This window comes from Saccharothrix saharensis, assembly GCF_006716745.1.
Taxonomy (GTDB): Bacteria; Actinomycetota; Actinomycetes; order Mycobacteriales; family Pseudonocardiaceae; genus Actinosynnema; species Actinosynnema saharense.
In genome coordinates this window covers 7,599,141-7,656,811 of sequence record NZ_VFPP01000001.1, presented here as the reverse complement: position 1 = coordinate 7,656,811, position 57,671 = coordinate 7,599,141, and the positions used below count along the sequence as shown (strand labels likewise).

At 71.5% G+C, this 57,671-nt stretch carries 47 protein-coding genes (2 of these 47 cut by a window edge); 24 read left to right on the top strand and 23 right to left on the bottom strand.

Going from position 1 to position 57,671, the window contains the following annotated elements; all coding sequences use genetic code 11:
* The 3 genes in view from FHX81_RS34895 to FHX81_RS34885 are tightly spaced (at most 60 nt apart) and all read left to right on the top strand, a layout consistent with a single transcriptional unit that may run on beyond the window.
* Positions 1 to 1,197: the 3' portion of an 8-oxoguanine deaminase gene (locus FHX81_RS34895; RefSeq protein WP_141982754.1), read on the top strand. It extends 159 nt beyond the left edge of the window; only the last 1,197 of its 1,356 coding nucleotides appear in the window; its start codon lies off the left edge, out of view; it ends in the stop codon at positions 1,195 to 1,197.
* Positions 1,194 to 3,419, top strand: coding sequence for a molybdopterin cofactor-binding domain-containing protein (locus FHX81_RS34890; RefSeq protein WP_141982753.1), 2,226 nt, complete (start codon positions 1,194 to 1,196; stop codon positions 3,417 to 3,419). The genes FHX81_RS34895 and FHX81_RS34890 overlap by 4 nt, the downstream gene beginning before the upstream one ends.
* A gap of 60 nt (positions 3,420 to 3,479) precedes the next feature.
* Complete coding sequence (locus tag FHX81_RS34885) at positions 3,480 to 3,962, top strand: nucleoside deaminase (protein ID WP_141982752.1); 483 nt, start codon at positions 3,480 to 3,482, stop codon at positions 3,960 to 3,962.
* Between the two features lie 268 nt (positions 3,963 to 4,230).
* Here the strand turns inward: FHX81_RS34885 and FHX81_RS34880 are convergent, their stop codons facing one another.
* The 5 genes from FHX81_RS34880 to FHX81_RS34860 all read right to left on the bottom strand — a co-directional run bounded on the left by FHX81_RS34880 (position 4,231) and on the right by FHX81_RS34860 (position 8,521).
* Positions 4,231 to 4,848 (bottom strand): response regulator, encoded by a 618-nt coding sequence (locus FHX81_RS34880; RefSeq protein ID WP_141982751.1) that lies wholly within the window; start codon positions 4,846 to 4,848, stop codon positions 4,231 to 4,233.
* On the bottom strand, positions 4,845 to 6,044 hold the full coding sequence (locus tag FHX81_RS34875; protein WP_141982750.1) for a sensor histidine kinase: 1,200 nt from the start codon (positions 6,042 to 6,044) through the stop codon (positions 4,845 to 4,847). The genes FHX81_RS34880 and FHX81_RS34875 overlap by 4 nt, the downstream gene beginning before the upstream one ends.
* Positions 6,045 to 6,054: 10 nt before the next feature.
* On the bottom strand, positions 6,055 to 6,780 hold the full coding sequence (locus FHX81_RS34870) for an ABC transporter permease (protein ID WP_141982749.1): 726 nt from the start codon (positions 6,778 to 6,780) through the stop codon (positions 6,055 to 6,057).
* 4 nt (positions 6,781 to 6,784) lie between these two features.
* Positions 6,785 to 7,693 (bottom strand): ABC transporter ATP-binding protein, encoded by a 909-nt coding sequence (locus tag FHX81_RS34865; protein ID WP_141982748.1) that lies wholly within the window; start codon positions 7,691 to 7,693, stop codon positions 6,785 to 6,787.
* A gap of 204 nt (positions 7,694 to 7,897) precedes the next feature.
* Entirely contained in the window at positions 7,898 to 8,521 is a 624-nt protein-coding gene (locus FHX81_RS34860) for a DUF305 domain-containing protein (protein WP_141982747.1), read from the bottom strand.
* A gap of 221 nt (positions 8,522 to 8,742) precedes the next feature.
* Here FHX81_RS34860 and FHX81_RS34855 point away from each other — a divergent pair, with 221 nt between their 5' ends.
* Both FHX81_RS34855 and FHX81_RS34850 read left to right on the top strand, forming a co-directional pair.
* A complete protein-coding gene (locus FHX81_RS34855) occupies positions 8,743 to 10,173 on the top strand; it encodes an LVIVD repeat-containing protein (RefSeq protein ID WP_425473902.1) in 1,431 nt (476 codons plus the stop codon).
* 220 nt (positions 10,174 to 10,393) lie between these two features.
* Positions 10,394 to 11,008 (top strand): hypothetical protein, encoded by a 615-nt coding sequence (locus FHX81_RS34850; RefSeq protein ID WP_141982745.1) that lies wholly within the window; start codon positions 10,394 to 10,396, stop codon positions 11,006 to 11,008.
* 15 nt (positions 11,009 to 11,023) lie between these two features.
* On the opposite strand, the gene FHX81_RS34845 is transcribed toward FHX81_RS34850, so the two are convergent.
* The 4 genes from FHX81_RS34845 to FHX81_RS34830 are packed head-to-tail and all read right to left on the bottom strand — an operon-like array spanning position 11,024 to position 14,887.
* Positions 11,024 to 12,067 carry an ABC transporter ATP-binding protein gene (locus tag FHX81_RS34845; protein WP_141982744.1) on the bottom strand — a complete coding sequence of 348 codons (1,044 nt, stop codon included), beginning with the start codon at positions 12,065 to 12,067 and terminating at the stop codon, positions 11,024 to 11,026.
* Between the two features lies 1 nt (position 12,068).
* Entirely contained in the window at positions 12,069 to 12,854 is a 786-nt protein-coding gene (locus tag FHX81_RS34840) for an ABC transporter permease (RefSeq protein ID WP_141982743.1), read from the bottom strand.
* Entirely contained in the window at positions 12,842 to 13,753 is a 912-nt protein-coding gene (locus FHX81_RS34835) for an ABC transporter permease (protein ID WP_141982742.1), read from the bottom strand. Before FHX81_RS34835 ends, FHX81_RS34840 begins: the two co-directional genes overlap by 13 nt.
* A gap of 3 nt (positions 13,754 to 13,756) precedes the next feature.
* Entirely contained in the window at positions 13,757 to 14,887 is a 1,131-nt protein-coding gene (locus tag FHX81_RS34830) for an ABC transporter substrate-binding protein (RefSeq protein ID WP_141982741.1), read from the bottom strand.
* A 430-nt stretch (positions 14,888 to 15,317) separates the two neighbouring features.
* Here FHX81_RS34830 and FHX81_RS34825 point away from each other — a divergent pair, with 430 nt between their 5' ends.
* Positions 15,318 to 17,561, top strand: coding sequence for an NHL repeat-containing protein (locus FHX81_RS34825; RefSeq protein WP_211363641.1), 2,244 nt, complete (start codon positions 15,318 to 15,320; stop codon positions 17,559 to 17,561).
* 58 nt (positions 17,562 to 17,619) lie between these two features.
* Entirely contained in the window at positions 17,620 to 18,246 is a 627-nt protein-coding gene (locus FHX81_RS34820) for a hypothetical protein (RefSeq protein WP_141982740.1), read from the top strand.
* A gap of 3 nt (positions 18,247 to 18,249) precedes the next feature.
* Here the strand turns inward: FHX81_RS34820 and FHX81_RS34815 are convergent, their stop codons facing one another.
* A complete protein-coding gene (locus FHX81_RS34815) occupies positions 18,250 to 20,739 on the bottom strand; it encodes a polynucleotide kinase-phosphatase (RefSeq protein WP_141982739.1) in 2,490 nt (829 codons plus the stop codon).
* Positions 20,739 to 22,100 carry a 3' terminal RNA ribose 2'-O-methyltransferase Hen1 gene (locus tag FHX81_RS34810; protein WP_141982738.1) on the bottom strand — a complete coding sequence of 454 codons (1,362 nt, stop codon included), beginning with the start codon at positions 22,098 to 22,100 and terminating at the stop codon, positions 20,739 to 20,741. Before FHX81_RS34810 ends, FHX81_RS34815 begins: the two co-directional genes overlap by 1 nt.
* 122 nt (positions 22,101 to 22,222) lie before the next feature.
* Here FHX81_RS34810 and FHX81_RS34805 point away from each other — a divergent pair, with 122 nt between their 5' ends.
* Both FHX81_RS34805 and FHX81_RS34800 read left to right on the top strand, forming a co-directional pair.
* Positions 22,223 to 22,801: a superoxide dismutase gene (locus tag FHX81_RS34805; RefSeq protein ID WP_246108124.1), complete on the top strand. Its 579-nt coding sequence runs from the start codon at positions 22,223 to 22,225 to the stop codon at positions 22,799 to 22,801.
* Positions 22,802 to 22,920: 119 nt separating this feature from the next.
* Positions 22,921 to 23,937: an NAD(P)/FAD-dependent oxidoreductase gene (locus tag FHX81_RS34800; protein WP_141982737.1), complete on the top strand. Its 1,017-nt coding sequence runs from the start codon at positions 22,921 to 22,923 to the stop codon at positions 23,935 to 23,937.
* A 72-nt stretch (positions 23,938 to 24,009) separates the two neighbouring features.
* Here FHX81_RS34800 and FHX81_RS34795 read toward each other — a convergent pair whose 3' ends face one another.
* The 4 genes from FHX81_RS34795 to FHX81_RS41490 form a co-directional block, all read right to left on the bottom strand.
* Complete coding sequence (locus FHX81_RS34795; protein WP_141982736.1) at positions 24,010 to 24,909, bottom strand: bile acid:sodium symporter family protein; 900 nt, start codon at positions 24,907 to 24,909, stop codon at positions 24,010 to 24,012.
* A gap of 206 nt (positions 24,910 to 25,115) precedes the next feature.
* Positions 25,116 to 26,558, bottom strand: a complete 1,443-nt coding sequence (argG, locus tag FHX81_RS34790) for an argininosuccinate synthase (RefSeq protein ID WP_141982735.1) — start codon at positions 26,556 to 26,558, stop codon at positions 25,116 to 25,118.
* Between the two features lie 111 nt (positions 26,559 to 26,669).
* A complete protein-coding gene (locus FHX81_RS34785) occupies positions 26,670 to 27,164 on the bottom strand; it encodes a GNAT family N-acetyltransferase (protein WP_141982734.1) in 495 nt (164 codons plus the stop codon).
* Between the two features lie 147 nt (positions 27,165 to 27,311).
* On the bottom strand, positions 27,312 to 29,417 hold the full coding sequence (locus FHX81_RS41490) for an RtcB family protein (protein ID WP_211363639.1): 2,106 nt from the start codon (positions 29,415 to 29,417) through the stop codon (positions 27,312 to 27,314).
* Positions 29,418 to 29,535: 118 nt separating this feature from the next.
* Here FHX81_RS41490 and ligA point away from each other — a divergent pair, with 118 nt between their 5' ends.
* The 5 genes from ligA (at position 29,536) to FHX81_RS34750 (ending at position 36,020) form a co-directional block, all read left to right on the top strand.
* Positions 29,536 to 31,527: an NAD-dependent DNA ligase LigA gene (gene ligA / locus FHX81_RS34770; protein ID WP_141982733.1), complete on the top strand. Its 1,992-nt coding sequence runs from the start codon at positions 29,536 to 29,538 to the stop codon at positions 31,525 to 31,527.
* A 119-nt stretch (positions 31,528 to 31,646) separates the two neighbouring features.
* Positions 31,647 to 32,618, top strand: coding sequence for a methyltransferase (locus tag FHX81_RS34765; protein ID WP_141984297.1), 972 nt, complete (start codon positions 31,647 to 31,649; stop codon positions 32,616 to 32,618).
* Between the two features lie 162 nt (positions 32,619 to 32,780).
* Positions 32,781 to 34,241, top strand: a complete 1,461-nt coding sequence (locus FHX81_RS34760) for a class I adenylate-forming enzyme family protein (RefSeq protein WP_141982732.1) — start codon at positions 32,781 to 32,783, stop codon at positions 34,239 to 34,241.
* Between the two features lie 4 nt (positions 34,242 to 34,245).
* Complete coding sequence (locus FHX81_RS34755; protein ID WP_281291765.1) at positions 34,246 to 35,139, top strand: DMT family transporter; 894 nt, start codon at positions 34,246 to 34,248, stop codon at positions 35,137 to 35,139.
* Positions 35,140 to 35,393: 254 nt separating this feature from the next.
* Positions 35,394 to 36,020: a DUF1062 domain-containing protein gene (locus FHX81_RS34750; RefSeq protein WP_246108122.1), complete on the top strand. Its 627-nt coding sequence runs from the start codon at positions 35,394 to 35,396 to the stop codon at positions 36,018 to 36,020.
* On the opposite strand, the gene FHX81_RS34745 is transcribed toward FHX81_RS34750, so the two are convergent.
* The gene (locus FHX81_RS34745; RefSeq protein WP_246108334.1) at positions 35,998 to 37,095 is read right to left on the bottom strand and encodes a BMP family lipoprotein; all 1,098 of its coding nucleotides are present in this window, start codon (positions 37,093 to 37,095) and stop codon (positions 35,998 to 36,000) included. The two genes, FHX81_RS34750 and FHX81_RS34745, sit on opposite strands and share 23 nt — an antisense overlap.
* 260 nt (positions 37,096 to 37,355) lie before the next feature.
* Between FHX81_RS34745 and FHX81_RS34740 the strand changes: the two genes are divergently transcribed.
* The 5 genes from FHX81_RS34740 to FHX81_RS34720 all read left to right on the top strand — a co-directional run bounded on the left by FHX81_RS34740 (position 37,356) and on the right by FHX81_RS34720 (position 41,066).
* Positions 37,356 to 37,685, top strand: a complete 330-nt coding sequence (locus FHX81_RS34740) for a DUF6204 family protein (protein WP_141982730.1) — start codon at positions 37,356 to 37,358, stop codon at positions 37,683 to 37,685.
* Between the two features lie 193 nt (positions 37,686 to 37,878).
* Complete coding sequence (locus FHX81_RS40940) at positions 37,879 to 38,196, top strand: hypothetical protein (protein WP_170232284.1); 318 nt, start codon at positions 37,879 to 37,881, stop codon at positions 38,194 to 38,196.
* On the top strand, positions 38,193 to 39,470 hold the full coding sequence (locus tag FHX81_RS34730; protein WP_141982729.1) for a hypothetical protein: 1,278 nt from the start codon (positions 38,193 to 38,195) through the stop codon (positions 39,468 to 39,470). The genes FHX81_RS40940 and FHX81_RS34730 overlap by 4 nt, the downstream gene beginning before the upstream one ends.
* On the top strand, positions 39,467 to 39,949 hold the full coding sequence (locus FHX81_RS34725; RefSeq protein ID WP_211363638.1) for a hypothetical protein: 483 nt from the start codon (positions 39,467 to 39,469) through the stop codon (positions 39,947 to 39,949). Before FHX81_RS34730 ends, FHX81_RS34725 begins: the two co-directional genes overlap by 4 nt.
* A 124-nt stretch (positions 39,950 to 40,073) precedes the next feature.
* Positions 40,074 to 41,066, top strand: a complete 993-nt coding sequence (locus tag FHX81_RS34720) for a small ribosomal subunit Rsm22 family protein (RefSeq protein ID WP_141982728.1) — start codon at positions 40,074 to 40,076, stop codon at positions 41,064 to 41,066.
* A gap of 272 nt (positions 41,067 to 41,338) precedes the next feature.
* Here FHX81_RS34720 and FHX81_RS34715 read toward each other — a convergent pair whose 3' ends face one another.
* A complete protein-coding gene (locus FHX81_RS34715) occupies positions 41,339 to 41,728 on the bottom strand; it encodes an HPF/RaiA family ribosome-associated protein (RefSeq protein WP_141982727.1) in 390 nt (129 codons plus the stop codon).
* Between the two features lie 370 nt (positions 41,729 to 42,098).
* Between FHX81_RS34715 and FHX81_RS34710 the strand changes: the two genes are divergently transcribed.
* Entirely contained in the window at positions 42,099 to 42,488 is a 390-nt protein-coding gene (locus tag FHX81_RS34710; protein ID WP_170232283.1) for a cellulose binding domain-containing protein, read from the top strand.
* Between the two features lie 303 nt (positions 42,489 to 42,791).
* Here FHX81_RS34710 and FHX81_RS34705 read toward each other — a convergent pair whose 3' ends face one another.
* The 5 genes from FHX81_RS34705 to FHX81_RS34685 all read right to left on the bottom strand — a co-directional run bounded on the left by FHX81_RS34705 (position 42,792) and on the right by FHX81_RS34685 (position 50,273).
* A complete protein-coding gene (locus tag FHX81_RS34705) occupies positions 42,792 to 43,940 on the bottom strand; it encodes a serine hydrolase domain-containing protein (protein ID WP_141982725.1) in 1,149 nt (382 codons plus the stop codon).
* A gap of 169 nt (positions 43,941 to 44,109) precedes the next feature.
* On the bottom strand, positions 44,110 to 45,042 hold the full coding sequence (locus FHX81_RS34700; protein ID WP_141982724.1) for an aminoglycoside phosphotransferase family protein: 933 nt from the start codon (positions 45,040 to 45,042) through the stop codon (positions 44,110 to 44,112).
* 114 nt (positions 45,043 to 45,156) lie between these two features.
* Complete coding sequence (locus tag FHX81_RS34695; protein ID WP_141982723.1) at positions 45,157 to 46,362, bottom strand: hypothetical protein; 1,206 nt, start codon at positions 46,360 to 46,362, stop codon at positions 45,157 to 45,159.
* Positions 46,359 to 49,271 (bottom strand): DEAD/DEAH box helicase, encoded by a 2,913-nt coding sequence (locus FHX81_RS34690; protein ID WP_141982722.1) that lies wholly within the window; start codon positions 49,269 to 49,271, stop codon positions 46,359 to 46,361. The genes FHX81_RS34695 and FHX81_RS34690 overlap by 4 nt, the downstream gene beginning before the upstream one ends.
* Before the next feature lie 9 nt (positions 49,272 to 49,280).
* On the bottom strand, positions 49,281 to 50,273 hold the full coding sequence (locus FHX81_RS34685; protein WP_141982721.1) for a protein kinase family protein: 993 nt from the start codon (positions 50,271 to 50,273) through the stop codon (positions 49,281 to 49,283).
* A 181-nt stretch (positions 50,274 to 50,454) separates the two neighbouring features.
* Between FHX81_RS34685 and FHX81_RS34680 the strand changes: the two genes are divergently transcribed.
* The 3 genes from FHX81_RS34680 to FHX81_RS34670 all read left to right on the top strand — a co-directional run bounded on the left by FHX81_RS34680 (position 50,455) and on the right by FHX81_RS34670 (position 54,306).
* Positions 50,455 to 50,664: a hypothetical protein gene (locus FHX81_RS34680; RefSeq protein WP_141982720.1), complete on the top strand. Its 210-nt coding sequence runs from the start codon at positions 50,455 to 50,457 to the stop codon at positions 50,662 to 50,664.
* A gap of 580 nt (positions 50,665 to 51,244) precedes the next feature.
* Positions 51,245 to 52,897 (top strand): pectate lyase family protein, encoded by a 1,653-nt coding sequence (locus FHX81_RS34675; RefSeq protein WP_170232282.1) that lies wholly within the window; start codon positions 51,245 to 51,247, stop codon positions 52,895 to 52,897.
* 302 nt (positions 52,898 to 53,199) lie between these two features.
* Positions 53,200 to 54,306: a DUF3103 family protein gene (locus FHX81_RS34670; protein WP_141982719.1), complete on the top strand. Its 1,107-nt coding sequence runs from the start codon at positions 53,200 to 53,202 to the stop codon at positions 54,304 to 54,306.
* A gap of 233 nt (positions 54,307 to 54,539) precedes the next feature.
* On the opposite strand, the gene FHX81_RS34665 is transcribed toward FHX81_RS34670, so the two are convergent.
* A complete protein-coding gene (locus FHX81_RS34665; protein WP_141982718.1) occupies positions 54,540 to 55,274 on the bottom strand; it encodes an SDR family NAD(P)-dependent oxidoreductase in 735 nt (244 codons plus the stop codon).
* 994 nt (positions 55,275 to 56,268) lie between these two features.
* Here FHX81_RS34665 and FHX81_RS34660 point away from each other — a divergent pair.
* On the top strand, positions 56,269 to 57,671 hold the 5' portion of the coding sequence (locus FHX81_RS34660) for a non-reducing end alpha-L-arabinofuranosidase family hydrolase (protein ID WP_425473860.1). It continues 22 nt past the right edge of the window; the window shows 1,403 of its 1,425 coding nt (coding positions 1–1,403); its start codon is at positions 56,269 to 56,271; its stop codon lies off the right edge, out of view.

Genomic DNA, 57,671 nt, shown 5'->3' with positions numbered 1-57,671 from the left:
AGCGGCTGCCTGGTCACGCCCGGTCTGGTCAACACCCACCACCACCTCTACCAGTGGGCCACCCGGGGCATCGCGCAGGACGCCACCCTGTTCGAGTGGCTGACCACGCTCTACCCGGTGTGGCGCGGCCTGGACGCCGGGATCACGCACGCGGCCGCCTCCGCCGGGCTGGCGAAGCTCGCGACCACCGGCTGCACGACCGCCGCCGACCACCACTACGTCCACCCCCGCGAGGGAGGCGACCAGTTCGCCGCCCTGGTCGAGGCCGGCGAACGCGTCGGCATCCGCCTGCACGCCATCCGCGGCTCGATGGACCGCGGCCGGTCGCACGGCGGCCTCCCGCCGGACAACCTGGTCGAGGACACCGAAGCCGCGCTCCAGGCCACCGAACAGGCCATCGCCGACCACCACGACACCCGCCCGGACGCGCTGGTCCGGGTGGCCGTCGGGCCGTGCTCGCCGTTCTCCGTCAGCGCCGAGCTGATGACCGGCGCGGCGGAACTGGCCCGCGCCCGGGGCGTCCGGCTGCACACCCACCTCGCCGAGACGGTGGACGAGGAGGACCAGTGCCAGGCCGAGAACGGCTGCACGCCCACCGAGTACGCCGAACGCCTCGGCTGGCTCGGTGACGACGTGTGGCTGGCGCACACCGTGCACCTGTCACCCGACGCGGTGAAGCGGCTGGGCGCGACCGGCACCGGCAGCGCGCACTGCCCCACCTCCAACGGCCGGCTGGGCACCGGCATCGCCCCGGTTCGCGACCTGCTCGACGCGGGCGCACCGGTCGGCCTCGGCGTGGACGGCGCGGCGTCCAACGAGTCCGGCGGACTGGTCGAGGAGCTGCGCCAAGCCCTGTTGCAGGCCAGGCAGCGCGGGGGACCCAAGGCGCTGGACGTCCGGCAGGCGCTGTGGCTGGGCACGATGGGCGGCGCGCGCTGCCTCGGCCGTGACGGCGAGATCGGCTCGATCGAGCCGGGCAAGCTCGCCGACCTGGCCGTGTGGCGGCTCGACGGGCTCGACCACGCGGGCATCGACGACCCGGTGGCCGCCCTGGTCCTGGGTCCGCAGCCGACGCTCAAGCTCCTGCTGGTCGGCGGCCGGACCGTGGTGGACGACGGCGAGCTGCGCACCGCCTCCGAAACCGACCTCGCGCGCGACCTGCGCGCCGCCGCCGAGCGACTGAAGGGGACGCGATGAGCCTCACCCCCGCCGAACTGACCTCCGCCGTGGCCGGTGGCATCGGTTCCAGCGCGCAGCGGCCCGACGGGAACCTCAAGGTCCGCGGCGAGTTCGCCTACGCCTCGGACCTGTGGCACGAGGACATGATCTGGGGCGCGACCCTGCGCAGCCCGCACCCGTACGCGCGGATCGTCTCCGTCGACCTGACCGAGGCGTTGCGGGTGCCGGGCGTGTACGCCGTGCTCACGCACCAGGACGTGCCCGGCCGGAACCGGTACGGGTTGGAGCACCAGGACCAGCCCGTGCTCGCCGAGGACGTCGTGCGCTACCAGGGCGAACCGGTCGCCCTGGTCGGCGCGGACCACCCTGAGACCGCGCAACGCGCCATGAAGCGCATCAAGGTCGAGTACGAGGTGCTCACCCCGGTCGTGGACATGGAGACTGCGGTCGACGCCACGCCGCTGCACCCCGGCGGGAACCTCGTGCGGCACGTGCCCGTGCGGCGGGGCGACCAGCACGCGCGAGCCGAGGTCGTCGTCACCGGCCGGTACGAGGTCGGCATGCAGGACCAGGCGTTCCTCGGCCCCGAGTCCGGGCTGGCCGTGCCCGCCGAGGACGGCGGCGTCGACCTCTACATCGCGACCCAGTGGCTGCACGTCGACCAGAGCCAGGTCGCGGCGGCCCTGGGCCTGCCGCTGGAGAGGGTGCGGCTGACGCTGTCCGGGGTCGGCGGCGCGTTCGGCGGGCGCGAGGACCTGTCCATGCAGGTGCACGCCTGCCTGCTGGCCGTGCACACCGGCAAGCCCACCAAGATGGTCTACAACCGCGAGGAGTCGTTCTACGGCCACGTGCACCGGCACCCCGCGGTGCTGCACTACGAGCACGGCGCGGACCGCACCGGCAAGCTCGTGTACGTCAAGGCGCGGATCCACCTCGACGGCGGCGCGTACGCCTCCAGCACGTCCGCGGTGGTGGCGAACGCCGCCACGCTCGGCGTCGGCCCCTACGACGTGGACAACGTGACCGTCGACTGCTGGGGCGTCTACACGAACAACCCGCCGTGCGGCGCGATGCGCGGGTTCGGCGCGGTGCAGGCCGGATTCGCCTACGAGTCGCAGATGGACAAGCTCGCCGAGGCGCTGGGCATGGACCCGGTCGACGTGCGGATCGTCAACGCGATGAGCGAGGGCTCGGTCATGCCGACCGGCCAGGTGGTCGACTCGGCCGCACCCGTCGCGCAACTGCTCAAGCTGGTGCGGGACAAGCCGATGCCGCCCCCGGCGAACGCGGTCGACCTGCGGGACATGCCGGGCGGCGTCTCCAACACCACGCACGGCGAAGGCGTGGTGCGCGGTGTCGGCTACGCCGTGGGCATCAAGAACATCTGCTTCTCCGAGGGCTACGACGACTACTCGACCGCCCGCGTCCGGTTGCAGGTCATCAACGGCGAGCCGGCCGCGTTGGCGCACACGGCGGCGGCCGAGGTCGGCCAGGGCCTGGTCACGATCATGCAGCAGATCGTGCGCACCGAGCTGGGCGTGGAGCGGGTGACGATCCTGCCGATGGACACCAGCATCGGCAACGGCGGCTCCACGTCCGCCTCCCGCCAGACCTACGTCACCGGTGGCGCGGTGAAGGCCGCGTGCGCCGCCGTGCGGGAGAAGCTGACCAAGCTCGCCGGCGGCCGTGACCTGGCCGACGTGGACCTGGCCGGGCTGCTGGGCGACGACGTGGTCGACGAGACCGTGGAGTGGCGGCACCGCGCCACCGAGCCGATCGACCCCGAGACCGGACAGGGCAACGCCCACGTGCAGTACGGGTTCGCGGCCCACCGCGCCGTGGTGGACGTGGACGTGGAGCTGGGCCTGGTGAAGGTGGTCGAGCTGGACTGCGCGCAGGACGTCGGCAAGGCGCTCAACCCGCAGGCCGTGCTCGGCCAGATCCAGGGCGGCTCGGCGCAGGGCCTCGGGCTCGCCGTGATGGAGGAGATCCAGGTCGAGGGCGGCAAGGTGCGCAACCCGTCGTTCACCGACTACCTCATCCCGACCGTGCTCGACATGCCGCCGATGAGCATCGACGTGCTGGAGCTCGCGGACCCGAACGCGCCGTACGGTGTGCGGGGCGTCGGCGAGCCGCCCACGATCTCCTCCACGCCGGCCATCGTCGCGGCCATCCGGGCCGCCACCGGCCTCGCCCTGACCCGCGTGCCCGTGCGACCGGAGCACATCACCGGCACCTGATCCCCGTACCGCGCGCCGCGGCCGCCGCGGCGCGCTCGCGCACGCCCCGAGGAGCACCCCATGACCACGTCCGTGTCCCCCGACCACGCCTGGCTGCGCGAGTCGATCGAGCTGGCCACCCGCAACGTCGCCGACGGCGGCGGCCCGTTCGGCGCGGTGGTCGTCCGCGCCGGCGAGGTGGTCGCCACCGGCACCAACCAGGTCACCCCGACGCTCGACCCCACCGCGCACGCCGAGGTCGTCGCCATCCGCGCGGCGTGCCGGGCCGTCGGGGACTTCCGGCTCACCGGCTGCGTGCTGGTGTCGTCGTGCGAGCCGTGCCCGCTGTGCCTGTCCGCCGCACTGTGGGCACGGGTGGACCGGGTCGTCTACGCCGCCGACCGGCACGACGCCGCCGCGGCCGGGTTCGACGACCGCGAGTTCCACGAGCTGTTCGGCCGGCCCCGCGCGACGTGGAGCCTGCCGGTGCACCAGGTCTCCACGGGGGAGGACACCGCGCCGTTCGCCGCGTGGCTGTCCCGGACCGACCGCGTCGACTACTAGTCGGAGGGGGTGTTCGGTGGTGTTGCCGAGGTCGTTGGCCATGGGCACAGGTTCGGCGTGATCTCCGGTGACCGCATCGAGGTCTTCGCCGATTGTGGACAACTGCTTCGCCAACGCTTGCGGGGCGGCCTCGGCGGATGCCGGGGTTCCGGGCGATCAGCTCCGCCCCGCCACTGGCCTGATCAGGCAATTTCGGACGGTGACCCCGTGCGGGGGTGTGGCGCGACCGCTGCTCGCCGCTGTGGACAAGTCGCGACAGCCGGTGCGGCTAAGCGCCCAGCAGCCCCCGCTCGTAGGCCACCGCGACGGCCGCGGCACGGTCCTTCACCCCCAGCTTGGCGTAGACGTGCACCAAGTGCGTCTTCACCGTCGCCTCGCTGATGAAGAGCTTCGCCGCCGCCTCGCGGTTCGTGCAGCCGCGCGCGATCAGCCCGAGCACCTCCACCTCGCGGTCGCTCAACGGCTCCGCCGCGGGCTGCCGCACCTGGCCCACCAGCCGCGTCGCCACGGACGGTGACAGCACGGCCTCTCCCCTGGCCGCCGAACGCACCGCCCGGAACAGCTCGTCACGCGGGGTGTCCTTGAGCAGGTACCCCGTCGCGCCCGCCTTGATCGCGGGCAGCACGTCACTGTCCGTGTCGTACGTGGTCAGCACCAGCACCCGGGTCGGGCAGCCGCGCAGCCGCTCGATGGCCGTGACGCCGTCCACGCCGGGCATCCGCAGGTCCATCAGCACGACGTCCGGCCGCAGCGCCCGCACCACGGTCACCGCCTCGCCGCCGTCCGCCGCCTCACCCACCACGTCGACGTCACCGGCACCCGCCAGCATCCCGCGCAGCCCGTCGCGCACCACGGGGTGGTCGTCCACGATCACCACGCGGATCACCGGGTCACCTCGGCCGGGATCGCGGGCACCGACGCGGACACCGCCGTGCCGCCGCCCGGCTCGGACTCCACGACCAGCGCACCTGCCAGGCGGGACACCCGCTGGCGCATGCCGACCAGCCCGAACCCGTCCGTGCGCGCCTCCGGGTCGAACCCCGTGCCGTCGTCTCGCACGTCCAGCGTCACCACGTCCTCCATGTACGACAACGTCAACCCGACCCGGGACGCGCGCGCGTGCTTGGCGACGTTCGACAACGCCTCCTGGGCGGCCCGCAGCAACGTCACCTCCACCTCGGGGTGCAGGGCGCGCGCCGCACCCGTCGTGTTGATCGACGCGGCCACCCCGGTCTGGTCCGTCCACCCGGCCGCGACCTCGGCCAACGCGTCCGGCAGGTTGGCGTCCACCAGCGCGGGCGGGCGCAGGGCGTGCACCGAGCGGCGTGCCTCGGCCAGGTTCTCCCGCGCCAGCCGCAACGCCGTCTCGACGTGCCGCGGCGGGTCCTCGTCGGCTTGGAGCTGCGTGATGATGCCGGTGAAGCCCTGGGCGAGCGTGTCGTGGATCTCCCGCGCCAACCGCTGCCGCTCGTCCAGCACCCCCGCTTCACGCGCCTGGATCAGCAGCTGGGCGTGCAGGCCCGCGTTCTCCTCCATCATGGCCGCCATGTCGGCGACCATCTCCTTGCGCCGCCGGGACTGCTCGGTGGTGATGTGGCCCAGCATGGTGAACGTGCTCGCGATCGTCACGATCACCACCACGATGACCAGGTAGATCACGATCGCGCCGAACTCCGCCGGCGGGAAGCCGCCGTGCAGGGAGGTGGCCGCCAGCACGCCGTTGACGACCACCCCCGCGAACTTCCAGCGACCGGGCAGCACCTCGATGGCGTAGACGTACCCGGCGAAGGAGAAGAACCCGAAGATCGGGTCGCGCAACCCCAGCACCGCGTACGCGACCAGGACACCGACGAAGAACACCGCCATCAACCCGGTGCGCGACCGCCAGCCCGGGTGGAGGGTGAACCACCACAGCATCCACAGGCCGGTGACCGCCGCGATGCCGACGTTGACCGCCTCGGTCCGCCACGGGTCGGTGCCCGTCGCCAGGTAGACGACCGTGGGCAGCACCAGGACGAAGTACGGGATGGCGTGCCCCACCGCATCGAGGCGCTTCTCCCAGACGTCGAGATCGTCCCTCACGCGCGCACCCCTACTCCCAGCGGAACGACTTCGCCGCGACCGTACCCGCCGCCAGCGTGACCAGGGCGAGGACTCCCAGCTGCACCGGGTCCGGCGCGGCGCCCAGCCACGCCTCCTGCAACGCGCCCACGCCCGGCGGCAGGTACTCGCCGACGCGGACCAGGAACTCCGGCATCAGGAACCGGGGCAGGTACGCGCCACCGAAGAACATGACCAGCATGAACACCACCGTCGCCCACCCGCCCGCGGCCCGCGCGTTCGGCGCCCAGGCCGCGACCAGCAACCCCAGGGCCGACAGCGACAGCATGCCCAGCAGGCACGTCACCAGGAACCCGAGCGGGTGGTGTGGCAGGTCGATGTCGAACACCACCCGGCACACGACCATGAGCAGCACGATCGAGATCACGCCCGCGATCACGTTGACCAGCACCTGCGCCACGAGCAGGCGCGCCGGGTGGACCGGGGTGGTGGAGAAGCGGCGCAGCACGCCCTTCTCGCGGTAGGTGGCGACCGTGGACGGCAGCTTGTTCAGCCCCAGGAACGCCAGCGCGATCACCACGAGCGTGCCCACGTAGGCGTCGACGAACCGCAGGTTGTCGAAGTTGGGGTCGGGGGTGCGCAGCGCCGGGATGGCGCCGAGCACCAGCAGCAGGATGGTCGGGAAGAAGATGGCGAACACGACCATGCTCGGCTCGCGCAGGAACAGCTTCCACTCGGTGTTGACGATCTTCAGCATGCGGTTACTCCGAGAGCTTGCGGCCGGTGAGGCGGATGAAGGCGTCGTCCAGGCCGGCCTGCTCGATGCGCAGGTCGGCGGCGACGATCTGGTTGCGGGCGAGGACCGACGTGACGGCGTGCAGCAGGTTGCCGGTACCGGTCACGACGAGCTGCGGACCGTGCCGCTCGACCTGCGAGACCTCGGGCAGGTCGGTGAGCAGGTCCACGTCGAGCGGCGCGGAGGGCCGGAACCGGACCCGCTGCTCACCGTCCACCCGGGACACGAGCCCGGCCGGGCTGTCGACCGCGACCAGCTTGCCCGCGTCGATCAGGGCGATCCGGTCGCACAGCCGCTCGGCCTCCTCCATGAAGTGGGTGACCAGCACGACCGTGACGCCGGCGTCGCGGATCTGCTCGACCAGGCTCCACGTGTCGCGGCGCGCCTGCGGGTCCAAACCCGTGGTGAGCTCGTCCAGCACGGCGACCTTGGGCTTGCCGATCAGCGCCAGCGCGATGGAGACGCGTTGCTTCTGGCCGCCGGAGAGCTTGCGGTACTCGGTCTTGGCGCGATCGGCCAGGCCCAGGCGGGCCAGCAGCTCCCGCCAGTCGGCCGGGTCGCGGTAGAACGACGCGTACAGGTCCAGCGCCTCGCCGACCCGGATGCGGTCGGGCAGCTCGCTCTGCTGCAGCTGCACGCCCAGCCGGGTGCGCAGCTTCGCGCGATCGTGTCGCGGGTCCAAGCCGTCGACGCGGATCGTGCCGCCGTCGGGGTTGCGCAGGCCTTCCACGCACTCGACCGTCGTCGTCTTCCCGGCCCCGTTCGGGCCGAGGATGCCGAAGATCTCCCCCTCGTCGACGGTGAACGACACGCCGTCCACCGCGACCTTGCGGTCGTAGGTCTTGACGAGGTCGACCACCTCGATGATTGCCATGCCACCAGCGTCGTCGCGGCGGCGGCCCGGCGGATCGCACGGCGGGCCACACCTCGCATCAACCGGTCGGTTGATCCTCCCGTAAACCACCCTGATCCACGCTCAGGGGTGTACCTGAGCGTTGAACTCAGGGGTCCTGGACGTAGGACTCTCGGGATCTGAGCGTTCGACACTCGGGACTTGAGCGTTCGACACTCGGGCAGGTCAGGGGATGGTGATCGCCCGCATCCGGTCGATCTCGTCGGTCTGCGACACGGACACGTCGTTGGCCATCTCCTCGACGCGCACGTCGCGTCCGGTGGACAGCACGTCGACGGCCATCCGGACCGCGCCCTCGTGGTGGGCGATCATGAGCTGGAGGAAGAGCCGGTCGAAGTCCGCGCCCCGCGCGGCCTCCAGGGCGGCCAACTGCTCGTCGGTGGCCATGCCGGGCATGGACGCGTGGTCGACCTCGGGCAGTTCGCCGCTGTGGCCGTGCGCCGGCGCGTTCTCCGCGTACTGCCGCTGCCACTGCTCCATCGCGGCGATCTCCGGGCCCTGGGTGTCGTGGATCCGGGACGCCAGGCCGCGCACGGTCTCGTTCTGCGCGCGTTCCGGGGCCAGCGCGGTCATCTCCAGCGCCTGTCGGTGGTGGACGATCATGCGGGCCACGTAGTCCAGGTCGGCTCGACTGGGCGCGACCCAGCGGTCGGTGCCGAACTCCTCCGGCGCCAACGTCTTCGCTTGCTCGCCGGGCCCTTGCGGCGCGATGATCGGAGGCTGGTCGTCCGCCTGGGACGTGCAGCCCGCGAGGACGGCCACCAACACCGCGACGAACACGATCCGCATCCGATACCCCCTACGACTCCGGTCGGCCGCCAACGTACCCGGCCGTTCCACCTGCCGGAAGTAACAAAATTCCCGACGATCGGGTCTGGTCCTTAGCGTTGCGAACGGGCGATACTGCGGGCCCTGCAGTGGGCTGGAAGGGGAACCTGAAAGTGGAAGCACGCGATTCGACGCGCCGGCGCAGAACGCCGGGCGCGGTCTTGGGGGCGTTCGCGCTCAGCCTGTCGGTCGTGGCCTGGGCGCCGCAGGCGACGGCGGCGCCGGACGACGCCGACCTTGCCGGACTGTCCGAAACGCAGCTGTCGAGCCAGGAGCAGCCGGCCGCCGGCATCCCCGGCGTCGACGAGATCCGCAACAGCCGCAACGTCAAGCACCTGGCGAACCTGCCGAAGCCGGCGCCGTTCACCGCGTCGTCGACGTGGTCCGACCTGGCGTTCCAGAACGGCTACGCGTTCGACGGCAACTACGACGGCTTCGTCATCTACGACGTGCGCAACCCGCGCAAGCCGTCCATCGTGAGCTCGGTCTGGTGCCCCGGCTCGCAGAACGACATCTCGGTCAAGGACAACCTGCTCTTCCTGTCCACGGACTCCTCGCGCAGCGACAACTCCTGCGCCAGCACGCCGCTCTCCGCGACCAACAAGGACGCGTGGGAGGGCATCAAGATCTTCGACATCAGCGACAAGAGGAACCCGAAGTACGTCGCCGCGGTCGAGACCAAGTGCGGTTCGCACACGCACACGCTGGTGCCGGACAAGAAGGGCAAGAACGCGTACCTGTACGTCTCGTCGTACGGCCCGAACGCGACCTTCCCGGACTGCCAGCCGCCGCACGACCTGATCTCCATCGTCAAGGTGCCGCTGAAGAACCCGGCGGCGGCGTCGCTGCTGAGCGAGAACGTGCTGTTCCCGGACGGCGGCAACCCCGGTCGTGACGGCACGATCGAGGAGGGCTACGTCCGCGCCACCTCGGGCTGCCACGACATCACCGTGTACCCGTCGAAGGACCTCGCCGCCGGCGCCTGCATGGGTGACGGCGTGCTGTGGGACATCTCCGACCGGGAGAAGCCCCGCGAGATCAACCGCGTGCAGGACAACGTGAACTTCGCGTTCTGGCACTCGGCCACCTTCAACAACGAGGGCACCAAGGTCGTCTTCACCGACGAGCTCGGTGGCGGCGGCGCGCCGACGTGCAACGAGAAGATCGGCCCGACCCGCGGCGCGGACGGCATCTACGACATCACCGGTCGCGGTGACGGTCGCAAGCTGGAGTTCCGCTCCTACTACAAGATCTCCCGGACCCAGGGCGACACGGAGAACTGCGTGGCGCACAACGGTTCGCTGATCCCGGTGCAGGGTCGCGACATCATGGTGCAGGCGTGGTACCAGGGCGGCATCTCGATCTGGGACTTCACCGACTCCCGCAACCCCAAGGAGATCGGCTGGTTCGAGCGCGGCCCGCTGCCCAACGGCGCCGGCGGCGGCTCGTGGTCGGCGTACTACTACAACGGCTACATCTTCTCCTCCGACATGGCCAAGGGCTTCGACGTGCTCGACATCCGCGACCCGCGGACCGCGACGGCGAAGCTCATCCGCGTCGGCGAGCTGAACGTGCAGACGCAGGGGGCGTACCGGGACCTGTTCCCGCGCTAGCCCGTACGGTCCGACCGTCGTGACACCCGGAGGGGTCCGCCGCGCGCCGCGGCGGACCCCTCCGCCCGTTCCGGCGGCGGCCACATTGCATATTCCCCCTTTTCACACCGCATTTTCGCGGCCCGGTACTCCTTGGCGGTGAAGTGGTCCGCGTTTCGTCCTACTCCGCGTAGGATCGGCACCGATTCCTCTGCACGAATTCCTCGCGAGGAGTATTCCGATGCCGGACATGACCCTCTACCGGGGTGAACGAGACAATGTCTGGCCCGCCCCGGCCGTGCGTCTCATCTGGGGCGGCATGACCATTCGCGACCCCTGGCCGGGCGCCCGGCTGCCCAACCAGACGGCCACCGGCGCGTGGTCGGCGCTGTCCCGGGCGATCAGCACCGGCGGCGGCGACCCGGCCGCGTTCTCGCGGGCGCTGCGCGCGACGGGCGTCCCGTACGGCCTGGACTTCACCCGCACGCCCGCGCCGGTAGACCCGGGTTGCGACCACCACTACGTGGTCACCATCCACCACGCCCGCACGTTCCTGCTGCGCTACGGCGGCGTCGGCGGCTGGACGCTGGGCGACGAGGTGCCGTGGGTGACCGACCCGACCCTCGCCGACCAGGATTACGTGGTGCTCAACGGGCCGAACGTGAGCCGGTCGACGGTGTTGGGTTACGGCCATTTCGCCGACACGCCGGAAGTCACCTTGTTCACCGATGTGCCGACCACGTGGGTCACTTCCGTGAACGGCCAGCCGATCGGCGCGCGCGGGGTGCGCGTTTTGACCGATTCGGCGCTTTCCGAGGACGAGCGGCTCAGGTTGACGAAATTGCGCCGCCCGTGACGGCCGGCACCGCCGTCACGCCCCGACGACCATGAGCCTGCCGACCGCGAGGTCCAGCGCGACGGCGGTGCCGGGCGGGAAGTCGGCCGCCCGGTGGGACGGCTGGTCGACCCGCAGGACCTGGTCGCCGCCGTCGAGCCGCACGGACAGCCTGGTGACCGGGCCGAGGAAGCTCTGCGCGAGCACGGCGCCGGTCAACGCGCCGGCCGCCGGGCCGGGGTGTGGCGTGATCGCGATGTCCTCCGGCCGCACGATCACCTCGACCTCGCCGGTCAGCCCGTCCGCCGCGTCGGTGGCCAGCCGGAACGCGCCCAGCCGGACGCCACCGGCCTCGGCGACGCCGTGCAGGGCGTTCGTCACGCCGACGAACCGCGCCACGAACGCCGACGCGGGCTCCCGGTACACGACCGCGGGGGTGTCCAGCTGCTCCAGCCTGCCGTGCGACATCACGCCCACCCGGTCGGAGACCGCCAACGCCTCCTCCTGGTCGTGCGTGACGAACAGCGTGGTCATGCCCAGCTCGGTCTGGATGCGCCGGATCTCGTCACGCAGGGTCACCCGCACCTTGGCGTCCAGCGCGGACAGCGGCTCGTCCAGCAGCAGCACCCGCGGCCGGATCGCCAGGGCACGGGCCAGCGCCACGCGTTGCTGCTGACCGCCGGACAGCTGGTGCGGGTAGCGCTTGCCGAGGTGGGCGAGCCCGACCAGCTCCAGCAGCTCGGCGACCCGCCCGGCCCGGTCCGGCGCCTTGCGCAGCCGCAGGCCGAACGCCACGTTCTGCGTCACGGTCATGTTCGGGAACAGGCTGTAAGCCTGGAACACCATGCCCATGTCCCGCCTGTTCGCGGGCACGCCCGTGATGTCACGGCCGGCCACCAGCACGGACCCGGCGTCGGCGGTCTCGAACCCGGCCACGATCCGCAACGCGGTCGTCTTGCCGCAGCCGCTGGGGCCGAGCAGGCTGACCAGCTCGCCCTCGGCGAGGTCCAGGTCGAGCCCGTCGAGCGCGGTCTGGCCGCCGAACGCCTTGCGCAGCCCGTCCAGTCGCAGGTACCCCATGTCAGCCTTCCCCGACGGCGGCACGCCGCCGCCTGCCGATGAACGAGAGCAGGAACAGCAGCGCGAACGCGAACAGCAGGCTCATCAGCGACACCGCGATCGACACGCCCGCGTCGCGCTTGCCGAGCAGGTTGACCCGCACCTGCAGCGTGTCGAAGTTCAGCAGCGACGCGACGGTGAACTCGCCGAGCACCAGCGCCACCGACAGCAGCGACGCGCCGATCAGCGCGGTCCGGATGTTGGGCACGACGACCCGGAGCAGCACCGTGCCCCAGGACGCGCCCAGCCCGCGGGCCGCTTCCGCCAACGTCTTCAGGTCGATCGCGGACAGGCCCGCGTCGATCGCCCGGTAGGCGAACGGCAGCACCAGCACCGCGTAGGCGAACGCCAGGGTCAACGGCGAGTCGCCGAGCAGGTAGTTCACCCACGCGTACAGCGGCGCCATGCCCACCACCAGCACGATCGCCGGGATCGCCACCGGCAGCAGGCACAGGAACTCCACCAGCCGCCGCAACGCGGGCAGCCGCAGCCTGATCCACGTCATCGTCGGCACCAGCAGCACCAGCACGAGCAGGGAACTGGCGGCCGCGAGCTGCACCGACACCACGATCGCCTCGACCAGGTCCGGGTCGTCCGCGATCGCCGCCCACGACGCCAGACCGCGCGTGCCGCCGGCGCCCCGCGTGGAGAACTCCACCATCGCGACCAGCGGCAGCAGGAAGAACGCACCGAGCACCAGCAGGACCACGAACCGCACGACGCGACCCCGTGCCCTCACCGCTGCCATCGGGCGAACCTCCGCTGCACCACCGCGTACAGGCCCATCGCCACGCCGACCACCACGACCATGCCCAGGCCGAGCGCCTTGCCCAGGTTCTCCCGGCCCAGCAGCACCTCGCCGGTCAGGAAGCCGCGGATCTGCAACGGCACGATCGGGCTGCCCTGCGACACCAGCGCCGCCGCCGTGGCGTAGGCGGAGAACGCGTTGGCGAACAGCAGCAGCACCGCGCCGAGGAACGCGGGCAGCAGGACAGGGCCGCCGACGTGCCGCCAGTAGGTCCACGCCGTGCCGCCGAGGCTGTCCACCGCCTCCCGCCACTGCGGGCGCAGGCCGTCGAGCGCGGGCAGGAACACGATGACCATCAGCGGGATCTGGAAGAACGTGTAGACCAGGGTCAGGCCGGGCAGCTCGAACAGCCACGCGCCGCCGGCGAACAGGTCCACGCCGAACGAGTCGCGCAGGAACCGCGTGACGAAGCCCTGGAAGCCGACCGTGGCCAGGAACGCGAACGCCAGCGGCACGCCGCCGAACTGGGCGAGCACGCCCGCGCCGGCCACCACGACGCGGCGCAGCGGCCCGTCCGGCGCGCCGCCGGCCACCGCCCACGACAGCAGGGCCCCGAGCACCGCGCCCAGCAGGGCGGTGATCGCGGACAGCTCGATGCTGCGCAGGAACGCCCGCAGGTACGCACCGCGGGTCAGGTCGGCCAGGTTGGTGGGCGTGAACCCGCCGTCGGCGTCCTGGAACGCGCCGGCCAGCACCGACACCGTCGGGTACACCAGGAACGTGCCGACGTAGGCCAGGAAGGGCACCACGACGAGCCACGCCACGCGGCTGCGGCCGGGACCGGGGCCCGGAGCGGCGCGGTCGGCCCTCCCGACCCCGGTCGTGACGGGTGCGACCACCGGTCAGCCCACCGCCTGCGCCCACGTGGCGGCCAGCACCTGCTTGGCCTTGTCCGACTGCTCCTGGGTGGGGAACACCTGCTCGCCCGACGTCTTCGGCAGCTTCGCCGCCGCGGCCGCGTCGACCGTGCCGGACTTGGTCATCGCGTCCATCCGGACCGGGCGCGACAGGCCCTTGAGGTAGAGGTTCTGGCCCTCGTCGGAGTACAGGAACTCCTGCCACAGGCGCGCGGCGGCCGGGTGCGGCGCGTCCTTGTTGATCGCCTGGTTGTAGTAACCGCCTACCTGCGCCTCGGCCGGGACGACGACCTTCCAGTCGACCTTGCCCGCGAGCTTCGCGGTCTGCGCGGCGTTGGTGTAGTCCCAGTCGATCACGACGGGTGTCTGGCCGGACTCGACGGTCGCGGGCGACGGGTCGACCGGCAGGAAGTTGCCCGCGGCCTTGAGCTGCTTGAAGAACTCCACGCCGGGTGCGATGTCGTCGGCCGAGCCGCCGTTGCCCAGCGCGGCCATGACCACGCCGGAGAACGCCGCGCCCGCCTGGGTCGGGTCGCCGTTGAGCGCGACCTTGCCCTGGTACTCGGGCTTGAGCAGGTCCTTGACCGCGGTCGGCGCGGGCACCTTGGCGGCGTCGTAGCCGATGGACATGAAGCCGCCGTAGTCGCCGTAGTACAGCCCGGACGGCTCCTTGAGCTCGTCGGGGATGTCGGCCCACGTCCGCACCTGGTAGGGCGCGAACACGTCGGTGTTGGCCAGCGCCACGGTGAGGCCGAGGTCGAACACGTCCGGCGCGCGGTCGCCACCCTTGAGCTGCTTGGCCGCGTTGATCTCGTCCTGGCTGGACGCGTCGGGCTGCGCGGAGTCGACCTCGATGCCGTACTTCGCCTCGAACGCCTCGATCAGCTCACCGTAGTTGGCCCAGTCCGGGGGCAGGGCGATGACGTTCAGCCTGCCCTCCCCCTTCGCGGCCTCGACCAGCTTGTCCAGCCCGCCGAAGTCGGCGGCGGACTTCGCGGTGGCGGCGGCGGTGCCGTTCGCGGCGCCGTCCTTGGGCGGCGGCGTGCCGCACGCGGTGATCAACGCCAACGCGGTGACGCCGACGACCACCGACCGCAGGACTCGGGTGTGGTTCACGTCGAACCTTCCTCGGGGGTTTATTCGCGGACGACCAAAACGGGCCGACGAGCGGAGGATTCGGGACGCCGCGCGCGTTTGTCAAGCAACCGGCGCGGACTGCGACCCAGCCGACCGACAGCACGAAATCCGGGTGACCCGGAAATGTCCGGGCGGTTAACGGTCACCGCTTCCGGATCGGCCCGGATCAGCCCATGGACTGGGCCGTTCGACGTACGGAGCAACGTCGACAGTCACCGAGCGGATCGCTCCGCTGGACCGTCCGAACGAACTCCCCTCGGCAGCGAGTGAAAGTTGCACCCGATTTTTGCCTAATTGTCTACTCACCTTTCCCGGGCCGGTAACGCGTTCCGACCGGCTCCCGACACCCGGTTGTCACGTGACGGAAATGCCCGAATACCTGCGGAACCCCACCAAGAAGGGCAGATCCATGCGTCACCCGCGAAGATCTCTGGCGCTCGCCGCTGCCGGCGCGCTCCTGCTCCCCCTCGCCGGCGCGCCGACGGCTCTCGCCGCCCCCGTTCCCGGGGAGGACGTGCTCTACACGCTGGACGCGGACTTCGACCAGGGCGTGCTCCAGGACGTCAACCACGACGCGCCGGACAACGACCAGCTCCAGCTCAACCGCCAGACCGTGTTCTTCCCGTACGTCAACGTCGCCGCGTCCGCGCGCGGCACGATGATCCGCATCGACGTCAACACCGGCGAGATCGTCGGCGAGTGGCTGTCCGCGCCGGACGGCCAGGGCCGCAACCCCTCCCGCACCACCGTCGACAAGCTCGGCAACACGTGGCTGTCGAACCGGAACGAGGCCGGCGGCGGCCGGGGCTCGGTCACCCGGGTCGGCGTGATCCGGGGCGGCACCCGGTCGAACGCCGACGGCACCGCCAACCCGGACGGCGACTACCTGAAGGGCCCGTTCGGCTACAACACCTGCGTCGACCGCGACGGCGACGGCCTGATCGCCACCTCCCGCGGGCTGACCGACATCCGGCCGTGGACGAACGCGGGCGGCGCGGACTCCGACGGCGGCGTCACCACCGCGGCCGACGAGTGCCTGATCACCTACAGTCGGGTCGCGGGAACCAACACCCGCACGGTGGCCGTGGACGCCAACAACGACCTCTGGACCGGCGGCTCGAACACCCAGCACCAGAAGATCTCCGGCGTGGACGGCACGCCGCTGACCGCGCCGGTCAGCTTCGGCTGCGGCGGCTACGGCGGCCTGGTCGACAAGGCGGGCACGCTGTGGTCCGCCCGGTACGGCACCAACCTGCTGCGGTACGAGCCGGGCACCGGCACGGGTGCCTGCCTGGACACCTCGCACGGCGACTACGGCCTGGGCATGGACCCGGTGACCGGCGAGATCTGGCACACCCAGGTCAACTCCGGCAACACCGTCAAGATGGACCCGGCGGGCACCGTGCTCGGCACGTTCCCGCACGGCCACCCGCGCGCGCAGGGCGTCGCGGTCGACATGGAAGGCAACGTCTGGGTCGCCCACGCGCTCGACAACGGCACCAACACGGTCGGCCACCTGCGCACCGACGGCACGTTCGTCGGCAACGTGGTCCTGCCCGGCGGCAACGGCCCGACCGGTGTCGCGGTGGACACCAACGGCAAGGTCTGGGTCGCCAACATCAACTCCAACAACGCCCAGCGCATCGACCCGGACGCCGGTCCGGTCGGCGGCGGCGGGTTCACCGTCGGCGCGGTCGACCTGACCGTCGACCTGGGCGCGGGCGCGGGGCCGTACAACTACAGCGACATGACCGGGTCCGTGCTCGGTGAGATCACCGCGCCGATCGGCACGTGGTCGGTGGTGCAGGACGGTGGCGTCGCGGGTCAGACGTGGGGCACCGTCACCTGGAACACCGAGGCGCAGGGCAGCGTCCCGCCGGGCACCTCGATCACGGTCGAGGCGCGCACGTCCGACACCGAGGCGGGACTGGCCGGCGAGACGTTCACGCCGGTGTCCAACGGGGTGGAGTTCGCCCGGGTGGGCCGGTACATCGAGGTGCGGGCGACGTTGGCGGCCAGCCCGTCCGGCGACAGCCCGGTCCTGTCCGACCTGCGGATCAGGACCTCCGAGCGGACCGGCGTGTTCTCCTGCCAGGCGACCGCGCTGAACCTGGCCGGGATCGTCGTGGCGCGGGCCAACCCGCCGGACGTGCCGTGCGTCGACGACGCCGCGAACGTGGCGAACGTCAACCTGTCGGCGGGCATCCTGACCGTCCGGGCCAACGCGCTGACCGCGAGCACGAACCAGACGCCGGACGACCTCCTCGCCCTGCCACCGGCGCCCGGTGACGGCGCGGTGTCCACCGCGCGGGTCGACTACACCCGGATCAGCAGCCTGCTGGTCACCATCGAGGTGGGCGTGATCCAGGCGACCGCGTCGGTGACGTGCGACGCGAACCTGGACCCGGTGTTCACGGGGTCGTCGCAGATCGCGAGCCTGCGGATCAACGGGGTCGCGGTGGCCGTGGGCAGCGCGCCGCTGACCATCCCGCTGGTGATCGGCTCGTTGCAGCTCAACAGCACCACGACGACGTCGACCAGCGTGGTGCAGCGGGCGTTCGCCCTGGACACGGCGCTGACCGACGTGGTCCTCGGTGAGGCGAAGGCCAACATCGAGCCGACCGAGCCCGGCGGCAGCCCCTGCCGCGTCTGAGCCACCACTCCACTAGTAGCCGTACTATACGTAGTGCGGCTACTAGTGGAGGGTGCTCGTGAACCGGAAGTTGCTGGTCTGGGCGCACGTCGTGTCGTCCACGGGGTGGATGTTCATGGCGTTGGCGTTGTTCGTGGTGGTGAACCACGCGTTGGCCGGGCCGGACCGGTCGGCGTTCGAGGTGGCGCTGCTGCTCGACGTGCAGGTGCTCCAGTTCATGGCCACCACGTCGGCGTTCACCGGGTTCATGCTGTCCGGGCTCACCGCGTGGGGCTACTCCCGGCACTGGTGGGTGCTCGCGAAGGCCGTGATCACGGTCAGCCAGCTGTACGTCGGGATCTTCGTGCTCAGCCCGAACCTGCACCCGGACGGCTCGCCGACGCTCATGCGGGTCGGCGCCCTGCTGATGGCGTCGGCCCTGGCCTGCCAGGTGTGGTTCTCGGTGGCCAAGCCGTTCAAGCGGACGCCGTGGGCCCCACCCGCCAAGCCGAAGACCGCGCCGCCGTGGGCCTTCGCGCTGTGCCTGGCCGTGCCCGCGGCGGACTACGCGCTCGGCCAGTCCCTGCTGGGCGTGCCGCTGCCGGCGGTGTCCCTGGTGGTGGCGGTGTCGTACCCGGTCGTGCGCGCGGTCCGCGGGCGCGACCGGGCGCCGGGCGGCCGCACGCGACTGCCCAGCGCCCCGTGACGCTCAGAGCCGGGGGTCCACCGGCTCCGACTCCAGTGCCAGCACCGCGAACACGCACTCGTGCACGCGCCACAACGGCTCATCGCGAGCCACCCGTTCCAACGCCTCCAGACCCAGCGCGTACTCGCGGATCGCGAGCGCCCGCTTCGCGCCCAGGGCACGCTTGCGCAGCCGTTCGAGGTTCTCCGGCTCGGTGTAGTCCGGGCCGTAGATGATCCGCAGGTACTCGCGCCCGCGCACCTTCACCCCCGGCTGCACCAGCCCCCGGTCGCCGCGGACCAGGTTCGCCAGCGGCTTGACCACCATGCCCTCGCCACCCGCCGCGGTCAGGTCCTCCCACCAGCGGATGCCCGCGGTGACCTGCTCGGCGTCCGCCGTGTCCACGACCAGCCGCCGGGTGGGCGTGAACGTCTCGCCGCCCAGGCGGCCCAGCACGTCCAGGTGCCACAGGTGGTCGCGGTCGTGGAACGTGCGGCCGCGCGCGGCGAGCAGCTGGAACGGCGCGAGCGTGACACCGGCCAGGCCGTCGGTCGGCCGCACGTACCGCCGGTAGGCGTCGCGGTAACCGGTGGCGTTGGCCAGCCTGCCCCGCGTGCGCGAAAGCAGCTCGCCGACGTCGATGCCCCGTGCGGCGGTCCGCGCGAGCACGTCCACCGCCACGCCGAGCGCGCCCGTCGCCGCCGCACCGACCGAGGCGTACTGCTCCTTGATCAGCCCGGACGCCTTCGCGTTCCACGGCAGCAGCTCGGCGTCGAACAGCAGCCAGTCGGTGTCGAGCTCGTCCCACAGCCCCGCCCGCGTCACCTCCGCGCGCACCCGTGCCAGCAGTTCGTCCCCCGTCGGCGGGTCGAAGAACGCACGACCGGTGCGCGTGTGGATCACCCCTCCCCCGTCCCGGCGCACCAGGACCACCGCACGCGACCCCATGTGCTTCTCCTCGCAGACCACCTCGCGCACACCGGCGTCGCGGTACTCCGCGAAGGCGTCCTCCGGGTGCTCCAGCACGTCCGGCCGCTGCGAGGTCGCCGTCGGCGCCATCGTCGGCGGCAGGTACAGCAGGTGGTGCGGGTCGATGGCGAAGCGGCTCATCACCTCCAGCGCCGACGCGGCCTGCTCGGGGCGGATCCCGATCCGGCCCCGGTGGGCCGTCTCGACGAACCGGCGGCCGGTCACGTCGGCCAGCGCGAGCACGTCCGGCTCCCGTTCCGCTTCGGGCACGACGAGCGGGCGCACCGGCTCGTACCAGACCTCGTGCGCGTCGACCGCCACGACCTCCCGCTCCGGGTAGCGCAACGCGGTCAGCTTGCCGCCGAACACCACGCCCGTGTCCAGGCACATGGTGTTGTTGACCCACTCGGCCTCCGGCGTCGGCGTGTGCCCGTAGAGCACGGTCGCCTTGCCGCGGTACTCGGTCGCCCACGGGTAGCGCACCGGCAGGCCGTACTCGTCGGTCTCGCCGGTCGTGTCGCCGTAGAGGGCGAAGCTGCGCACCCGTGCCGACGCGCGGCCGTGGTAGCGCTCGGGCAGCCCCGCGTGCGCGATCACCAGGTCGCCGCCGTCGAGCACGTAGTGCGCGATCAACCCGTCGCAGAACCGCACGACGCGCTCGCGGAACTCCTCCGGCTCGGCCGCGAGCTGCGCCAGCGACTCCGCCAGGCCGTGCTTGACCTGCACGGCCCGGCCGCGCAGGGCGCGCACCAGCTTCTGCTCGTGGTTGCCGCACACCGCGAACGCGTGCCCGGCCTCGACCATGCCCATGACCAGGCGCAGCACGCCCGGCGTGTCCGGGCCCCGGTCGACCAGGTCGCCGACGAACGCCGCACGCCGTCCCGCCGGCGGAACCGCGTCCACCGGCCGTCCCGCCTCGTCGCGCACCAGCGCGTAGCCGAGCTGGACCAGCAGGTCCTCCAGCTCGGCGCGGCAGCCGTGCACGTCACCGATCACGTCGAACGGCCCGGTCTCGTGCCGCAGGTCGTTGAGCAGGCGCTCCGGTGCGATCACCGCTTCGTCCACTTCGGACTGCGAACGCAGCACGTGCACCCGCTTGAAGCCCTCCTTGCCCAGGTGCTTCAACGACTTGCGCAACGCCGTGCGGTGCCGGCGCACCACGTGAGCGCCGAAGTCGCGGTCGGGGCGGGCGGCGTTGCGGGCCAGGCAGACCTCCTCCGGCAGGTCGAGCACGATCGCGACCGGCAGCACGTTGTGCTCGCGGGCCAGCTCGACCAGGTGCGCGCGGTCGGACCGCTGCACGTTGGTCGCGTCGACGACCGTGGTGCGGCCCGCGTCCAGGCGCTTGCCCGCCACGAAGTGCAGCGCATCGAACGCCGCGGCGGACGCCGACTGGTCGTTCTCGTCGTCGGCGACCAGGCCGCGGAAGTAGTCGCTGGACAGCACCTGCGTGGGCCGGAAGTGCCTGCGCGCGAACGTGGACTTGCCCGAGCCGGAGGCGCCGATCAGCACCACCAGGCACAGGTCCGGGATCTTGAGTTCCATCAGTCCTCCCCCAGGGTGAACACGGCGAGCTGGGTCGGCGCGCCGCGCTCGGCGTCCACCGGTCCGATCGGCAGGTGGCGCACGGCGTAGCCGCGGCGCCGGGCGACGCCGTGCGTCCAGTCCTCGAACTCTGCCCTGGTCCACTCGAAGCGGTGGTCGGAGTGCCGGTGCCGCCCTTCCGGCAGGGTCTCGAACAGCGCGTTGTACTCGACGTTCGGCGTGGTGACCAGGACGGTGCGCGGGCGGGCGACGGCGAACACCGAGTGCTCCAGCGCGGGCAGCCGGTCCGGGTCCAGGTGCTCCACCACTTCCATCAGCACGGCGGCGTCGTAGCCCTTCAGGTCCGGGTCGGCGTAGGTCAGCGACGACTGGCGCAGCGTGAGGCGGGCGCGCTGCCGGTCCGACATCTTGTCCACGTGCAGCCTGCGCGCGGCGGTGGCCAGGGCGCTCGCGGACACGTCCACGCCCTGGACGCGGGTGAAGTCGGGGTTCTCCAGCAGGGCGCGCAGCAACGCGCCGCCACCGCAGCCCAGGTCCAGCACGGACCGCGCGCCGGCCCGCCCGAGCTGCTCGAGGACCGCGTCACGCCGCTGCACGGCGAGGGAGACCTTCGGCTCGACGAGCGCGTTGTCCAGCTCCTCCGGTTCGACCTCCTCCACGTCGGCCAGGCGGGCCAGCGCGGACTGCACCAGCGGACGGCGGCGCATCAGGTAGCGGGTGGTGATCAGCTCGCGGTCCGGGTGAGTGCCGAGCCACCCCTCCCCCGCGCGCAGCAGCTTGTCCACCTCGTCCTCGGAGACCCAGTAGTGCTTGTCGCCGTCGAGGACGGGCAGCAGCACGTACAGGTGCTTCAGGGCTGCGGAGAGCGTGTGCGTGCCGGTGAGCGTGACGTCGGCGTAGCGCGAGTCGTCGCCCCCGTCGCCACCGTCATCGAGTGGGAGCGGGGTGATGTCCGCGGTCCAGCCCAGCGGCGTGAACAGCCGTTCCACCAGGCGGTGCGGCAGGACGGGGACGCGCACGGTCAGCGGGATCGGGGTGGCGGCCACCTCCTTGCGGCTCTCGCTGCGGCCGTTCATCGCGGTGCGGAACACCGAGCCGAGCGCGACGGTCAACAACGAGCCGGCGACGTACGGGCGGTCGTTGACGTACTGGGTGAGCGTGCTGCCGGGACCGCGCACCAGGGCGATCGGGTCGACCTCCAGCAGCAGCGCGACCGTGCACTCCTCGTCGTCCGCGCGTGGGTAGAAGACGTGCGCGGTCCCCGACGAGGTGGTGAACGACTGGGCCCGGTCGGGATGTTTGTGCAGGAGGTGGCTGAGGTCGGTGGCCGGGTGGTGGGTCGTGGTCAGGGTGAGCAGCACGCGTCCAGTGTGGACGAGAAGAGCCGGTGCCCGCGTGCGAATTAGGCGACTGCCGCCACCGCGCGGGCGGTCGGTGCTAGCTTCGAGTGGGCCGCCGCCTTGTCCACGCGAAAGGCAGAAGTGTGAAACGTCTGGTTCCCCTGGTCATCGGCGGGCTGGTCGCGGCGGCGGTACCGCCGGCGGCCGCCGCGGACGCTCCGCGAGGCTCCGGCGTCGCGGTGACGGTGGCCCGCTTCGCCACCCCCGACACCGCCACCCCCGACATCGGGACGACGGCCTACACCTACGACGCGGCGCTGATCGCGCCGGGCGCGGCCGTGATGGTCGTGGCCACCCCGGTGCGCCGTTCGACGAAGACCCTGCTCAGCGTCTACGGCCTGGTCCCGAACCGCACCTACGGCGCCCACGCCCACCAGCGGCCGTGCGGCGCGGCCCCCACCGACGCGGGCGCGCACCACCAGCACGTGGTCGACCCGGACCAACCATCGGTGGACCCGGCCTACGCCAACCCCGAGAACGAGATCTGGCTCGACTTCACCACCGACGACCGGGGCCGCGCCGTGGTCGGCGCGGTCGTGCCCTGGCGGTTCGCCGACCGCCGGGCGGGGTCGGTCGTGATCCACGCCCAGCGCACGGCCACCGAGCCGGGCAAGGCGGGCACCGCGGGGCCGCGGGTCGGCTGCGCCACGGTGGCCTTCTGAGCCGCTGACCGGGGCCGGCTCGGTGGGAGCCGGGGGCCGGCCCTCTTCGTTGCCGGATCGGCAACAACGTTTGCCGATCCGTCCGCTCTCCGCGCATGGTGGTGGCGGAGGTGGTCGTGATGACCTTTCAGCTGGCGGACAGCTATGACGTGGTGGTGGTCGGCGGCGGTGCCGCGGGGTTGAACGGCGCGCTGATGCTCGCGCGGTCCAGGCGGTCGGTGGTCGTGGTCGACGCCGGGTCGCCGCGCAACGCGCCGGCCGACGGCGTGCACGGGCTGCTCGCCCGGGACGGGATGCCGCCCGCCGAACTGGTGGAACGGGGCCGGGCCGAGGTGCGCCGCTACGGGGGCCACGTGGTGACCGGCGAGGTCGACGCCGTGACGCGGGAGGGCGACGGGTTCGTCGTGGCGCTGGCCGACGGCCGCGCGGTCCGCGCCCGCCGGCTGCTGGTGACCACGGGCCTGGTGGACGAGCTGCCGGACGTGCCGGGGCTGCGCGAGCGGTGGGGCCGCGACGTGGTGCACTGCCCGTACTGCCACGGCTGGGAGGTCCGCGACCGGGCGATCGGTGTGCTCGCCACCGGACCGATGGCCACGCACCAGGCGTTGCTGTTCCGACAGCTCAGCGCCGACGTCACGCTCTTCTCCCACACCCACCCGCCGACCGGCGAGCAGGCCGAGCAGCTCGCCGCGCGCGGTGTCGACGTGGTGGCGGGCGAGGTGGCGTCCCTCGACGTCGCCGGTGACCGCATCGTCGGCGTGCGGCTGGTCGACGGCCGCACGGTGGGCCGCGAGGTGGTGGCGGTCGCCCCGCGCATGGTGGCCCGCGCCGGGTTCCTGGCCGCGCTGGGCCTGCGCCCCGTGCCGCACCCGTCCGGGATGGGCGAGCACGTCGCCGCCGACCCGACGGGCCGCACCGACGTGCCCGGCGTGTGGGCCGCGGGCAACGTCACGGACCTGTCCGCGCAGGTCGGCACGTCCGCCGCGGCGGGGGCCACGGCCGGCGCGCAGATCAACGCCGACCTGATCGCGGAGGAGACCCGCCTGGCGGTGGCCGCCTACCGCGGCCCGTTCTCCGCCGAGTCGGAGGCCAGGGTCGCCGAGCTGGTCGCGGGCGACCGCCGCCACGGGCTGTGACACCCGTGACGCCCGCACCGGACCGCGAGGTGCGCGGACCCGGTGCGGGCCGGGGACTCCGACCGGGAACGGTCACGTCCCGCTCGGCGTGACCGCCCGGTCGGCGGTCGGCGCGGGCACGCGGCGGGCCACGACCAGGCCGAAGACCAAGGCCGTGAAGAACATGACGAAGCCGTAGGTGACCGACGGCATCGCCATCTCGGTGCTGTTGAGCAGCGTGGGGCTCATCGCGATGGCGATCGACAGCGGCGCGTTGTGCAGGCCGATCTCGAACGCCGACGCGACCGACTCGCGCGGGCCGACCTTCAGCAGGCGCGGACCGAAGTACCCGATCGCCATGCCGAGGAGGTTGAACAGCACGACCACCAGGATGATGTCGCCGAGGATCTCGAAGACCTCCTCGCCCAGGCCGCTGATCACCCCCGCGATCATCATGACGAGCACGATCACGGACAGGATCTTGACCGGGCGCTCCATCCGGATGGCGAAGCTCGCGAACTTCGCGCGCAGCGCCATGCCGATCGCGATCGGGACCAGCACGATCGAGAACACCTGCACGACCTTGTCGAACTGCAGGCCGATCGAGCTGTCCGCGCCGAGGAAGCCCGTCACCGACAGGTTGACGATCAGCGGCAGGGTGAACATCGCCAGCACCGAGTTGACCGCGGTCAGCGAGATGTTCAACGCCACGTCGCCCTTGAACAGGTGGCTGTAGAGGCTGGCCGTGCTGCCGCCCGGCGACGCGGCGAGCAGCATCATGCCGATGGCCAGCTCGGGCCGCAGGCCGAACCCGACGACCAGGCCGAGGCAGATCGCGGGCAGCACCAGCATCTGGCACACCAGGCAGACCACCATCGCCCGCGGGTACTTCACCACCCGGCGGAAGTCCGCGACGGTCAGGGTGAGGCCGAGGCCGAGCATGATGACGGCCACGGTGATCGGGAACAGGAGGAGTACCGTGGAGTTGTTCATGCCGCCCTGCCTTCCGCTCGGAGCGAGGTACAGGGAGTCTCACACCGGCGGTCGGCCCGCTACTTCTCCCGCGTTGCCGTTCGCCGCGGGTTCGCCGTGGTCGCGCGGGTGACGTCCACCGGCAGCACCACCGAGACAGGGGCCCGGTCACGCCGGAACGCGCGTGCGCCGCTCGACGGGAGCGGCGCACGCGCGTCACGGGGCGGTCAGTCGTTGCCGGCTTCCAGCGCGGCGTGGTCGAGCAGCTCGTCGTCGGCCACCCTGCCGCGCGAGGCGATGGCCTCCGCGCCGCCCTCGGGCATCTCGCCGATCAGCTCGGTCGGCGCCACCTGCGGCGTGCCGATCAGCGTCGACTGGCTGCCGACCATGCCGAGCCCGGCGTACTGCTCCAGCTTGGCACGCGAGTCGGCGATGTCGAGGTTGCGCATGGTGAGCTGACCGATGCGGTCGACCGGGCCGAACGCCGAGTCCTCGGTCCGCTCCATGGACAGCTTGTCCGGGTGGTAGCTGAACGCCGGCCCGGTCGTGTCCATGATCGAGTAGTCGTCGCCGCGGCGCAGGCGCAGCGTCACCTCGCCGGTGATCGCCGTGCCCACCCAGCGCTGCAGCGACTCGCGCACCATCAGCGCCTGCGGGTCCAGCCAGCGGCCCTCGTACAGCAGCCGGCCCAGCTTGCGGCCCTCGGTGTGGTAGGCGGCCAGGGTGTCCTCGTTGTGGATCGCGTTGACCAGCCGCTCGTAGGCCGCGTGCAGCAGCGCCATGCCCGGCGCCTCGTAGATGCCCCGGCTCTTGGCCTCGATGACCCGGTTCTCGATCTGGTCGGACATGCCCATGCCGTGCCGGCCGCCGATCGCGTTGGCCTCCAGCACCAGGTCGACGGCGGAGGAGAACTCCTTGCCGTTGATCGTCACCGGGCGACCCTGGTCGAAGCCGATCGAGACGTCCTCGGTGGCGATCTCGACCTCGGGGTCCCAGAACCGCACGCCCATGATCGGGTCCACGATCTCGATGCCCGCGTCGAGGTGTTCGAGCGCCTTGGCCTCGTGCGTCGCGCCCCAGATGTTCGCGTCGGTGGAGTACGCCTTCTCCGTGCTCGCCCGGTACGGCAGGTCGCGGGCCAGCAGCCACTCCGACATCTCCGTGCGGCCGCCCAGCTCGCCGACGAACTCGGCGTCCAGCCACGGCTTGTAGATCCGCAGCGACGGGTTGGCCAGCAGGCCGTAGCGGTAGAACCGCTCGATGTCGTTGCCCTTGTAGGTGGAGCCGTCACCCCAGATCTGGACGTCGTCGTCGAGCATGGCGCGCACGAGCATGGTGCCCGTCACGGCCCGGCCGAGCGGCGTGGTGTTGAAGTAGGCGCGGCCGCCGGACCGGATGTGGAACGCGCCGCAGGCCAGCGCCGCGAGGCCTTCCTCGACCAGGGCGGCCCGGCAGTCGACCAGCCGGGCGATCTCGGCGCCGTACACCTCGGCGCGGCCGGGCACCGATGCGATGTCGGGCTCGTCGTACTGACCGATGTCCGCGGTGTACGTGCACGGCACCGCGCCCTTCTCCCGCATCCAGGCGACCGCCACGGACGTATCGAGACCACCGGAGAACGCGATGCCGACGTGTTCGCCGGCGGGGAGGTAAGTGAGCACCTTGGACACGACTAGAAGTATGCACGACGCTGCATGACCATGCATAGCCGGGGTGCCACCTTGTCCACCAGCGACAACGTGGGGTCGGCGGCCGACTCGCCGCCGACCCCGCCGGACCGACTACCGCGTGATCGGGTACGACGCGGTGTCCTGCCCCGTGACCTGCCCCAACGGCCGGAAACCGGCCTTCTCCAGGACGCGCGCCGAGGCCGGGTTCGACACCTCGACCTCGGCCCGGACCGTGTGCACATCGGGTGCGGTGAACGCGTGCGCGGTCAGGGCGCGGGCGGCCTCGGAGGCGTACCCGCGCCCCCGCCGTGACGGCACGATGCCGTACCCGATCTCCAGGACGCCGTCGGCGGGCGGCCAGAACAGCCCGACCGAGCCGACCACCAGACCGCTGCCGCGCTCGACCACCAGCCGGTGACCGTGACCACCCAGCCACTCCCGGTGCTCGCCGAAGAGCCCGGCGACGACCCGGTCACCTGCCGCGGGGAAGTCGTCGGCCCAGTCCGGCAGCCGCGCGCCGCCGACCACCGCCCCGATCTCGCGGTCGGCCCACGGCCGCAGCGCGAGCCGTGCCGTGATCAGCTCGGGGATGAACGATGAAGACATGCGGAACTCCTGGTCGTCAGGGATGACCCGGCCGCGCGTCAGCCGCGCGCGCACCGGGCGAGGGCATGCTGAAGACGGCTGCCGACAGCCATACCCACCAACCCCCGCTCCTGCTCCGGTGTCCCCGCCACGCCACCGACCCGTCGGTCAGTCGCCCTTCACGTTGACGATCTGCCGCAACGTGTGGCGCACCTCGACCAGGTCCGCCGCGTCACGCATCACGACGTCGATGTCCTTGTACGCCGCCGGGATCTCGTCGATGAAGGCGTCGGTGTCGCGGTACTCGATGCCGACCATGGCCTTGCGCAGGTCGTCCCGGTCGAACGCCCGCCGCGCGGCCGAGCGGGAGTACTCGCGGCCGGCGCCGTGCGGCGAGGAGTTCAGCGCGACCGGGTTGCCCTTGCCGACCACGACGTACGACGCGGTGCCCATCGACCCCGGGATGAGGCCGGCCCGACCCTTCTCGGCGTTGATGGCGCCCTTGCGGGACAACCACACCTCCTTGCCGAAGTGGGTCTCCCGCTCGGTGTAATTGTGGTGACAGTTTCCCGTGAGGATGTTGTCGGACAACGCGAACGAATGCGTGTCGTCGACGACCGCGCAGTACACCTCGGTCGTCTCGCCGGTCGGCCGCACGGAGAGCACGTTCCAGCCACGGCGCTCGGCAGCGCGCCGCCCGGCCACGAACCGGGCGCGATGCTCCTCGACCAGGAAGAACTCGGGATCGAGGTCGCCGCGCATCAGGCCGACGAGGTGCCGCGCGGTCGGCTCCGGGCCGTAGCCCGTGGACATCCGCGTCCTGATGCCGAACGTGCCGATGCCGACGGCCTGGCAGGCCAGGCGCACGAACTCCAGGTTCTCGCGGGACGCGGAGGCGAGCGTCGGCCGGCCGGTCGTGCCGACGTCACCGTCCGCCGCGAAGTAGCCGGCGAGCCACCCGTACAGCACGTCCGGGTGTGAGTCGAGTGACGGCCGTTCGGTCTTCCACTCGACCGGGAGCCCGGCGATCCGCTTCACCGCGCCGTACGTGCGGGGCGGACGCCCGAGCCCTTCGAACAGGGGGAGCACCGCCGACTCCTTCGTGCCGCGGAAGTCCGCGTAAGAGCGGTTGCCGACGCGGTGCCCGTCGCCGAACACGAACCCGCGGGCCGCCGCCTCACGGTCCACCGCGAGACCGGCCGGCCGACGTGGGAACGTGGACTGGAGTCGTTCACCGGGCTTCAGCTCGGCCGTCGTCGCCTCGTACCCGTGCCCGCGTCGCGACCGCAGGAGCCAGCGGTGGTCGGCGGTGGCGCGGAGGGTCTTGATCACACCGGAACGGCTCAGCACGACCTCGTGGACCTCCTGCCGGCCGAACGACCGGACGGGTGCCTTGACCCACTCGCCGTCCGCGGTGAGCAGTTCGTGCACGCCGCCCGCCAGGGCCTCGATCGGGCGCGTGCCCGTGCGGGTGATGACCTGCGTCTCGCCGGCGAAGCAGTTCACCACTTCCCGGCGCTCCACGTCACCGCCCGTCCACTCGGCCACGCAGGCGACGACCCGGTCCATCATCTCCTCGCGGTTGAGCCAGGCGAACTCCTGCGCCCAGCGCATCTCGCGGATGTAGTGCCAGAACTCGTCCTCGCCCTCGACCAGGTACGCCAGGTCCGGGTCGGGCAGGTCGATCCACCGCCGACGGCACTGCTCGTGCGCGATCCGGATGTGCTTCTGGGCGATCTTGTTGCCCACGCCGCGCGACCCGGAGTGCAGGAACAGCCACACCCGCCCCGCCTCGTCCAGCGTGACCTCGATGAAGTGGTTGCCGCTGCCGAGCGTCCCCAGCTGCAACTCCCAGTTGCCCGCGTACCGGCCGGGGTCGAAGCCCGCCACCTCCGCGCGGCGGGTGAGCTCCTCGACGCGCTCACGCGCCGTGTCCGTCACCCGGCTGTTGTACTTGCCGGCCGACAGCGGCACGGCGTGCTCGATCGCCTCGCGCAGCGGCGCGAGCGGGCGGGGCCGGAAGTCGTCCAGGGTGAACTGGGTGCGCACGGCGATCATGCCGCAGCCGATGTCGACGCCGACGGCGGCGGGGATGATCGCGCCCAGGGTGGGGATGACGCTGCCGACCGTGGCGCCCTTCCCGAGGTGCGCGTCGGGCATGAGCGCCAGGTGCGGGTAGATGAACGGCATGCGCGCGGCCTTCTCGGCCTGCTCGCGCGTGCCCGGGTCCAGGATGGACGCCCAGTTCACCAGTCGCTTGCTGATCTGCTCCACGGTTCTCCTCTGCTCGACGCAGAAGTTAGGCTCGATCGGGCGGCTCCGCGACCGAGATTCGCCCCGCCCCGCCCGGTGCGCACCGGTTTTGTCGGTGGTCGCCGGTAACTTGTCAGCCGTGAACGCTCGGGAACGCATCCAGGAACTCGCCGACCAGGTCGTCGTGCTGCGCGACGCCTACTACCGTGGCTCGCCGCTGGTGGCGGACGCCGAGTACGACGCGATCGAGGACGAGCTGCGCGGTCTGGTCGAGGCCCACCCGGACCTCGCGCCCGACCCGAACCCCCTGGACCAGGTGGGCGCGCCCGCGGTGCTGCACGCGCCGGTCCGGCACTCGCGGCCGATGCTGTCGCTGGAGAAGGCGACCAAGCCCGAGCAGGTCGCCGCGTTCTTCGACCGCTTCCCCGGCCAGCCGGTGGTGGTCATGCCGAAGCTGGACGGGTTGTCGCTGGCGCTGGTCTACGAGGACGGGCGGTTGGCGCGGGCGGTCACGCGGGGTGACGGCACGACGGGCGACGACGTGACGCCGCTGGTGCGCGCCCTGGTCGACGGGGTACCGGAGCGGGTGGACGCGCCGGGGCGGGTCGAGGCGCGCGGCGAGGCCGTGATGCTGCGCTCGACGTTCGCCGCCTACAACACCGCGCACCCGGACAAGCCGCTGATCAACCCGCGCAACGCGGCGGCGGGCACGCTGCGGGCGAAGGACCCGGCCACGGTCGCCGAGCGCCGGCTGCAGTTCTTCGCCTTCGACCTGGACACGTCGGCGGACGCGGCGGCGGCCGACTTGGAGCAGGGGCTGCGGGCGCTGGGGTTCGCCGTGGCCGACATGCGGCACTGCGAGGACGCGGCCGCGGCGCAGGAGGTGATCTCCGGGATCGAGGCGCGGCGCAACGAGCTGGACTACGACCTGGACGGCGCGGTGCTGCGGTTGGCGAACCGGGACGCGTTCGCCGCCGCGGGCACGCGGTCGAACTCGCCGCGCGGCGCGCTGGCGTTCAAGTTCGCCGCCGAGGAGAAGACGACCCTGCTGCTCGACGTGGTCTGGGACGTGGGCAAGACGGGCAAGATCGCGCCGGTGGCGCACCTGGAGCCGGTGTTCGTGGGCGGCACGACGGTCACCCGCGCGACGCTGGCCAACCAGGAGGTGATCCGGGCGCGGGGCATCAGGATCGGGGACACGGTGCTGATCCGCCGGGCCGGTGACGTGATCCCGTTCGTGGCGGGCGTGCTGGACGAGTCCAAGCGGACGGGTGCGGAGCGGGAGATCGTGCCGCCGGCGGCGTGCCCGTCGTGCGGCCAGGGGCTGATCGAGCAGGGTAACAGCCGGGAGTTGTTCTGCACCAACGTCGCCTGTCCCGCGCAGGCCGTGCGGCGGTTGATCCACTGGGCGTCGCGGGCGGCGGCGGACATCGAGGCGGTCGGTCCGGTGTGGATCGAACGGCTGGCCGAGGCCGGGTTGCTGGAGCACCCGTCGGACTTCTACCGGCTGACCAAGGAGCAGTTGCTGGAGTTCGACCGGATCGGTGAGACCTCCGCGACGCGCATGATCGACTCGATCGTCGCGAGCCGTGCGGTCGGCCTGCGCCGGGCGTTGATCGGGCTGGCCATCCCGATGGCGTCGGAGGGCACCGCCACCCGGCTGTGCCGCGCGGGGTTCGGCTCGCTGGAGGAGGTCGCCGACGCCGACGAGGAACGCCTCGTCGCCGTGGAGGACATCGGGCCGAAGGTCGCCGCCTCGCTGACCGAGCACCTGGGCCGGCTGCGGCCCGAGCTGGAACGCCTGCGGCAGTACGGGGTGTCGCTGGACGTGCGGGACGAGGACCTGCCGCCGGTCGTGGCGTCCGACGCGCCGCTGGCCGGGAAGACGGTGGTGGTCACCGGCGCGATCAGCGATCCGCGTTCCGGCGAGAAGGTGCCGCGGCCCACCTTCCAGCGGCTGTGCGAGAAGGCGGGCGCGACCACCGCGACCTCGGTCTCGGCGAACACCGACTACCTGGTCACGGGGGCCGACGTCGGCGCGAGCAAGCTGACCAAGGCGGAGAAGCTCGGCGTCGAGGTGGTCGACCAGGGCGTGATCTGGCAGCAGTTGATCGAAGCCGGCATCGCCTGACCCCGCGCGTGGAGGGCCGCGGGCCGGGCGCCCGCGGCTCCGCGGGTATCGCCTCGACGTTCGTGGGACAGTGGATCGTCGTGGGACACGAAGAGCGTGACGCGGACACGATCCTCCGCATGGCCGGGTTGGCCACCCCCATGGCCCTGCGGGTCGCGGTGACGTTGGGACTGCCGGATCGGCTGCTCGGCGACGGTGCCCCCGTCGCCGACGTCGCGGCCGAGCTGGACGCCGACCCGGTCGCGCTCGACCTCCTGCTGGGCCACCTCGCGACCCTCGGGCTGGTGGAAAGCACCCCGACCGGCTACCGGACGACCGCGTTCGGCGAGAACCTGCGCGCCGACGCCGACAACCGCCTGACCGACCTGCTGCACCTGGATCGCGCGGGCGGCCGCGGTGAGCTGGCCTACGCGGACCTCCTCCACAGCGTCCGCACCGGCGAGGCGGCCTACCCGCGTCGGTACGGGCGTGACTTCTACACCGACGTGCACGACCACCCGCACCTGCGCGAGTCGTTCGACCGGCAGATGACCCGCCGGTTCCGCGACCAGCTCCCCCGGCTCGTCGCCGGCGTCGACTGGTCCCGGTTCGCCACGATCGTGGACGTGGGTGGTGGCGCGGGCGGCCTCCTCGCGGCGATCCTGGAAGCCCATCCCGCCGTGCGCGGCCACCTGGTCGACCTCGAGCAGACCGCCGCGCAGGCGCGCCGCACGTTCCACGACCGCGGCCTCGACGACCGGGCGCGGGTGACGGCGGGCAGCTTCTTCGACCCGCTCCCCGCGGGTGCGGACGCCTACCTGCTGGTCGACGTCCTCCACAACTGGGACGACGAGCACGCCCACCGCATCCTGGACCGCTGCGCCGAGGCCGCACGGCCCACCGGGCGCGTCCTGGTCGTGGAGGCGGTCGGCGGTCTGCGCGCCGACACCGGGAGCGACCTGGCCATGCTGGTGATCTTCGGCGGCCGGGAGCGCCGGCTGGCGGAGTTCCGCGCGCTCGCCTCGGCGCACGGTCTCGCGCTCGACACCGTGACCGAGGTGACCGACCAGCGCTGCCTGCTGGACTTCCGGTTCCAGGACGACCTCCGGTGAACCACCGCGTTCACTCGATGGGGTGAGATAGCGCGCCGCGCACGCGGACGGGCGGCCGGCACTCCTTGACACCCCGGGGCGGAGGTCGCCAACCTCGACCACGCGGCGACGGCAGGGGAGGTCGTGGCCGACCGACTTTCGACGTGATGTTCGGGGGGAATCATGTCGGTGAGCAGTGGCGCGAACCTGGTCGAACGGCTGGAGCGACGCGCACGCGACCGCGGGTGGCTGGGGCGACCGGCCTACCACGTCGGAGCCGAGACCTACCGCTTCGCCGACGTCTACGAGGGCGCCGGCCGGGCCGCCGCCGCGTACACCGCGCGAGGGCTCGGTCCGGGCAGCCGGATCGCCCTGGTCCTGCCGGACGGCGTCGACCTGGTGTGGGCGTTCCTCGGCGCGCTCCGGATCGGGGCGGTCGCGGTGCCGGTGAACTCGACCATGCACCCGGACGAGGTGCGCCGCGCGCTGAGGATCGCGGAGCCGCACGCCGTGGTGTCCGAGGAGTCCTGGGGCGGTCCGCCCGCGATCGCACCGCACGAGCTGTGGGTCGACGGTGACGCGCCCTGCGCGCCCGTCACGTCCGACACCCCGGCGTACGCGGTCTTCACCTCCGGCACCACGGGCGACCCGAAGCTGTGCTTCCACACCCACGGCGACCCCGGGGTGTACGAGCAGGCCATCGGGTCGGTCATCGACCTCACTCCGGACGACGTCACGTTCTCGGTGTCGCGGATGTACTTCGCCTACGGGCTGGGCAACTCGCTGTTCTTCCCGCTGCACCGCGGCGGCACGACGGTGCTGTCCCGGGAACGCGCGACCGAGGACGACGCCCTGCGGATCGTCAAAACCCATGGCGTGACGGTGTTCTACGGCCAGCCGAGCTTCTACGCCCGGCTGCTGCGCCACCCCGACCACGGGCTGCTGTCGGACCTGCGGCTCGCGCTCGTCGCGGGCGAGGTGCTGCCCGACGTGCTGGAATCGCGGCTGCGACAGGTGCTCGGCGAACGGCTGCTGAACATCTTCGGCACCACGGAGATCGGGCACGCCCTGGTGGCCAACGCGATCGGCCGCGGTCGTGACCACACGATCGGTCGAATCCTGCCGCCGTACCGGATGCGGATCGTGGACGAAGCGGGCGCGGAGACGCCGCCGGGCGTGCCGGGCGCGCTGGAGGTAGCGGGTCCGTCGATCGCGCTGGGCGTGGCGCGGGGCGGCGACCCGCCGTCGCGCGCCGGGGATTCCTGGTACGCCACCGGTGACGCGGCGACCGTGGACGAGGACGGGTACGTGCGGCTGCACGGCCGGTTGGACGACGTGGAGATCGTCGGCGGCCAGAACGTGCACCCGGCGGAGATCGAGGACCTGCTGATGCGGCACCCGGAGGTGCGCGAGGCCGCGGTGTGCTCGGCCCGGCGCGAGACCGGTGTGACGAGCCTGCGGGCGTTCGTGGCGTTGGCCGACGACGCGTCACCGGACCGGGTGCGCGCCGACCTGCTCGCCACCGCGCACGCCACCCTCACCTGGTACAAGGTGCCGGAGGACGTCGTGTTCGTGCCCGAGCTGCCGCGCACGCCGACGGGCAAGCTGCGCCGACGTGACGTCCGCGCGATGGCGGGGGGCTGACCCGGTGGAGCGGAGCGGTGTCACCACCAAGGCCGCCGCGGCGGTCCTGGTCACCATGGTGCTGTGGGCGTCGGCGTTCGTCGGCATCCGGTACGCCGGGGAGCACTTCGAGCCCGGGTCGCTCGCGCTGGGACGGCTGCTGGTCGGCGCCATCGCGCTCGGCGCCGTCGCCGCGGTGCGCGGAGTGGGTGTGCCGCCGAGGGCGGCGTGGCCGGGGATCATCGGTTCCGGCGTGTTCTGGTTCGCGCTCTACATGGTGGCGTTGAACTGGGGCGAGCGGCACGCGGACGCCGGGACGGCCGCGCTGATCGTCGGCGTCGGCCCGGTCCTGGTGGCGTTCCTGGCCGGGTGGCTGCTGCGCGAGGGCTTCCCGGCGAGGCTGCTGGCCGGGCTCGCCATCGCGTTCGCGGGTGTCGCGGCGGTCGGGCTCTTCGACTCCGGCGGCGGCTCGACCACCAGGGGCGCGCTGCTGTGCCTGGTCGCGGCGGCGGGGTACGCGGTCGGGGTCGTGGCGCAGAAGCCCGCGCTTCGGCACGCGTCCGCGTTGCAGGCCACCACGTACGGCTGCGTGATCGGCGCGATCGTGTGCCTGCCGTTCGGCGGGCAGCTCGTCGGCGACCTGCGCGACGCGCCGGCGAGCGCCACGATCGCGGTGGTGTACCTGGGGCTGCTGCCGACCGCGCTGGCGTTCTACACGTGGGCGTACGCGCTGTCCCACATGACCACCGGCAGGCTCGGTGCCACGACCTACCTGGTGCCGGCGATCGTCGTGCTGCTGTCGTGGGCGTTGCTGGACGAGGTTCCCGGTCTGGTGGCGTTGGCGGGCGGCGCGCTGTGCCTGGTCGGGGTGGCCGTGTCCCGGGGCAAACCCCGACCGGCCGTCACCGCGGCGAGGTGACCGGGGCGGGAGCGGGGCGCGCGCCGGCGAAAATCCGTTGCCCGGCGCGCGCCGGTTGAACATCATTCCGCACATGGAGCTGTGACCAGTGACGCACGCGACGTGCTGAGCCACGTCGCACCAGCCGACGTGCCCTCTCGTGGCCGTCGGCCGTACCTCACTGGATCCAGGAGTCGATCGCCGGCGCCGTGGTGGCGCTGCCGGGCGTCTCCTCCGCACGCTCGGAGTTTCCCCCGGCCATGTCCTCTTCCCGTGTGCCCGCTGACAACGCCGCTTCCGACGTGGACCGGAAAGCGCTGTGGGTGGTGAAGGAACTCGGCCTGCCCGCCATCGTCACGGCGTGCCCCTCGTGCCGTTCGACCCGCCACCACCCCACCGGCAAGTTCCGCGTGAACGCCGGCGGCAAGCTCCTCGACGTCTGGCTGCTCATCGGCTGCGACGGGTGCGGCCGCACGTCCAAGATCCCCCTCCACGAGCGCGTCCACGTGCGCGCGCTGGAGCACGAGCGGCTGCGCCTGTTCGAGGACAACGACGCGGCCCTGGTCCGGCTCCTGGTCATGGACCCGGCCCTGGCCCGCCGGTCCGGCTACCGGCTCGAGTGGAGCGGCACCTGGGAACTGGAGACCGACATGCCGTTCTACGACCTCGACGGCGACGACCCGGCACCGCTGGAGGTCGTCGTGAGGTTCGAGCTCCCCGCGCCCGTCCGGGTCGAGAAGCTGCTCACGGCGGGTTTCGGCCTGAGCCGACCCGCCGTGCGGGCCCTGGTCGCCTCGGGTCGGGTCCACCTGCCCGTGCCCGTGGACGCCAGGGCCCGCGAGGACTTCACGTTCTTCGTCCGGCCGCTCGACCGAGGGGCTACCGCTGGTCCGCGACCTTGATCGTCCCCGCGATGATCTGCGCCTTGAACCCCTCGAGGATGCCCTGCAGCTCGGCGTCGATCCGACCGCCCGACGTGGCGTAGCCGACACCGTCCACCTTGAGGTCGAAGACGTCCGGCAACGAGGCCAGGTCGTCCTTCGCGGCGGCCCGGACGAAGTCGTGCACCGCCACGTCGACGCGCTTGAGGCTCGACGCCACGATGACGTCCCGGGAGTCCGCGAGCGCCGGCTGGTGGTACTGGTCGGCGTCGCACCCGATCGCCAGCACCCCCGCCTGCTTCACCGCGGAGAAGACGCCGATGCCGGACGCGCCCGCGGCCGGGTAGAGGACGTCCGCGCCCTTGTCGATGAGGCCCTTCGCCGTCTCCATCCCCTTCACCGGGTCCTGGAAGCCGCTGAAGTCCGTGGCCGGCGTGATGTACTTCTTCTCCACCACGATCTTCGGCGCGGCGGCCTTCGCACCCTGGACGTACCCGGCCTCGAACTTGTGGATCAGCGGGATGTCGACGCCGCCGACGAACCCGACGTGGCACTTCCGGCTCTGGTAGGCGGCCACGACGCCGGCCAGGAATGCGCCCTCCTGCTCGGCGAAGACGAGCGGCGTGACGTTCGCCGCCTCCGGCACCGCCGAGTCCACCAGACCGAACCGGACGTCCGGGAACTCGGGCGCGACGACCTTGAGCGACTCGGTGTACGCGAAGCCCACCGCGACGATCGGGTTGAAGCCCTCATGGGCCAGTTGGCGCAGCCGGGACTGCTTCACCGACTCGTCCTCGCTCGGCGCGGCGGACAGCTCGCGGGTGTTGTCCTTCGCGACACCCAAGTCCTTGACCGCCTGGTCGAACCCGGCGGCGGCGAGGTCGTTGAACGACGCGTCACCCCGACCACCGATGTCGTAGGCGAGACCGACCTTCAACCCGCTCCCGTCCACCTTGTCACCGTCGGAAGCCCTCGTGCCCTCGGTGGCGCTGGTGGTGGCCGGCGCACTGGGCGGCGTCGCGAACTCGCAACCGGTGCCCGCGGACGGCGCGGCGGTGCTGTCGCCGGAGTCCTTCGCGCAGGCGCTCACCACCATCAAGCTGGTCAACGCGATCGCGGCAACAGCGGTCCTGCGTGTACGACGGCGCACGGCTCGTCCCCTTCCCGCTCTTCGAGCAGACACTCCCCATGGCCGCATCAGGGCCGGCGCGAGGGACCGTACCTCCTCACCACCGCCGTCCGGTCCGACGCTCATCCACTGAGAACACCGTGCGGGCCCGCGCGGTTAAGTCGATTGCGAACCGCCCGGCCGGTGCCCCACCATGCACGGACCGCCGGACGAACGAGGGATTGCCCATGGTCGAGCACACCTACCGGGTCATGGTGCGCGGCAGGTTCACCGACCTCGACGACGCCGGACGCGCCCGCCTGCTGGCCGAGGTCGACCGGCACGGTGTGCTGACCAACGGCTTCTCCGAGCAGGGAGCGCTGTCCTACGACCGCTCTCTGGACTTCTTCAGCTTCCGCGTCCAACTGCGCGCCGAAGTCGAACCGACCGACCGCACCGTGTGCGACCGCGCCCTGGCCCTGGCCTCCCGCGCGATCGACCAACTGGGCGTCGACTTCCGCGACATGCGCGCCTCCGCCACCGACATGGACCTGATCAAGATCCGCCGTCCCCGGTAGCGGACACCGCATTCGATCGCGTTGCGGATCAGGGACGAGGGCGCGTGCGCGCAACTATTCCACACTCGCATTAAATCGGCGCCCTCACCCGAAGAATGCGGTTATCGGACTGTTCGGGTGATTGTCCGGCCGAACGCAATCGCCTCCCGCCCGGGCTGCCCTACCCTCATCTCACCTCACCCGTGGGGGGATTGTGGACGGCTACGAAGTCGACGTCGAAGCTCTGCGCAAAGCGGCGAAGGCCGCCACCTCCGCCGGTGAACAGGCCGGTCGCGTCAAGCTGGGCGAGGCCGTGGTCCCGGTCGCCGAGGCGATGCCCGGCTCGGCGTCGGCCGGACGGGCCCCGGCCCTGGCCTCGGCGTGGGGGCAGCGGCTGACCGGCTGGTCGACGGACGTCACCGCGTTCGGGGACGACCTCGCCGCCTCGGCCGACGGCTACGAGAAGAACGAGGACGCCGCCGCGTCGGACTTCGGCCTGCTCGGCGGTCTGTTCGGGGGGTCCGGCGGGTGACCAGCTACGCCGAGGTCCGTTCGTGGAACCCGGACGCCATCGAGGGCGCGGCGCGGTCCGTGCGCGGTCGCAAGGAGCAGATCCTGGGACTGCAGGACGAGCTCGACCTGTCGTTCGGCCCGCTGTTCTGGCACGGGACCGGCGCCGACGAAGCGCGCCGTGCGCTCACCGGGCTGCGCGACCGCGCCGAGCACGTCGTCGCCGAAGCCGCCCACGTGCAGAAAGCGCTGCAGGACGCCGCCGACGCCGTGACCGACCTCCGCCAGCGGGTCGAGGAGGTGGAGACCGTCGCCCAGGCCAACTGGTTCACCATCGGCCCGGACGGCTCGGTCCGCGACAACGATCCCGGCGGCGCCGCCGACCCGACCCGCGCGGCCACCGCACACGCCCTCGCCGAGCGCGTCACCCGGCTGATGGCCATCGCGCAGGAGGTCGACTCCCGCCTCTCCGAGGCCCTGTCCGCCGCCGAGGCCGGCAAGGTGAGCGACCACGGCGCCACCACCCTCGCCGACGCCGACATCACGTCCACGGCCGACGGCAAGTACCACACCGGTCCGCCGGAGAAGCCCGACATCACGTTCGACGAGGACTTCGTCTACGACTCCGAGGACTCGAACCTCGGCGACCACGCCGACAAGCTGCAGTGGCTGGCCAAGCTGCGCGGTGCCCAGGCCCTGGGCTTGATGCCCGACGCGACGGAGATGTACGAGCACTACTGGGACAACACCGGCACGCCGAAGGAGTGGGACTACGACAAGGCCTACCGCGAGGACTCCGGCATCCGCAAGGGCGTGGACTCGGAGGTGACCCGCGCCGCCCGGGCCGCCGAGGAGATCATCCGCTCCGGCCGCACCGACTTCTCGATGACGGGCGCACCCAGCGGCGCGACCCCCTACCCCCAGACCGAGAACTGGCAGAAGGCCGTCGGCGGCTACCAGATCTGGAGCCACGGCAACGTCAAGGTCGAGGGCAGCAAGGTCACCATGGTCATCACCGTCGAGGGCGAGGACCGCTACAACTTCAACCGGGGCGACGCCGACATCGCCACCGGCGCCGCCGACGACGACAACGGCCGCTTCACCGAAATAGGCTGGGCCCGACCGTTCGACACGCACGGCAGCATGACCAAGACCATCACCTGGGAACTCGGCCACCCGCCCACCGGCCTGTCCGACGGGCCCCCACCCGACGACGGCACCGTCCGCGGCACCGACCGCGACCGGGGCCCGACCCCGGACAACCCCAGGGAACCCGAGAGGAACCGCGCCCGGTGACCCAGGTGACCCGCACCACCCGCCACCTCGTCGCCGCGCTCCTCCTGCTGCTGACCGCGACCGCCTGCAGCACCACCCAGCCGGAGAAGGGACATCCCAGAATGCCTGCCAAATCGGGCACCGGCGAACTCCGCACGGACCTCGACCCGCTCACCAAGCGCTTCCCCCTCCTCACCGCGGCGGAGAAGGCGGAGTGGATGTCCGGCACCCTCGGCGACGACCGCGTCCCCGGCCCGTCCACTTACTGGATCGACGCCATCGTCACCCTCCCCCAGTCGACCCTCGTCGAGATCGACCGGGGAACGCAGGAGAACGCCACCCCACCCGCGGTCGTGGAGGGCCTGCGGAACCACCTGCCCGAAGGGCCCTACCTCACCGGCCAGTCCCTCGACGACGCCTTCACCACCGAAACCTGGTCCGCCACCGCCTACCGGGCCAAGAACACCAACATCGTCGTCCTGGTGGCCAGGGGCCAGTAGGCTGCTGGAGGATCCGACCGGACACCGGCAGCTACCGGCGCCGTCGCGGACGGCCAGGTGTCGGACGCCGTCCTGACCTCACCCGAGTCCTGCCGGTGGGCCCGGACCGGCACAATCACCTGTCGTGGCCACGCTACCCGACGACCTCCAGTCCGCCCTCGACGGTGCGCTGCGCCGGTTCCCGCACCAGGACTTGTCCCGGTCGGTCGACCGGCTGATCTCCCGTTACCGGGAGGGCCGGGCGGCGGCCGGCGAGGTGATCCTCCACTCGGAGGTCGACGTCGCCGCGTACGCCGGCTACCGGATGCCCGCCACGTTCGCCGCGGTGCGGGCGGTGTTCGCCGAGGTGGCCGCCGTGGTGCCGGAGTTCACCCCGCGGACCATGGTCGACGTCGGCGGCGGCACGGGCGCCGCGCTGTGGGCCGCGCAGGACACCTGGCCATCGTTGGTCGACCTGACCGTGGTCGAGCAGGCCCCGCACGCGGTGGCGCTGGGCAAGCGACTCGTCGCCGAAGCCGAGGAGCCGGCCCTGCGCGGGGCGACGTGGCGGCACGGCGTCGTCGACCCCGGCGCGCCCGCGCCCCGGGCGGACCTGGTCACGCTGTCCTACGTGCTCGGTGAGCTACCCGAGCACACCCGCGCGGACGCCGTGCGGTGGCTGGCCCGCGAGGCCGACACGGTCGTGCTGATCGAACCCGGCACGCCGGCGGGTTACGAACGGGTCGTCGCGGCTCGCGACCTGCTGGTGGAGCTGGGTCTGTCGCTGGTCGCGCCCTGCCCGCACGAGCGGGAGTGCCCGATCCCGCGAGGCCGGGACTGGTGCCACTTCACCGCGCGGCTCCCCCGCGTCGGCGCCCACCGGCTGATCAAGGAAGGCACGCTCAACTTCGAGGACGAGAAGTTCTCCTACGTGGTCGCGTCGCGCACCTGGTCACGGCGTTCCGCGAACCGCGTGCTGCGGCACCCGCTCAAGCGCAAGGGCATGGTCGTCCTGCGGCTGTGCACCGGCGAGGACGGCCTGGAGGACACGACCGTGAGCAAGCGGCACGGCGACCTCTACCGGGCGGCCCGGGACGCCAAGTGGGGCGACGAGTGGCCGCCCGCCGACCGGGACTGATCGCAGCGCCCCCCACGATGGCGCCGATGGCGGGGCCGGGCGGCACGGGCCCGTCGACCGTGGCCGTTGAGCTCCGGCCGCTCGGTGCTGCGCCGGACGACCACGGGTCGGTTGAGAACGCCTGCCTTCCGCGGGGTTCCGCGCACCGACACGCAGTGATGAGCAACCGCCACCCGATCAACGGCCTGCTGATGAGGATCATCGGCCGGCCGTTGACCAGGTGAACACATCGTGGGCGACACCGGATCGAACGAGTGAACCACTCGCCCCGATCAGTCCCGAGGCTCGTCCACGATCACGCCGACGCGCCCCGGGTCTTCCGGAGCGGGCATGTGACGGATGCTGTCGCTGCCCTTGTGGTCGTGGGCGCGGGCGTACCGGGAATCCAACACCCTGCTCAACTTCTGCGCCGCCCCGGCGTACGCGTCGTCCACGGTGGTCGCGTGGTGGGTGACCGCGACCGGCTGCTTGCCCCCCGGTCGCGCCTCGATGACGCACTTCTTGTCCTCCGGCTTGCCGCCCCCGTCCTCGCTGAGGTGCACCTCCACCCGGGTCAACCACCCGCTGAACCGGGCCAGACCGCTCTCCAGGTCGGCGGTCACATAGGTGGCCAGTCGTTCGCCACCGTGGATGTTGTGGTCGGTGTTGACCTGTACCTGCATGAGCACCCTCCGAATCGGGACGGCAATGGTCCTGGTCGATACCACGAGAGCGGTCGGCTCAAACGCGGCGGCGTTCGGCGGGTGCGGTGCCGGGGAACTCCGAATTGGACGCAGAGCTGCGGTGATCGTGCCTCAAGGGCTTGTCCGGACGTGCCCCGGAACGAGGCACGCATCGATGCGACCTGATTGCGACGAACCGGCCGGGACGGCAATTTCGAGCCATCATGAGCAGTCATCGGCGTGCGAATGGGCGTAGCGCCTGCCGCGCGCAACGCGTTAGCTTTTCCAGGAGCATTGTCCGTCCGGACTCGGGAGATTCGCCATGCGGTTCAGGCCGGTGTTGCACGCCTTGTTGGCAACGGGCATCGTCATGGTCACTCCGGTTACGCCCGTGGTGGCGGACCCCGCCGCGCCGAACCTCCGCTGCACCTACACGCACGTGGTGCAGAGCACCTGGCTGGGCGGCTACCAGGCGGAGTTCACCGTGGACAACCTGGGGCCCGACGCGGCGGCGCCGTGGCAGGCGACCTTCGTGCTGAGCGGTGGCGGTCACGTCAAGACGACGTGGCCCGGCCCTTTCACCCAATCGGGCAGCTCCGTGAAGCTCAGCGGCGCGGCTTGGAACCGGGACCTCTACGCCAAGTGGTTCGCGAAGACCGGACTCACGGTCGCTTATACGGGTTCGGTCTTCCCCTCGCCCAGCGACGTCAAGCTCAACGGAGTCGCGTGCACGGAGCACAGCGGACCCGTGACGCGTTGACCGGACTCCCGGAGTGGTCACAGGCGTCTCCCGGGCACCCGCACGATCACCGCGGGGCGACGTCGGTGCAGTCGACCTCGTCCGGCAGCCGGCCGGTGGTCGGGAACGTCACCGTCGTCTCGTCCACGCATCCGGAGCCACGGTCGTACGTAGTGCCCGCCGTTGTCCGCACCGACGAAAGCCGCTCGCCCGCCGAGAACCTCGTACAGCCCGCCCAGTCCCGGATCGGGCTCCGGGATGGTCAGACCGGTCTCGGACAGGCGCCGGGGCCGGTTCCCGGTGTGCGAGGTCATCAGGGGTTGCTCAGGAAGCCGCGGCCGCGCGGTGGACGGCGGCGGCGAGCCGATCGTGTTCCGGGTAGGACCAGTTGAAGGAGAAGCGGCGCCGGGTGTAGCCGAACGCGATACCGCTGACCGGGTCGACGAAGGACTCCGAGCCCGCCGATCCGTTGTGGCCGAACGCGTTCGCGCTCAGGAACGGGTAGCGTCGGCCTTTGGCCTGGAAGCCGAGGGCGTACTGCCCCAGGGCACCGGTGACCAGGTCGCCGCCGGTGGAGTGGAGCATGGCGAACTCGCCGACGGTGTCCGACGTCAGCAGCGGTGCCCGGCCGTCGACGCCGACGACCGCCGCCGCGTACATCGCGGCCAGCCCGCGGGCGTTGCCCACTCCGCCGGCGGAAGCCTGACCGAGCGCCCGCACCCGCCGGGTGTTGACGAAGGCCACCTGGTCCAGGGGCGGGGTGGAGTTGAGGCCGTAGCCGATCCCGGTGATGCTGTGCGGACCGGGAACCGTCGACCGGAATTCGGCGAGCGCGTCGGGACCGGCCTGCCCCGGCAGGATCTCCCGGAAGCGGTCCTCCAGTGGCTCGGGCAGGCCGAGGTAGAGGTCCAGACCGCAGGGTGTGCGGATCCGCTCCTCGAAGAGGTCCTGCAGCGAGCGGCCGGTGGTCCGGCGGACCACCTCGCCGACGATCGCGAACGTCACGAACCCGCCGTAGCCGTAGGCCGACCCCGGTTTCCAGTACGGTCGCTGCCCCGCCAGGCGAGCGGCGATCGTCCGGTCGTCGGCGAGCTCGTGGGCGGTCAACCCACCGGCGACGCCGATGACGCCGGAGCGGTGGGTGAGGACGTCCCGCAGGGTGATCCCGCCCTTGCCCGCCGCGGCGAACTCGGGCCAGTGCAGGGCAACCGGCTCATCCAGGTCGATCGCGCCGTCCTGCACCAGCAGCGCGACCACCAGGGTCGCCGCCCCCTTGGTCGAGGAGTAGACGCCGGTCAGCGTGTCGCCGGTCACCCCGTCCCCCGCCCACAGGTCGACCACGCGCCTGCCGTTCGCGTACGCCGCGAGCTGCGCGCCGGCCGCACCGCCGTCCTCGACCACCACGGCGGCGAACACCTCGCGAACCGCCTCGAAACCGTCGGCCACCGTCCCGTGCACGTCGATCCCGCTCATCCGTTCCGCTCCGTTCGTCCAGCGATCGACCCGTCGACTGCACTGACGTACGGATCGCGGAGGATGTGACCGCCACCCGTGCGGTCACGACCCACGGACGGCGGGGCGTCACCATGACCGGCGGACGTGCTGTCCTCTTGTCACGGGCGGAGGCTCCAGCCGGTGGGTGTCACGGCGAAGGGAGGTCCCGCCAGGGCTCGGTGGCCCGCCAGGTCTGCAGCGTCGACGACAGGCCGTCGGCCAGCAGCGGGAGTTGCGGGATCATCGCCGTGGCGGCGACCATCTGGAGGTCGCGCAGGCGTTCCATGGCGCGCAGGACGTCGGTGTCGACCGCGCGCAGCCCCAGGTCGACCGCGGCGGCGTCGTAGGAGGCGATCGCCTCCTCGCCGGTGTGCGCGAGGTCCCACTCGACCGGGGCGACGCCGACGTGCTCGTAGTCGGAGTACAGCACGGCGTCGGCGGTTTCGATCAGGTTGTAGAACGGGGCGTCGCCGTGGACCACCTGGACGGGAACACCGGGGAACACCCGCGCGAAAGCGGAGGGCGACGCGATGAGGGGCGAGAGCACGGCCCACTCGGCGCGGGCGCGGGCCAGGTCGGCGGCAGGCAGCAGGTCCTCGCGCCCCTCCAGGTCGTCGAAGGCGAGGTCGACGTAGCCCTGCATCCCCGGGAAGAAGCCGACCTCGCCCGGGTACTCGGCCAGGATCGAGTGCAGGTGGGCCACCGAGGGCATGCGCTTCACCGCGTCGTAGTCGCCGGGAAGCACGCCCTCCACCTTCTCCCAGAAGGTCATCGTGAAACCGTCGCGCTCGACGGGCTCCGCCGGGACGAGCGCGCTCGGCACGACGGTCGGCTCGCCGCGCGACGCCATCCACCTCGACACGTCCAACTCCGTGCGCTGGAAGCCCGCCGAGGTGATGCCACGAGGGGTCACCACCGGCACGCGCGCGACGACCGGCGACGGCGCGAGGTCCACCACCACCGAGAAGACGTCGTACAGGACTTCAGCCTCGGACGCATCCAGCCCGAGCGCGGTTGCGGCGGCGACCGCCGCATCGCAGGCGCGTCGTGAGCGAGCGGCGCGTTCCTCCTCAGTGATCACGGACACCACTGTAGAACCCACCCACCCCCACCTGCCCGACAAGTCGAGCCCGCCCAGGCGCTCAGGCGCGACGGCGACACCTCCTGGCGACCGTGCCTCCGTGCCCGCGCGACGCTAGAGGGTGCGCGCCAACTCATCGAGTTGGGCCACGAGCGCCGTCTCACCCGACCTCTCGGCGAGGGTGCGCAACGTCTGGAGGTCGACCTCACCCACGTCGAGCTGGCGGGCGACCTGCTCGATCCGCGGCCATGCCCGCCCGGCCGCGAGCCGCGAGCGAGCCCCCAGCAGTGAGCGCGCCCGGCTGAGCAGGGCCTTCCGCCGCAACCGCACGTCGTCGCACCACGGCTGGAAGAAGCTGTCCCCGCGCACCACGAACGATCCGAGCTGGTGCAGCGGCAGCCCGCCCTCCGCGCCGAAGTCGCGGCCGGGCAGCACGACGCGCAGCAAGCCGGTGGGCAGTCGGACCAGGCGGTGTCCGGCGAGGTTGTACCGGTCGGCCCACTCCCGCGCCCGCTTCTCCTCGTGCTCCGGGTCGGCGGTGCGCTGCTCCTGCTCCAGGACGGCGGTGATGTCGGGAGTCGCCTCGACGAGCGCGCCCAGATCGGGGTCGGCCTCCCCGGCCGCCTGGGTGTAGGCCAGGTGGCGCGTTCGGCCGGTCCGCGACAGCCCGCGCACCACGATCAGGGGCAGGTACACCAGTTCCGGCGGGCCGAGTGGACGCGGGTTGTCGATTCGTTCGGGCAGGTTGAACCTGGCCCGCTCCGGGTTGCCCGACAGGGCAGGCAGTGCCGCCAGGTCGAAGCTCCACTGCGTGAACAGCCTGTGGAACCGTCCGCCGGTCGGCAGCTCGTCCGGCGGTAGCAGGGTGACCTTGCGCGGGTCGTAGCAGATTTTCGTCAGGGGACGGCTGCTGAAGCCGTCGAAGTACAGCACGCGCCGGTCCTCGTTGGTGACCTCGTAACGCCTCCCGTCCCGGACAGACCTCAGGCCGACCTCCGTCAGCCACCACCGATTACCGGTCGTCCCGAGGTGGCCGATCGCCTCCAGCGCCCGCAACGCCCGGTCGACCAGCAGCGGGTCCAACGAGAAGAACGCCGCCAGCTCGGCCGCGGTGGAGAAGCCCGCCTCGGCGATGCCGCGCGACAGGTGGCGGTCGATGAGGTCGTAGTCCTCGGCGACGACCACCGTCGCCTGCACGGTCACCTTCCACACCGGCAGGAGCAGCGAGTGGATGCGCGTCGGGACGACCCCGTGCTCGAACGCGGTGTCCTCCAGCGCTCGCAGTTCGGGGTAGGGGAACAACTTCGTCCTGCTGCTCATCGCCCACCGATCCGGCTGAGGACTTCCTCGTACTGCCTGATCTCGCCCACCGTCGCCACGTGATCGCGCAGCGCCCGCGCGAGGTCGCGGAACCCGCCGTTGCGCGCCATCGTCAACGTGTCCAGGTCACCGACGAGCACGAGCTGCTCCTTGGCCCGGGTGAACGCGACGTTGGTGCGCCGCAGTTCGCGCAGGAAGCCCACGTTGCCGTCCTGGTTGCTGCGGGTGAAGCCGTAGAGGACCACCTGGCGCTCGCCGCCCTGGAACGAGTCGACGGAGCCGACGTTCAGCCGCACGTGGCTCTCCTTGCCGATCAGCTCCACGATCGCGGCGGTGATCGCCTTGACCTGCGCGCTGTAGGGCACGATCACCGCCCACTCGCGGCCGGTCGCGTCGTAGTGCGCGGCCAACCGCGACAACAGCAGCGACTCGGCCGGGTTGTGGTAGCCGTTCCGCCGGTGCTCCCGCCGGCCGGCCGGTTGTTCACGCCGCTGCTGCACGGGCAGCCGCGCGGTGTCGACGAACACCAGTGGGCTGCCGAACACGGTGTCGTCGTGCACGCGCGTGCCGGCGGTGCGCAACCTGCCGCCGTAGAAGACCCGCGAGCTGAACTCGGCGATGACCGCGGGCATCCGCCGCTGCCACGTCAGCGGCACGACGTTCACCTGCGGCAGGCGGTCCATCAGCTGTTCGAGCGCGCTCTGCGCGAGCAGGGCCCGGATGCGCGGGTCTCCCACGTCCTGGCCCCAGGCCTCGACCTCGGAGTCGAGGAACGGCGGTAGCTGCTGCTGGTCGCCGACCAGCACCGCCCGCCGGGCCCGTACCAGCGGCACCAGCAGGTCGGCGGTGCCGATCTGCCCGGCCTCGTCGACGATCGCCAGGTCGAACTCCACGTCCGACAGCTCCGGTCGGGACGCCGTGCCGATCGTGGTGGCCGCCACGACGTGGGCGTAGCGGATCAGCTCGGGGTGCAGTTGTGTGGTGGCCCCGGAAACCTCCCGGTGCCAATCCCCGAGCAGGCGCGCACGGGCGTGGAGCAGTGGCAGTCGCGCGCGCAGCCACGACACGAGGGCCGGCAGGTCGTGCCGGACCGCCGCCGGGTCCGAGGTGTCGCGGACCACGGGTGGCGGCTCGGAACCCCCGATCGCCGCACGCGACGCGTGGGCTGCGAGGAACGCGGATTCCCGCGTCTTCTCCGCCTGCTCCCACCGCTGCGCCAGCACCGACATCCCGTGGCGCACCGCGGGCGCCTGTTCGGTGACGGCCTCCAAGTGCCGCCGGGCGTGACGCAGTTCCTCGCCATGGCCGTGCCGGGCCGCATCGAGTCGCTGGGCTCGTGACCGGAGCGCGGCACCCCGCCACCGGGCCCACCAGCCGAGGAGCGGGATCCGACCGAGTCGCGTGACCCGTTCCCCCGCCCGGTGCGCGCGAGCCGACCGCCGGTCGAGATCGGCCAGCACGGCCTCTACCTCGTCCACCCGGGCTTGGGCGGGTCCCCCGGCGGCGCGCCGGGCCGCCGCGACGCCGGCGTGCGCCTCGTCCACCTCGGTGTACGCGGCCAGCAGGGCGTCCACCCGATCGGCCAGCTCCTCGGTCCACCTCCGCGCGACCTCCAGGTCGGCGAACTCGCGCAACCCCCGGTCGACGCCCGCGAGCACCTGGCCGCGCAACTGCCGCGCCTGCTCGTCCAGCAAGTAGGGGCGACCCTCCTCGGTCACGGTGCCGGCGTTGCCGACCCGCACCACCACGAGGTCCGGTGGCAGCCTGGGCAGGATGTTGTCCACGGCCCGGTTGGAGTGCGAGGTGACGAGCACCCGCTGGGGCTGCCGCGTCCACCCGTCCCCACGTCCCGCCGCTTGTGCGACCTGGCTGATCACCCGGGTCTTGCCGGTGCCCGGCGGACCGAGCACCAGCAACAGGTCCTCGACGGCCAAGGCTCTGCGGAACGCCCGGAGCTGGTCCGGGTCGAGCTCCTCGGTCGGGGTGTCCGGTGCCTCGCCCAGTGGCCGGGTGCGGGCGTCGACCAAGGCGGTCAGCAGGTGCGGGTTGCGGGTCCGCCGGTCGCGCAGGGCGGTGATCGCCTCTCGCTGCTTCTTGAACACCACCGTGCTCGTGGTGGTCTCCAGCTCACCGGTCTTCGGCAGCAGCTTCCAGTCCACGGCTTCGTCGAACCGGACGGTCGCCACTCGGCCGTCCAACCGCACCACTTGGCCGCGGTGCTCGTCGTAGCCCTTGACTTGGACGAAGGCGCCCTCCTCCGGTGCGCCGGCCCCGCCGAGCGCGAAGCCGTACACGGCGTGCGTGCCCTGCCGCTGCTCGCCGACCGGCGCCACGTCGCGGTAGGGGTGGGGCCGCTCCCCGCTCGCAGCCGCCACGGCGACCCGCTCACCCGCGTCGACGACCTGTTCGACGGTGTCGAGGAACGCGGTGTGGTGGGGCGGGAGGGCGGGAGCCGGCGATGCGTCGGCCTGCGACCGCACGAGCCATTCCCACTGCTGCTCGATCTGCGGCCAGAACGAGCGGGCGCCTTCGCGCAGTTCGCGCAGGCTGTCCACGTGCCGCCAACCGGTCGCGCGCAGCGACAGGAAGTGCCGGGCGAGCCGGTGGTGGTCCCTGATCCGGAGCGGGTCGACCCACTTCACCTTGTACCCGCGCCCGGAGTGGGTGGGCTCCAGCCGGACCGACCAGGCTGTGCCGTAGACCAGCAGCGTGCGCCTGCCGTTCCACCGGTTGGGCTCGTCCACCGTCGCGGGCACTCCGGCCCGTGAGGCCGACAGCTCGGCCACCACTTGGGCGACGCTCTGCGGCAGCCCGGGGTGGTTGCGCGTCTTCTCCCGCAGCCGGTGGTCGTCTTCGGCGGATGCGACGACGTGGATCACCCCGGTGAGGGCCAACTGGACGGAACGCACCGTGCTCCTTCAGCGAGTGGGATGGGCGAGGCCGCGCAACCGCGTCCCGAGCACCGCGGCGCTCAGGCGCTTCGCGGGATCCGCGACCAGGGCCGCGTCGATGGCCTCGGCGAGGTCGGCGGGGATGCCGGGTTCCCAACGTCGGACGGGCAACGCCGCGCGAGGGCTCGGAGGTCGGCCGGTGACCAGGTGGTGGGCGATGGCTCCGACCTGGTGCACGTCCGTCCACGGACCTGCGGCGGCGCGTTCGAGTTGTTCGGGGGCGGGGTACTCGGGCGGTGTCGGATCGGTTCGGCCGAGATCCCGCAGCAGGAGCGCGCCGTCGTCGCGCATCAGCAACCCGGCCGGAGTCAGTGCGCCGTGCACGACTCGACGGGAGTGCAGCGCGTCGAGTGTGGCGCACAGCCCGGCCAGTGCCCGGCGCACCCGCGAAAGGACACCCGGATCGCGCACCGGTCCGTTGAGCAGCAAGGCGTCGAGGGGGTCACAGGGACGGCGCGACCGCGTTTCCGGCCACCGGGTCACGAGCGTGGTGGTGCCGCCCGGGTCCTCGACGAACTGGAGCACCGCGGGCAGTCCCGGTACTCCGCCCGACAGCCGGCGCAGGAGGTCGTGTTCCGCGGCCAGTGCCTGCTGCACCTGTCGGGTGAGCGGCGTGGCAACTCGCACATCGATCCGGCGCAACCAGCCGAACCCGTCCCGGGGCGCCAGTCCCGAGCACCGCGCCTGCCGGACGACGGCGCCGCTGTCACCTGTCGGCCGAGCACCTGCCGGTTGTTCGTGCACGAGGTACGTGACGGCGCCGACCTCGACCTCAGGCCCCAACCCGGACCGCCGGCGGTCGGTCCGATCCGGTGCCGGGGACTCGGGCGACGAGCCGACCTGGTGGTAGTGCACACCACCGTAGATGTTGCCCGCTTGGACCAGGGAACCGCTGACGGGGCCGTGCACCGCGTTGTGAGTGCTGCTCGTCCCCGACGGGGTCTGGATTTGTTCTTCCACTTCACCACTCACGGCCGACCGGACTCTCGATTGAGAATCACAGATTAGCCGCGACCGGGCTGATCAGAGCCGCAAATCTGCGGTCGAGGCCGCCCCCGGGGCCGGAACAGGCCATGTAGCATGCCCGGTTCCGATACCGTAATTGTCCGACCGAAACGGCGACACAGGAAGTGGACAGTCGATGCTCACGTTCGAGTTCTGCACCATCGAATGGCTGTGGACGGAACACTCCATCCGGATCACCCACCCCGGAGGTCAGGAGGATTTCGTCACGGGCAGTTTTCCCGAGGTGACGAAGGTGTTGACCGCGATGGGCACCCGCGGCTGGGACGTAGCCGCGTGCGCGGCTTACGACAATTGGCTCTTCTGGACCATGCGACGCCCCCTCTGAACCCGTCAACGGTTCCACGAGCCGTTGCGCGCGTACGGGGCAGAACGCGCGCAGCGGACCGGGTGTTGCGCCTCCCCGTCCGGTGGCCGCGATCGACCCGACCCGCGCCTGATGGCGGTTCGCATGCCCGCACGCGCGTTCTACCGTGCCGGCGCCGGGGTGACCGGACGCCGAGGCGTCGACACCGGCTTCCGGCGGGCCACGGGGAGACGGAATGCGACCGCCGGCGGCTCAATTGTTCACAAGTGTGATCAGCCGCTGCCGATCCTGTTCACGAGTATGACCGCCCACATTGATGCCGCAGTCGGTGGATGATCGGTTCGACCACTCTTGAGCTGGACGTTCGATCGCATTCGACACTCAGCGGACACCCACCGCCGAAACCGTCGTTGACCGGCCACTTGCGCGCCATCTAACATTCGACGAGGAGGCGATTTCCCACAACGAGGTGAGGAAGCACTTCGGACGCGTGGCATTGACCACGGCGTGCCGGTGGATTTCTCGTCGGCGGGTTCCGCCCAGCGTGAATAGTCGCCAGCGCCAGTTCCGGCGTCCGGGTAAGCCAGAATCGGAGTAGTCGATGAATGTTGAACCTCCCACCACGCGCGCCGCACGACCGCGCCGCGCGCGATGGCGCGCGGGCGCGGCAGCGGCGGCGGGCGTCACGGCGTTGGCCGCCACGCTCGTCGCCTGGCCGGTCACGACCGCTTCGGCGGCGATCGGCGCGGGCACGTACACGGTGAAGAACGTGGGCAGCGGGCACTGCCTCGACGTTCCCAACGGGACCTCGACCGCGGGCGTCCAGCTCCAGCAGGCGTCGTGCGGCACCGCCGGCAGCCAGCAGTGGACGCTCACGGCGGTCAGCGGCGGGTACCGGATCAGCTCGGTCGCCACGGGCCTGTGCGTCGGCGTGCAGGGCGCGTCCACGTCGGCGGGCAAGGCGGTCCAGCAGGTCGCGTGCACCGGCGGCGCGGGCCAGACCTGGACGGTGACCGCGAGCGGTGGCAACTACCGCCTGGTCGACACCAACAGCACCAAGTGCATGAACATCAAGGACGGCTCCACCGCCGTCGGCGCCGGCGTGCAGATCAACTCCTGCGACAGCGTGCCCACCAAGCAGTGGACGCTGACCCCGGCCAACGGGGTGACGACCACGACGTCGACCTCCACGTCCACGTCGACGTCCACCACCACGTCGACCACGACCACCACCTCGACGTCGAATCCGCCGGCGGGTGTCGCGACCGGATACGCGTCGCAGAACGGCGGGACCACCGGTGGCCAGGGCGGGGCCAGGGTCAGGGCCACCTCGGGAACCCAGATCCACCAGGCCCTGTGCAGCCGCGCCAGCAGCAGCACCCCGATCATCATCGAGGTCGAGGGCACCATCAACCACGGCAACACGGCCAAGGTCTCCGGCGACAGCTGCTCCACCGCCGCCGGCGTGATCGAGCTCAAGCAGATCAGCAACGTCACGATCATCGGCGTCGGCAGCGGAGCGGTCTTCGACCAGCTCGGCATCCACATCCGCGAGTCGCGCAACATCATCATCCGCAACGTGACGATCCGCAACGTCAAGAAGTCCGGTTCTCCCACGTCCAACGGCGGTGACGCGATCGGCATGGAGAGCAACGTCCGCAACGTCTGGGTCGACCACACCACCCTGCTCGCCTCCGGCGGCGAGTCCGAAGGCTACGACGGTTTGTTCGACATGAAGGACGACACCCAGTACGTCACCCTGTCCTACAGCACCCTGCGCAACTCCGGCCGCGGCGGCCTCGTCGGCTCCAGCGAGAGCGACCGCTCCAACGGCTTCGTCACCTACCACCACAACCTCTACGAGAACATCGATTCCCGCACGCCCCTGCTCCGCGGCGGCATCGGCCACATGTACAACAACTACTACGTCAACCTCAACGAATCCGGCATCAACTCCCGAGCCGGAGCCAGGGCCAAGGTCGACAACAACTACTTCAAGAACTCCAAAGACGTCCTCGGCACCTTCTACACCAGCGAAGCCGGCTACTGGCACGTCAACGGCAACATCTTCGACAACATCACCTGGTCCGCCCCCGGCACCGACACCAACCCCGCCGGCCCCGACGTCACCTCCACCACCATCGTGAGCATCCCCTACGGCTTCCGACTCGACCCGGCCAACTGCGTACCCGCCATCATCGGACAAACCGCGGGCGCCAACACGGGCATGAAGGAGTCGAACGGCAGCTGCTAGCGGCCGGGCTCCGCACGGCGGCTACCGAGCCACACCGGCCCGGTAGCCGCCGTTTCGACGTGCAGGCCCGAGCGCGCCCTCTCCGTGATGCCACCGGGCGCCGACTGGCCGGACCCGTCCTCGGTTCTCCCGCGGCACCGGAACCTCGTCGCACGCCGCCCACGTGCCGAACCGCACTGCGCACGTACGGGTGGTGCGGTACCCCGTTCCCCATTGACAACCGACGACGACGGTACGTGTAATTCTTTCAGATGTCACTCTGCCCACCCATCCCTGCACGCAGAGTAAAGGCAGGTACGCCCATGTCGTCGTCGCACCCCACCCGATTACTGGCCTCGACGGTCGGTGCCCTCGCGGTCACCGCCGGACTGGTGGTCGCACCGGCGCACGCCGCGCCGGCCAAGACCGCCGCCCCGACGGACTCCGTCGCCGCGGTCACCGACCGGATCGCCGCCCGGCTGGCGGCCGAGTTCGCCGACGAGGCCCGGTGGTCCGCACTGCTCCCGGCCACCTCGACCGAACCCGTGCTCCTGGCTCGTGCCGCCGAAGGCACCGCGCTCGGCCGCGCCGTGCGTGACGCCGACCGTGAAGTCCTCGCCGCCAAGGGACTGCCGCAGGACGGCACGTCCCTGCTCACCGTCCGCCTCGCGCACGCCGACATGGCCGTCGCGCTGCGCCGCGGCACCGCGCCGCTGGTCGCGTCCTCCCCCACCGACGACGCGCCGACGACCGTGACGGCCTACGACCGCACCGGCCGGCGGATCGCGCTGGCCGCGGACCGCGTGCCGCTGCGCCCGGTTTACCTGGTCGAGATCGACACGGCGACCGCGCTGACCAAGGGCACGCAGGTGCTGCGCTCGACCCTGTCGCAGCGCGGCCTGTCCCCCGCCGCCGCACGAGCGGCCGTCACACCCGCCGCGGGCTACTGGGCCACGCAGCTCACGTCGATCCACCTGAACGACGACCACGAACCGTGGCACAAGGGCGACTCGGAGATCTTCACGATCACCGCCGGGTTCGGCCTGGACGGCAAGGTCAAGGTCGACACCGCCCAGCTCCCCTACCTGGACGAGGACGGCAGGACCTACTACCCCAACCAGCTCCTGGTCCACTTCTCCGACTACAAGTACAACCTCGCCGACATCGTGATGATGGAGGAGGACGGCGGCACCAACTACCGCGACCTCGCCCTCGCGCTGACCCAGGCGTTGCTGACCATCATCGACGGCGGCGCGTACATCCCGCTGGTCAACGCGATCATCAACGCCCTGCCGGACGGCTGGTGGACCGACGACCCGGACTACGTCGACTCCTGGTACACGCTCTCGACCACCACCGCCGGCACCCTGCGCGGCGCCGCGGGCAACGGCACCATGACCGTCGCCCCCTACTGGGTCGCCCCGCTGTAACGCGCCCACCCGGGCGGCCCCGACGGCCGGTGGGTCGACCGGACCGTTGGAGGTGCCCGTCACCGACGTCACCGACGGATCACCGGTGCCACCATCCCGGCGGCGAAGCGACCGCGACCGGCGCGCGGTTCCAGGTCAACGGCCTGCAGACGAGGATCGTCTGCAGGCCGTTGACCTAGCAACAGGAGGTCACGTCACCGCCACACCCCATCACTCGACCTGATGAAGTCCTCCTAGACGATGGTGTACCCGCCGTCGGCCAGCAGGAGCGCACCCGTGACGTAGCTGGACCGCGGCGAGGCGAGGAAGAGGATCACCTCGGCGATCTCCCTCGGCTCGCTCATGCGCCGCAGTGCCGTGGTGGTGGCGGCGTTGTCGTGGACCGCGTTCCCGAACAGGTTCATGACGGTCCCGGTCGTCACCCCGCCCGGCGCGACGGAGTTCACCCGCACGCCGCTCATGCCGAACTCGACGGCCCAGTTGCGGGTCAGGGACTCCAGGGCGGCTTTCGTCGCACCGTAGGCGGCGGCGTTGTAAACCGGTGTCACGGCGGCCACGGTCGAGACGTTCACGATCGCGCCCGCGCCCTTGGCCACCATGGCGGGCGCCAACGCCGCGGTGAGGTGGAACGGCGCGAGGACGTTGACCGCGAGTAACTCCTCGAAGCCCTCGCGGGTCTGGTCGGCGGTCGACGCGAACGGGTAGATGCCCGCGTTGTTCACCAGCACGTCCACCTCGCCCGCTGCCGAGGCGAGCTCCCGCACGCCTTCCGCGGTGGACAGGTCGGCTCGGACGAACCGCGCGGTCCCGCCGTCCGCCTCGATCTCGGCGACGACGTCCGCTCCGCGCGCGGCGTCCCGGCCGTGGACGATCACGCTCGCGCCCTCGCGGGCGAACAGCTTCGCGGTCTCGTGGCCGATCCCGGCGGTAGCGCCGGTGACGAGCGCTACCTGGTTGCGCAGTTCCACGGGTGTGCTCCCTCGCAGTTCGATAAAAGGCGAAGAACGTATGCCGCACCGAGCCCCGTTCGCAAGCCCCGGCAACGGACCTGCGCGGCGACCGACCGGGTGGGGTGGGTACGGCGCAGCACGGCGGTTCCGCGTCGGAGCGCCTGCCTCGATGTAGGGCCGGACGCGACCTCTGCAACGTGCCCGGGGCACCGTCCGACCGGCCCCCTCGTGGTGCCGGACGGTGTCGCAGGGACATCTCGGGACGCACGGCTACCGCGCAGGTCAACCCTCCTCCACCTCGGCCGCGGGCACCGCGCAGGACGTTCACGAATCATCGCCATCTGGCTCCACGCCCACCGCGGTCGACCGCGCCGCCGCACACCACAACATCAATGTTTGCGCTAACACGCAGTCGCGATGACACTCTCCCGGCGCGACAAGCGACGCCCACTGGGCCGCAGCACCCACCGCTGAACTGCACATTCGACATTGTTCGATAGTGAAGTCGCGATCCATTCGAATCGTTAGCGCTCACAACGGGACCGATCAACTCGTTGACGCTGCGCACTCGGGTAGCTACATTGATCGAAAGATGAAGGGCTTCTCCCGAAACAATCGGTCAGACCGCCGGGGTTGACCGAAGGCCTCGGACCCGCGGTGATCGTGCGCCGCGGACGACAGGTCCACGATCTCGAAGCCGATGTGGCGGTTGCTGTACCTGATGTTCCTCGGACTCGGCGGGCGGCATGGTGCTTCACAGTCGATCAGCCCCGGACAAGAAGGACGAACCGGCGTGCGCCTCCCCGCTACTGGCCTTCCTGCACCGCGCCCCGCCTGATGCTCTCGCGAGGCGAGTCGTGGATCCGGCTGGGCCGGTGCCCACCGCCCGGGGCGGTCGGGCGCGGTCTCTCCGCCGGTTCGCTCAGCAGTGTCGCGTCGGCGATCGGACAAGTGCTCCACCGATCGCGCCCACTTCCGGATCGACTTGCGCAACGTCCACGAAGGAGACGTCATGTCCGTGCAACGACGCAGCTTCATGACAAGGTTCAGAGCGGCTCACGTTGGCGCCGCATCGGTGAGTGCCGTGGTGCTGGCTTCGACGGCGGTGCTCGCGGCCATGCCGGCGGGCGCCGCGGCCGCGGGGTGTTCGGTGAACTTCGCCGTGGCGTCCCAGTGGCAAGGCGGGTTCAGCGCCAACGTCTCGATCACGAACCTGGGCGACCCGCTGAACGGGTGGACGTTGACGTGGTCATTCGGCGCCGACCAGACGGTGACGCAGGCGTGGAGCGCGTCGGTGACGCAGAGCGGGTCGGCGGTGACGGCGAAGAACGTGAGCTACAACGGCTCGATCCCCACCGGCGGTTCGGCGTCTTTCGGCTTCAACGGGTCGTGGACGGGCAGCAACCCGGTTCCGACGACTTTCGCGTTGAACGGCGTGACGTGCACCGGTAGCACGACAACGACGACCTCGCCGACAACAACGAGCACGACGACTTCGACGACCACGACGACCACCCAGCCCGGTGGCACGTGCTCGCTCCCGTCGACCTACCGCTGGACCTCGACGGGGTCGCTGGCGAACCCGAGGTCGGGCTGGGTGTCGCTCAAGGACTTCACCTACGTCCCGTACAACGGCAAGCACCTGGTCTACGCGACCACGCACGACACCGGCACGCGCTGGGGATCGATGAACTTCGGGCTCTTCGGCAACTGGTCCGAGATGGCCTCGGCGCCGCAGCAGGCCATGAACATCAGCACCGTCGCGCCCACGCTGTTCTACTTCGCCCCGAAGAACATCTGGGTGCTCGCCTACCAGTGGGGCGGCACGGCGTTCAGCTACCGGACCTCGACCGACCCCACCAACCCCAACGGGTGGTCGGCGCAGCAGACCCTGTCCACGGCCAGCATCACCGGCTCCGGCACCGGCCCGATCGACCAGACCATCATCGGCGACAGCCAGAACATGTACCTGTTCTTCGCCGGTGACAACGGCAAGATCTACCGCCAGGTCATGCCGATCGGGAACTTCCCCGGCAGCTTCGGCTCCTCCTACACCACGATCATGAGCGACACGACCAACAACCTGTTCGAAGCGGTCGAGGTGTACAAGGTCCAGGGCCAGAACCAGTACCTGATGATCGTCGAGGCCATCGGCTCCAACGGCCGCTACTTCCGCTCCTTCACCTCCAGCAGCCTCAGCGGTTCCTGGACCCCGCAGGCCGCCACCGAGAGCAACCCGTTCGCGGGCAAGGCCAACAGCGGCGCCACCTGGACCAACGACATCAGCCACGGCGACCTGGTCCGCGCCAACGCCGACCAGACCAAGACCATCGACCCCTGCAACCTCCAACTCCTCTACCAAGGCCGCAGCCCCAACTCCGGCGGCGACTACGGCCTGCTGCCCTACCGACCGGG

Excerpts from the sequence above, each read along its gene's own strand:
- FHX81_RS34890 (WP_141982753.1), top strand. The coding sequence starts at position 1,194 with ATGAGCCTCACCCCCGCCGAACTGACCTCCGCCGTGGCCGGTGGCATC.
- FHX81_RS34885 (WP_141982752.1), top strand. The coding sequence starts at position 3,480 with ATGACCACGTCCGTGTCCCCCGACCACGCCTGGCTGCGCGAGTCGATC.
- FHX81_RS34870 (WP_141982749.1), bottom strand. The coding sequence starts at position 6,780 with ATGCTGAAGATCGTCAACACCGAGTGGAAGCTGTTCCTGCGCGAGCCG.
- FHX81_RS34865 (WP_141982748.1), bottom strand. The coding sequence starts at position 7,693 with ATGGCAATCATCGAGGTGGTCGACCTCGTCAAGACCTACGACCGCAAG.
- FHX81_RS34860 (WP_141982747.1), bottom strand. The coding sequence starts at position 8,521 with ATGCGGATCGTGTTCGTCGCGGTGTTGGTGGCCGTCCTCGCGGGCTGC.
- FHX81_RS34850 (WP_141982745.1), top strand. The coding sequence starts at position 10,394 with ATGCCGGACATGACCCTCTACCGGGGTGAACGAGACAATGTCTGGCCC.
- FHX81_RS34845 (WP_141982744.1), bottom strand. The coding sequence starts at position 12,067 with ATGGGGTACCTGCGACTGGACGGGCTGCGCAAGGCGTTCGGCGGCCAG.
- FHX81_RS34840 (WP_141982743.1), bottom strand. The coding sequence starts at position 12,854 with ATGGCAGCGGTGAGGGCACGGGGTCGCGTCGTGCGGTTCGTGGTCCTG.
- FHX81_RS34825 (WP_211363641.1), top strand. The coding sequence starts at position 15,318 with ATGCGTCACCCGCGAAGATCTCTGGCGCTCGCCGCTGCCGGCGCGCTC.
- FHX81_RS34815 (WP_141982739.1), bottom strand. The coding sequence starts at position 20,739 with ATGGAACTCAAGATCCCGGACCTGTGCCTGGTGGTGCTGATCGGCGCC.
- FHX81_RS34800 (WP_141982737.1), top strand. The coding sequence starts at position 22,921 with ATGACCTTTCAGCTGGCGGACAGCTATGACGTGGTGGTGGTCGGCGGC.
- FHX81_RS34795 (WP_141982736.1), bottom strand. The coding sequence starts at position 24,909 with ATGAACAACTCCACGGTACTCCTCCTGTTCCCGATCACCGTGGCCGTC.
- FHX81_RS34785 (WP_141982734.1), bottom strand. The coding sequence starts at position 27,164 with ATGTCTTCATCGTTCATCCCCGAGCTGATCACGGCACGGCTCGCGCTG.
- FHX81_RS34765 (WP_141984297.1), top strand. The coding sequence starts at position 31,647 with ATGGCCGGGTTGGCCACCCCCATGGCCCTGCGGGTCGCGGTGACGTTG.
- FHX81_RS34760 (WP_141982732.1), top strand. The coding sequence starts at position 32,781 with ATGTCGGTGAGCAGTGGCGCGAACCTGGTCGAACGGCTGGAGCGACGC.
- FHX81_RS34745 (WP_246108334.1), bottom strand. The coding sequence starts at position 37,095 with ATGGTGGTGAGCGCCTGCGCGAAGGACTCCGGCGACAGCACCGCCGCG.
- FHX81_RS34740 (WP_141982730.1), top strand. The coding sequence starts at position 37,356 with ATGGTCGAGCACACCTACCGGGTCATGGTGCGCGGCAGGTTCACCGAC.
- FHX81_RS34715 (WP_141982727.1), bottom strand. The coding sequence starts at position 41,728 with ATGCAGGTACAGGTCAACACCGACCACAACATCCACGGTGGCGAACGA.
- FHX81_RS34710 (WP_170232283.1), top strand. The coding sequence starts at position 42,099 with ATGGTCACTCCGGTTACGCCCGTGGTGGCGGACCCCGCCGCGCCGAAC.
- FHX81_RS34705 (WP_141982725.1), bottom strand. The coding sequence starts at position 43,940 with ATGAGCGGGATCGACGTGCACGGGACGGTGGCCGACGGTTTCGAGGCG.
- FHX81_RS34695 (WP_141982723.1), bottom strand. The coding sequence starts at position 46,362 with ATGAGCAGCAGGACGAAGTTGTTCCCCTACCCCGAACTGCGAGCGCTG.
- FHX81_RS34680 (WP_141982720.1), top strand. The coding sequence starts at position 50,455 with ATGCTCACGTTCGAGTTCTGCACCATCGAATGGCTGTGGACGGAACAC.
- FHX81_RS34675 (WP_170232282.1), top strand. The coding sequence starts at position 51,245 with ATGAATGTTGAACCTCCCACCACGCGCGCCGCACGACCGCGCCGCGCG.
- FHX81_RS34670 (WP_141982719.1), top strand. The coding sequence starts at position 53,200 with ATGTCGTCGTCGCACCCCACCCGATTACTGGCCTCGACGGTCGGTGCC.